Raw genomic sequence first — 50,631 nt, 5'->3', positions numbered from 1 at the left:
AAATAAAAAAAGTCTGAATCAATTCCATTCACAATGATTCAGACTCAACTATCTATTAACTTGCTGCAAAACTCCGGAACTTCCTCAGCATATGGAAAAAAACGATGTAAAATATGGAAACCCTGTTATAATAATATTACAGGGGGATGATTGATTATGAATTATATTGTAAACGCGTTTATAGAAATTCCAAAAGGAAGTAGCAACAAATATGAATACAACAAGGAATTCAAGGTTTTTGAACTGGACAGATCGCTTTTCTCACCCATGTTCTACCCGACAGACTACGGTTATATACCCGATACACTTGCAGAAGATGGCGACCCTATTGATATAATGGTACTTATTGCAAACCCTACATTCCCAGGATGTCTTGTACACGCAAGAGTAATTGGAATGTTTCTTATGAAGGATGAAAAAGGCAAAGATGAAAAAATCATAGCTGTACCACGAAATGATCCAAGATTTACTGAAATCGAGTCAATTGATGATTTAGGTGCACATATGAAGAAAGAATTTGAGCACTTTTTCTCGGAGTACAAAAGACTTGAAGAAAAAGAGGTAATTGTAAGCGGTTGGGCTGGGATAGAAGCAGCAATTGAATCTATAGAAAAATCAAGAATTGCATACAAAGAAGCCAAAGAAGCTTTAGAGTAATTGATATAGATTATCATTTACAACACCCTAATTCTATGTTATAATATTCATGGCTTAAAAAATTATCGCGGCAAATTTCTATATGGAGATGATAATTAATGGCTAACATGAATGGACCAAGATTTAAGCTAAGCAGAAGGCTTGGTTTGAATGTATACGGACATCCCAAGGCTATGGACAGAGCTATGAAAGGCACATCCAGAGCAGACAAAAAATTAACGGAATATGGACAACAATTACTTGAAAAGCAAAGGCTTAGGGCCTATTATGGCGTAATGGAGATACAATTTGTAAAGTATGTTGTCAAAGCTAAAAAAAGCGATGACCAAACTGGACATGCTCTAGTTAAAATTCTTGAATCAAGGCTTGACAATCTTGTTTACAGGTTGGGGATTGCCTCCTCTATCAGACAGGCAAGACAAATGGTAGTACATGGTCATATCCTTGTAAATGGTAGTAAAGTTGACATACCTTCTTATCTTTGTGAACCGGGAGACACAGTAAAGCTAAGGGAAAAATCAAAAAGTATTGAAATTTTCAAAGAGAATTTTGAGAATGCACTACCAAGTACTCTTCCTTATCTTACCAAGGATGCGAACAATTTCGGAGGAACCTTCGAGAGGCCTCCTGAAAGAGAAGAAGTCCCAATTGAAATCGAAGATCAGCTTGTGGTAGAATACTACTCAAAACTGATTTAAGAATATTTAAAGGAAGGCCTCACATAACTGAATGTGACCTTCCTTTTTTTCTTACTCCATATCCATCAACTTGGTCTTAACCAAATCAATAAGCAATTTGTAAATGAATACAGTCGATAATACGATAATCATTACGTATAACCCCAATACTACTGGTAATCCATAGTCTGGTAACAACAAATACCCAAGAAATGCTGCTCCGACTAAAAAAAGAGTCCCTATCGCCATAGATATCAATACATTTAGGTTCTGCTTCATAGCTTGCTGAGGGTTTGTCCATTCAATCATTGGTCTAATAATATCAATCGTCATGCCTATCATAGTCAAAGGAACACTTGCGGATATTCCTAACAATAGAATGATCATAATCTCAAATATATTCAGGGGAACAATAAAGAAAATCCCGCCTATTAAAAGTACACCACCTACAACTTGCAAAGCCACAGATGGCAGAGTTCTTCCTATAACCTGTGCTCTCGGGTCTATTGGAAGCGTCCTCTGTATCCACATATTTGTTCCCTCTCTTGAGAATGTTGTTGCTCCCAGTGCATTCAATACCCCAAATGAACCTATAACAGCGATGGATCCCAATACTAGTATTTCCCTGCTTTGAAGGATCATTTCCTTCATCGGTTCATAGGCCTCTCCACCAGTCACCATGGATATTACCAGTAGGATTGGCAGAATAACAACCCCTCCTACTGAGTTCATTAGGTATACAGGAGTTTTAATTATCATTAAGATTTCCTTCTTTGCAATTGCAATTATTGGGTTCCCGATTTTTAATACAGAAGATGTATCCAACTTCTTTCCTCTTCCTTTTGAAGCTGAAACTTCAATATTTCCAATAAGTCCATCAAAGAATATCTTTTCTGCTAGAATCATCATTAATGCAAAACCAACTAAACCTGATCCTATAAATAAGAACAGATTAAACACTCCCTGAACAGAGAAACCTTTTGACAGTGCCAAAGCCCCCCACATGGCAGGTGGATATGCTATTCCTGCCTTGGTAAGCAGCAGATTTGCATCTCTGGCCAGATTGAACATGAAGTTTTCACTATCAATCATGCTCTGGGTTGTCCATTGGTTCAGCTTAAGCTGAACAAAAATGACCAATGCAATAAAAACCAATGCAGTTATTATTCTAATTAGGTCTTTCTTACCTTTGATATTTGTATACTTCATAAATATCATAATAAAAACTGATGAAATCACCAAAGGCAACACCGGTAATGCTATAACTGCTAAAATACTAATTAACCAATAATCTATTCCTACATTTCCCCTTGTACCATATATAATGATAAAAGGTATAATAACAGGAAGACTTGTCAAATATTCACTTACCATCAAGGATACAAATTTTGATCCAATTATGTGGGATGGCTTTATAGGTAATGGTACCAAGTGTGGAAGATCATTTGAAAAATAATATTTACTCATTACATACATAAATCCAAGAACCAATACTATCAGTTGAGCAGACATGAATCCCATGTGCAAAAAGAACGACTGCTGCCCAATTTGCCGGAAAGCATCATAAAAGGATCCCAATGCCCTTATAACAAGAATGTAAGATGGTAAAAGAGACAAAATGGCTAGTGTTACAATAGCCATAGGAACTATTTTTTTCCCTTTTCTGATATTATAAGCAAGGGAAGAGAGTCCAAAGGTGATGTTTAAATCAGTCCTAATAAGTGAAATCAGTTTCCTATTCATTATCTGTCAACTCCAGAAAAATATTTTCGAGAGATTCTTTTTCTTGAGCACTCCTTCTCAACTCTTCCATACTTCCCATTGCGATAATCTTACCATTATTAATAATCGCAATTCTATCACACAGTTTTTCGGCAACCTCCATAACATGGGTTGAAAAGAATACAGACTTACCTTCGTCACACATTTCTCTCATAATCTCTTTTAGATTAAATGATGACTTAGGATCCAAACCTACCATTGGTTCATCCAAAATAAACAGATCTGGATCGCTCATCAATGCTGCCGTCAAAACCAGTTTTTGTTTCATTCCATGTGAGTAACTGCTTATTATATCTCCAAGTGAATCATTGATCTTGAATATTTCACTGTAGTAATCAATCTTTTTGATTCTAGTTTCAGTCCCTATGCCATACATATCACCGATAAAATTCAAATACTCGACGCCACTTAACCTATCATAAATTTCGGGATTATCAGGAACATAGCTGATTCTCTCCTTGGCTTTCATCGGTTCATCCCAAACATTTATTCCATCGAGCACTACTTTTCCTTCATCAGGTTTTAGAAGACCAACTATCATTTTTATGGTTGTAGTCTTCCCGGCACCATTGGGACCAAGAAATCCAAAAATCTCACCTTTTTTTACCTCTAGACTAATACTATCGACTGCTTTTATTTCCCCTTTATTATAGGATTTTGAAAGTTCTTCAATTTTTAGCATTCAGACACCTCCGATAAAAAATTATCATATGTATAGCTTAACATAGAATCAGGATTTTGGGCAAAAAAAGGTGGGAACATTGTTCCCACCTCAGAATACTAGATTTCATCAACTACCTTTGCAAATTCTTTCTCTACATAATCTGTAGAAATTCTCTTGTTAAACATTTCTCCGTCTTTCACAACAGACAGTCTTGCTTTACCATCGTCAAAAGCAAAGCCTTCAGTATAGAGTATTTCCTTACCATAAATTGGCCAGAAGGTTGCTTCCTTAAATTTGAATAGATCTGTATACTCCGGAATAGCCTTGGATACAAGTTCAGTAAGCTGGTCAATCTTCTTATACCGTACAGTTCTTCCAAGTATACGCATCATCTCGTCCACTACCTGCCAGTTTGAATATCCTGTCAAAGGAGGAATTGCCGAATATGACCTCTGTATTCTTCTCTCTGAATTTGTCACAGAGCCAGTGGATTCAGCATAGCTTACTGCTGGCAATACGACATCCGCTCTCTCACCTGTCGGTGTAACATAAAGATCCTGTACAGCAAGGAATTGAAGATTCTCAAGATATTCAAGAGGAATGTCCTCTCCAAATACAAGCAACCCTTTTATAACTCCATCCTTAATTCCTTGAACTATCTCTTGACTTGGCTTGTCAACTCCCAAGTCAGCCAATCCCTGACTATTGTTTTTCGGCTTAAGCTGAATAATTCCTCTTCTTGGCTTGCCGATTTTACCTGCTATAACCGCTATGCTAGCCAGAATTTTTGCTGCTTCACTTGTCAGATGGTTCTCGTCAAATATAATCATCGCAGTCTTTGACTCAAGGTAAATTTCTGCAATGTCTATTGCTGCATTTCTTGGTTTGAAATCCGCCAGACTTTCCTTAAGTTCATTGTAACCGACAACATTCTTGGGCTCTTCTGCCTTGTCCATTACTACCTTAAGAATTCCCTTTAGAAGATCAAGATTATTATCAGGACTTACGGTTGCTTCTGTCCAGTCATTAATTTGATCATAGGTATTGTTTAGTACAACCAATCTTGCTCCTTTTTCAACAGCCTTCTTGACCTTTAAAGCAGCTATGGTATGATCTTTCATCATGTGGGCACCAGCAACGAGAATAAACTCTGCATGTTCAATTTCGCTGAATGTACTCGTAGAGGCATCATAGCCCAATACTTCTTCAATTCCCCCGTAATTTCTGTTAAATGATGTTATGTTGTCAGTTCCAAGGTATTTTTTAGCAAATTCCTTGGCGACATATATCTCTTCGTTAGTATATCTGTCTGATATTGCAACAGCAACTGCTTCAGGACCATATTGAAGTTTAAGAGACTGCATTGTCTTAGCTGTCATTCTCAAACCTTCGTCCCAGGAAGCTTTACCTAGTTCTCCATTTTCTCTTCTTACTAGAGGCTTGGACAATCTTGTCTTCTGATTGGCCTGATTGTAACCAAATCTCCCTTTTACGCATAGTAATCCCTTGTCAACGTCAGATTCCTTGTCTGGTATAGCTCTATATAGCATATCTCCATTAGTTTCAAGATCAATATTACATCCAACTGAACAGAATGAACAAATTGTTTTTGACATTTCAGTCTCAACTGGAACAGACTTATCAATCTGAAGTCTCTCTTGAATAGCTCCTACCGGACATACACTTACGCACTGTCCACAAGCTATACAACCTGTATCAGCAAGCTTAAGGTCAAGAGCCGGTTTGACTATAGTATCAAAACCTCTGTCCACAAGACCGAGAGCACCATTATCCATAACTTGATCACATACTCTTACACAAAGACCACAAAGAATACACTTATCTGTATTTCTAACAATAAACGGATGACTGTCATCATCTTCTCTGTAATGTACTTCACCTTCAAATTTTTCAGGTTCTACATCGTATTCGTTGGCATAGTTATATAGTTTGCATTCGAATACATCATGACATCCACATTCAAGACATCTCATTGCATCCTTTACCGCATCTTCCTCCGAGAATCCTTTATTGACTTCTCTGAAGTTATATTTACGTTCCTCAGGAGAAAGGTGAGGCATGGTTGATCTGTATTCTTTCTTTCTGTCATTGTAATGTTCACTAGTCAAATGTGTTCTTTCAACTACATACGGTTTTCTGTAGGGAATCACATGCCCTTCCAGATATGAATTGATTACACCAACAGCTCTTTTTGCATCTCCTATAGCCTTGATTGCAATATTTGCACCTTCATTTATTACATCTCCACCTGCAAAAATACCCTCTACATTTGTCTGGTAACTATTCTCATCGACTGCTATGGTGCCTCTCTTGGTCTTTTCGAGAATTTCAAAACCTTCAAGTGCTGATTGCTGTCCAATTGCACCTATTATAAGATCTACATCAATATATTCAACCTCTCCTTCAATAGGAATTGGTCTTCTTCTTCCAGATGCATCCTCTTCACCAAGTTCCATCTTCTGAAGTTTTACCTTTGAAGCTCTGCCATTCTCTTCGATTATTTCCATTGGAGACACTAGGAATTTAAACACTACTCCCTCTTCCTTTGCTTCCTTTATTTCTATATAATCTGCCGGCATTTCTGCTTCTGTTCTTCTATATAGTACGTATACTTCTTTTGCTCCAAGTCTTACTGCAGTTCGACATGCATCCATAGCAGTATTTCCGCCACCAACAACAGCAACTCTTTCACCAATTCTCATCTCTTCGTTTACTGTAGCTTTTCGCAGGAAGTCAATTCCTCCAATTACTCCTGGAAGATCCTCTCCCTCCAATCTAAGGGGTGTGCTCTTCCAGGCACCTATTGATACGTAGCAGGCATCAAAATTATTCTGAATATATGATATGTCAAGCTGCTCTCCTACCTTAACATTATTTACAAATCTTGTTCCCATCTTCTCAATGATGGCAACTTCTTGGTCTATTACACTTCCGGGAAGTCTGTATTCTGGTATACCATATCTGAGCATTCCACCCATCTCTGGCATCTGCTCGTAAATGGTTGTATGGTGACCAGCTACATTAAGGAAATATGCTGCTGATAATCCTCCAGGACCACCACCTATAATAGCAATTCTCTTTCCGGTTGATTCAGCTAATTCCGGAATAAATACATCGTCACTGGCCAGGTCAATATCAGCCAGAAAAGCTTTCATATGGGCAATTGAGATAGGCTCTTCAACAAGCTCTCTTCTACAAGCATCCTCACATGGATGAGGACAAACCCTTCCTATACAAGCTGGAAGCGGCAACTGTTCCTTTATGAGCTTAAGTCCTTCCCTGTATTCCATATTAGCTGCAAGTCCTACATAACCCTGACAGTCAGTATACCCTGGGCATGCCAGAACACAAGGAGCCTTACAATCTCCAACATGGTCTGACAACAACAATTCAAGTGCTGTTTTTCTTGAACTCTTTACTCTTTCAGTATTCGTATTTATAATCATACCATCCGATGCCACAGTAGCACATGACCTCAGAAGTTTTGGAACCCCTTCAACCTCCACCACGCATAGTCCACATGATCCGTATATCTCTACCCTCTCGTCAAAACACATGGTAGGGATTTCAATTTTATTTTCTCTTGCAATGTCAAGTACGGTCTGACCTGCATTACCTTTAACTTCTTTTCCATTTATATTTAAATGTATAACAGACATATTTCACCCCTACCTTTAACTTATTGTTATTGCATCAAATTTACATACCTCATAACACTTGCCACACTGAATACATATATCCTGATCTATCTCATGGAGCAGCTTAGGCTCTCCGGTTATTGCTTCAACTGGGCAGCTTCTCTTACACATTCCACAGCCAATGCAATTATCCTTAATTTCATATGTTATTAGCGCCTTGCAAGATTTCGAAGGACATTTCTTATCAAATATATGTGCTTCATACTCATTTCTAAAGTATCTTATTGTACTTAGCACAGGATTCGGTGCAGTTTGTCCTAATCCGCAAAGAGAGCCGTCCTTTACCTCAACAGCTAGACTTTCAAGAAGCTCAATGTCACCCTCTCTACCGTCACCCTTTACAATTCTTTCAAGAATCTCAAGCATTCTTTTTGTTCCAAGTCTACAATGGATACACTTACCACATGACTCTTTCCTGGTAAAATCAAGGAAAAATCTTGCCATCTCAACCATACATGTTGATTCATCCATTACCACCATACCACCAGAACCCATAATGGCACCAACTTTTCCAAGTGACTCGTAATCAACAGTTGTATCAGAAATATGAGCTGGAATACAGCCTCCTGATGGTCCACCCATCTGTACTGCCTTAAATTCCTTGTCGTTTAGAATTCCACCACCGATTCCGTAAATGATATCCTTGATAGGCATTCCCATTGGAACTTCAACAAGTCCACCCTTTTTTATCTTTCCTGTAAGTGCAAACACTTTGGTTCCTTTTGATTGTGCTGTCCCATATGCCGCAAAGGCATCCCCACCTTTTCTAATGATCCATGGAACATTTGCAAAGGTTTCAACGTTGTTGATATTTGTTGGCTGCCCCCAGAATCCTTTTTGTGCAGGGAACGGTGGTTTCAGTCGAGGCATTCCTCTTTCGCCTTCCAAGGAAGCAATTAGTGCAGTTTCCTCTCCACATACAAATGCTCCTGCGCCAGCCTTTATTCTGATGTCGAAATTAAATCCTGTCCCCATGATATCATTACCAAGATAGCCAGCCTGCCTTGCCTGCTTGATTGCAATATCAAGTCTCTTTATTGCAAGTGGATATTCAGCTCTAACATATATTATGCCTTCCTCGGCTCCAATTGCATAGGCTCCTATTGCCATCCCTTCGAGGAGTCTATGTGGGTCTCCTTCAAGTATTGACCTGTCCATAAATGCTCCCGGGTCTCCTTCATCGGCATTACATACCATGAATTTGGGTGTGTTTTTCTCTTGGAGTGCAGCATTCCATTTAAACCATGTTGGAAAACCTGCGCCTCCTCTACCCCTCAAACCCGAGTCCCTTATTTCTTCAACTACATCCTTTTGTGAAAGCTCCTTAAGACATTTTTCCAATGCCTTGTATCCATCTTTTTCTATGTACTCCTCAAGTCTTTCAGGATTTATTATCCCGCAGTTTTCAATTGCTATTCTCACTTGTTTAAGGAGTGCTTCCTCATCAACTGAGGATATTCTATATGTATTATCGTCTTCCTTTGCAAGCTTTTTTTCAATAAGCCCAACTACCTTATCCCCTGAAACCTTTACAAAACGTTCCATTCGTCCTTCATCATCATAAATGTCCACTATGGGCTCCAGATGACACATCCCGACACAGCCGGTAATTTCCAAGTCTATATCCATTCCAAGGTTACTTACCTGATTTTCAAGCTCTTCATATACCTTCCTGGCACCAGCTGCAATTCCACAGCTTCCAAGACCGACTACTACCTTCATCTAGTTCTCCTCCTTCTCTTCAAGGGTGTTTTTACCTATTCCCCTTATGATATCTTTAGCCTTCTGAGGAGTAAGACTACCGTATGTTTCTCCATTTATCATCATTACTGGAGAAAGACTGCAACATCCCAGACAAGCCACATTGTTCAGTGTAAAAGCATTGTCCTCTGTTGTTTCCCCGTCTTTAATGCCTAATTCCTCCACTATCGCTTCCTCAATGCTGTCTGCGCCATTTACATGACACGCTGTACCCTTACAAAGCATGATCAGATTTTCTCCTACAGGATTTAACCTAAACTGAGTGTAAAATGTTGCAACACCATATATCTGTGAACTGTAAATCCCAGTTTCCTGTGATACATATTCCAAAACAGACATGGGCAAGAAACCATATATTTCCTGTGCATTCTGAAGTATGGTTATAAGGCTACCTTTAACTTCCTTATATTTCATAATGGTATCATCCAGAAGGGACAAATCAACTTCTTCATCGAGGAAGTGTCCTTTTAATTCCTTTGCTCCACAGCAATCCACATTACCAACTCCTTTACTTATAATTTTAGTCACCAAATTTATTATACCTCAAGTATTCAGAATTAACAATCATTTGAGTGCATAAAACCCCTCCTGTTATTGTTATCTTATTGTCATTTACTTATCATCCTGTGGCCTACTTAAACCTTCTATTAGGAACGCTTTCGTAGATGTAATATGAAAATGGAATCTACAGTTGATTGCAGATTCCCATCTCTAGATTATTATAGATCTACTGGCTTTTTAACCCATTTATTGAATTTTTAACTTATGTCATTGATCTATCAATATCCTGAAATATCGACCATATTAATTTTAATCGATGGAGCTCCATAATGACCCTTCCCAGGGAAACCCAAGTAAATATCATCAGAAATATCATAAATGTTGCTCAACATTTCAATAAAATTTCCAGATATAGTAATCCCATTGACTGGTCTCTTTATATCGCCCTCTTTAATAAGGTATCCCTGAGCCTGAAGTGAAAAATCACCTGATACAGGATTTAATCCTGAGTGTAAACCCGCCACGTCAGTTATATACAATCCCTTTTCAATGCTTTCTATCATTCTTTCCCTAGATATAGCACCTGGCGATACTATTATATTGGTTGGTCGTGTTCCAACAAGTGCCCTGTAGGAATCTCTGAATCCGTTTCCTGTTGAAACCATTCCTTCCTTGTTTGCAGCTCTTGAATTAAAGAGATACTCCTTTAGAACACCTTTTTCAATAATTCTTTTATAGGTAGTAGGAAAACCTTCATCATCAAATCTACAAGTGCTAAAACCGCTATCCAGTAGAGGATCTTCAATTATTGTCAGATTCTCACTACCAATAACACTACCAATTCTACCAATTAAAAAAGATAATCCCTCCTGAACATTTTCTCCTGAAAATGCAGGCATAAAACCTTCAAGCATCTCACTAAATACTCGATTCTTTATTACAACTTTATACTTTCCACTCTTAACTGGTCTTCCGTTCAACAAGGAAACTGACTCCACAACAGCCTCCCTTGCAATTTTAGCAATGTCGATATCCTTTGGATCCCTGAACAAGAACATGCTGCTTCCAGTTCTTGTGTCATCCCCATCCTTTGCTAAAACTGATAGATGCACATATCCCCCCGACATACTGTCTGACAGGTTTACTCCATTAGTATTTTTTATTTCTCTATCAATGCTAAATTCTTCGTAAGAACAAACTTGTAAATTACTTACTCTTCTATCCATTGATAAAGCTATTTTTTCGAGGTTAGTCATAAGATCAATTTTTTCTTCGACTGAGAGTTCATTTATGTTTTTTTCTTTCTGAGACCATATATCCTTGTGTTTTAATGGTCTAGAAAAAGATGCCCTTTCTTTACTATCAGTATACTCACCATTTTTAATTGCTTCATCTATGATCATTCGAGCTGATTCCTCATCCAATTTTTCGGTATATGAATAACCCATACCTTTACCAGCAAAACCTCTTAAAGATACACCTGATGAGTCTGATACAATATATTTGTCAACTTGGTTGTTGAAAATTTCAATTTGAACTTCTCTCCTAGACTCATAAAAAATCTCCATATCATGCATTTCTTTTTTACCTTCCTGAAAAACAAGGTTGCTGAAATCCTCAAATTTCATCAAGCACCACCCTTTCTGCCGCCTACAGTAATATCACTGACCCTAATGGCAGGCTGACCTACATTTACAGGAATTGAACCACTAGATGCACCACACATACCCTGTTCAAGTTTTAAATTGTTTCCAACTCCATCAATAAGTTTAAGAACTTCAATTCCGTTTCCTACCAAGGTAGCTCCTCGCACAGGAGTTGTAATCCTTCCGTTCTCAATTAGATAGCTTTCCATTACAGAGAAATTGAAGTCCCCTGTTGCAGGATTAACACTTCCTCCACCCAGTTTTTTTGCATATAATCCCCTATCAATTGATTCAATCAATTCTTCCCGTGTGGATTCACCAGGTACAATAAAAGTATTGTTCATCCTTGAAGTAGGTGGAAATCTGTAAGACTGTCTTCTAGCAGATCCAGTAGAATCTAAACCCATTCTTCTACCATTGAGCTTATCAACAAGGTAAGATTTCAATATCCCATTTTCAATAAGAATATTTTCTCTTGTAGGAGTACCTTCATCATCAATATTCGTAGTTCCCCAACCATTTGCTATTTTGCCATCGTCTATAGCTGTTACTAATGGTGAGGCAACCATCTTTCCCAGCTTGTCTCCAAAAGCTGAAGTTCCTTTTGATACAAAAGAAGCTTCGAGAGCATGACCACAAGCCTCGTGAAATAGAACACCTCCAAAGCCGTTTTCAATAACAACTGGCATTCTACCACTTGGAGCCTGATCGGCATATATCATAACTTTTGCAATTCTAGATGCCTCTCTGCCAACTTCAACAACATCTATTTTGTCATAAAATTCATAGCCCATGGAAGCTCCTGGTGCGTAGTATCCCAGTTGAATCTCTCCATTAAAACTTGCTGCTGAAGACACTGCAAATCTTGTTCTCCTTCTAATGTCATCTGACCATAAGCCATCAGAATTCGCTATAATGATATTCTGCTCCTCCTCCATATAAGTTGTGGTTACCTGTGAAATAACTTGATCGTAATTCTTAGCAGCATGATAAGCTTTTTTAAGAAGATCAATCTTGTAGTTTTTTTTCACATCCGCAAACTTGATTTGAACAGGATTATATTCAGATCTGTTATTCTTGATGAAGCTCTTTGAGTTTACAGCTCTTTTTCCCCTTAGTGATAAGGATAATCGTCTTGTGAGACTTATCAATTCTTTCTCTGAAGAATCATTTGTATATCCATATATACTGTTAGTGCCATTCAGTATTCTTATTCCTATACCGTAATCTCGACCTGAAAGACTGTCTCTTATCTCTCCTTCTACCAACTTAATATTCGAAGTTATTTTATCTTCAAGAAAAATTTCCGCAAAGTCTCCTCCATATGATAAAGCTTCATCTAGCACATTTTCAACCAAGTTTCTGTTAATCATCAGTCTCCACCTGACTCTTCATTAGTTCTTTCTGAAGTTCAACAATGGATAGTTTTGAAACATTTTCTTTTGGAACCTCAAGCTCTTCCAAAATTTTTCTCAAATCATTTTCATTACTAACCTCAATTTCAATGTACGGATGTGGGTAAGTTTCCTTATCCCAGATGTCAACATCAACTCTACCATTCATAAATGAGTAGGAAACCCTCTCCTTGTAACCTATCTTGATTTCGTCAAATCCTAGATTTTTCATGATATCGAGTAATGTATCCTTGTCATCAACCAGGACATTATACTCTTCGTTTTCTCTTAAATCATCGTTCAATATATTCTTTTTTAATGTAAATGTCGTGGTCTTGCTACCATCAATAATATTATGATTTTCTCTTATGCGTAGATAAGCATCCATATATGACTTAATCGGACGTTGTGAAGAATCAATCAGTGTGTTAACCTGATTCTCCCTGCCAATCAGTTTTCCACCCTTTGAAATAATTAGCTTCTGCATTTTCTTAATATCCATATCAAGAACCTTGACTTCTAGTTCTTTAACCATGTTCTACCTCCTAATTATCTGCTTACTCCTGAGTATGCTTCCTCGTCGCAAATAAGTGTAACATCTGGATGAAGCAACAAAAATGTTGCAGGTATTCTTGATGTTACCTTACCGCTATTTAGCAGCTTGCTGATTACTTCAGCCTTTCCTTCTCCACTGGCAAGTATTATAATTTTTTCAGCCTTCATAATACTTCCCATTCCCATTGATATCGCCTGTGTTGGTACCTGATCTATGGATTGGAAGAATCTCGCGTTATCTTCAATGGTCTGCTCCGAGAGCTCAACTAGACCAGTTCCTAAAGGCAGTTCATCATCTGGTTCATTGAATGCTATATGGCCGTTCGAGCCAATACCAAGAAGCTGAATTCTTATACCTCCTGATTCTGTTATCATTTGATCATATTTCTCCCCATATGCTTTGGGATCCTCAGTCAAACCCTCTGGTACATGAGTATTATTCTTATCAATATTTATGTGGTTAAACAATTGTTCATTCATAAAGTGTCTGTAGCTGTTTGGATTATCTCCAGAAAGGCCTAGGTACTCATCGAGATTAAATGATTTTACCCTTGAGAAATCAAGCCCTTTCTCCATATGCCTTCTTACTAACTCCTTATATGTTCCTACTGGTGTCGATCCAGTTGCTAATCCAATTACAATTTCAGGATTATTTCTGATTTCAGATTCAAAAAAATCTGCTGAGGTCTTGCTCATTTCATCATATGATTTTGTTACTATTGTCTTCATTCCAGTCCCCCTCAATAATCTTTAACTTGAAATCCAGATAATCACTGGATACCAATTTAAAGTCCACCCCATTTATTATCCCTTCAACTGCATATCTAAGTCCCTCTGCATGAAGATGACCGTATATGCAGGTATCAACATTATGTTTAACCAGTACATCGACAAAATCGTTTGGCCTAAGCTTTCCATCAAATGGTGGGTAATGAAGCATGGCAATTTTTTTTGATACACTATCTTCCATGGACGATAGTGATGCATCTAGTCTGAGCAGTTCTCTTTTATAGATTTTTTCATCCCCCTCATCAAATCCTTCTGAATCCCGGCTCATCCAGCCTCTTGTACCACCAATGCCTACATTTTTGTATAGATAGGAATTGTTTCTTATAAAAGTTATTGACTCAAGATCTAGTGATTTAAGCCTTGAAATACTTTCCCACCAATAATCATGATTCCCTTTGATAAATAGCTTGTGTCCTGGCAGACTGTCAATCAGCTTAAGATCGGGAACAGCCTCATCCAGCTTCAGCGCCCATGATATGTCCCCAGGCACAAGGACAAGGTCATCGTCAAAAACAGTTGACTTCCAATCATCAACTATCTTTTCTTTGTGGTTTATCCAGTTCTCACCAAAAACATCCATTGGCTTTTGTTTTGAATGATCAAAATGAAGATCTCCAATTGCATATATCATATACGCACCTCTCTTAAATCTGCTGCAGGTCTACCCTGTTATATTGTTTCCCAATTTCTTGAAGTGATTTTTCTTCTCTGTTATGACAAGTAAACATGATAACCTGTCTACCCTCATATTTCATAATGAAACCAAGGATATTTTCAAGTCTTTTATCATCATACTGTGAAAAGCATTCATCCAGAAATAAAGGAAATTCTTGTGACAGAAGCTCTTCCATAATTCCAATTCTCAGACCAAAGTATAATTGATCCAAAGTTCCACCGCTAAGGTTTTCCACTGGGATAATTCTTCTGGAAGTAGCTTCCACTAATCCAACATTAAGATTCTTATCAACTTTTACTCCTGAATATTTCCCATCGGTTATCGTGACCAGTAATCCACCAACTCTGCTGTTCAAAGTAGTTGCGTAATCATTATGAATCTCTCCAGACAGTTTTTTGATCCTATCCCTTGCAAACTCAAGAGATTCTCTTCTTGATACTAAAAGATTTTCATTTTCCTTTAGTCCCACCAACTTCTCATTCAGGGATATCTCCTCTTCAACAGCATCCTCAAGTTGCGATAAGGATCCCTCAACCTTCTTAAGCTTCAATTGTAGTTCATTATTCCTGTTTTGAAGACTGGAATGAATTTGAATGAGTCTATCTTTATCCTCCGATTCAATAGCTTCAAAACCTTCCCTAACGCTGTCATAAATTCTTCTAAGCTCCTCAATGTCTTCACCTTTTAAAGTTCTTTGTATGGTCTCCTGGTTATATGCTATCTCTCTTTTTATATCCCTGAACCTTGTTTTCTTTTTTAATCCTTCCTTAAATTGAGTGATACTATCTGAATCATTATTCTTTAGTATCTTATCTAGCTCTCTATGAAGCGACACTGAATCAATGTTTGAATCTCTTATTTTCGTAGACAGAGCATCATTTTTTGATTGAAGTTCTTTTAGGAGTTCCTTTTCTTGCTCTGCTTTGCTTCCACTTAATTTTGCTCTTTCAAAGTTATTATATAACTGATCTTTATCTGTCATTCTATGTTTTTTCAATATCTGTAGTTTCTCGTACACAATCAGGATGATATCTTCAATTTTACCTAATTCTATTCTATAAGCGCGCACTTTGGTTAAACAATAGACAAAAGGTATCAAGAGAATCTGAGTAAAGGCCAGAAAGACAATATTTCCCTGCGAAATAGAATAAATAAACAAAGACATATATATGATTGATAATAATGAAATCGTCCAGATGAGTAATGCTTTATATCTCTTCATCTTTTCCCAGTCATTCTGGAGGACCTCCAGACTTTCATCTTTTGGTGCAAGAAAATCAAGTTTTTGAAATCTACCACAATCTTCAATTAATTCCTTATGATCTTCAAGAAAATTTGTCTTTTCACTATATAGTTTCTCTACACTTTCCTCTATTTCAATAATTTGTTCATTCCAGGAAGCAATTCTTGAATTAATCAGCCCAATTTCTTCATTGATACCTACTGCCTCTTCATAGTCATCCTGCTTCTTGCTCTCATGTCCTATGACACTTTCTAGTTCTTCACCCAGATTCTTGTTCTTATCCCTTAACTTCAAAACCTCTTCGTATATTTCTAGCTTCTCCTGCATTTTAAGATGATGAATCATATCATGGTAATTAGTCAACTCCTTTTCTGTGTGACTTAATTCCATTTCAATACTTGCACGACTCTTCATCAACTGTCCATACTTTTTTGTTTTCTCCATAAGCAATGCCAATTTCTTTTCAGTATCAATAATCTCTGTTTTCAAACGTCCATATTCGGAAGTAGAAGCTCTAATGGTACCTATTTCTTTAAGTTGTTCATCAAGATATCCAAGAGCTTTTTCTACTGATATTTTTTCGTCACCACCTGTTGATGCATTGACTAGTCTTTCCCTGACTTCATATGCTAAACTTCTTTCGGGTCTTATGTTCTGTTGACCAATAAATAAGGTATTGTTGAAAACTCCACTATTTACTCCAAAAAAATACTCTCCAGGCTGTAAAACCCTAGAGTTATTAGCATTCTGGACCATTTTAGTTATATCCTCGCCTGTATTTTCGTGAAATACTTTGGTCTCTTCCCTGCCTTTTGAAAAAACTCTATAGATTCTATAGATTTCTCCTTCTTTTTCGAACACAATGCTCCCACTGTAACTCGATCCAGACCAAGGCAGAAATCTTTGGTGATCCTGTGAGTACAGAATTCTTTTTGAATATGGTTTTATAAATCCGTAAAACATACCATTTATAAAGCTGTGCAAAGTGGATTTGCCGCTCTCATTTTGACCATGGACAAGGTTAACACCATTTTCTAACCTAAGTGTAAAATCTTGAAATTTCCCAAACCCATGAAGATGTAGTTCAATTATCCTCATACTAGGTCACTTCCTTCCAAGAGAGCATAAATCCCAGCATAGAAAGCATCTTTCTTAACTGAATCATCAAAATCTTCATCAGAAAAACTGTCAATATACATTCCAAGAATATTTCCTCTATTCTCATATGAAATCTTTTCCAGATCAATATCTGGAACTGATCTGTCAATCAATTCCAGGTGATATACCTCTCTTTTGAATCTTGTTTCAAGAGCTTTCATGTCTATAAACAACGGTGATATTCCCGTGAGTACTACTCGGTAGAAATTACAATTTCGATTCTCTCCAGTTGATAGCATTAGCTCGTCAACAATTTTTTCAATGGTCATCTCCTTGGTTATTTCAATTTCAATTATGTGAAAGTTTCTTTTTGCAAAATTTACAAACCGATAACTGCCCTCATTAGACAATTCACCCTCAATAAATCCTCTGTGACCGGTTTCTCCAAAATCCAAAGGTTCCAGAGATCCGCAATAAGCAATATTTTTGTGAATAAACTCAGGGCTATGTATATGCCCAAGGGCTATATAATCCATTGTGAGTCTCTTCAGTTCCTCCACCTTAGGAAGAGGATAATCCCCATTGGACCCAAATTCTCCATGAAGCATCAAAATATTTTTATGACCTTTAACTAGCTTAATCTTTTCCAGTTCAGATTTCAACTCACCTTCGTTTCTTAGTGCTCCAATTCCCCAAACTGAAGTTTTAATCTTCTCAATAAAAACATGTTGCAGACCGTTTTGGTTTAAAATCGTTACATTATCCGGCCAGTCATCTCCTAAATATGGAGATTCGCTGGTTACAGGATCGTGATTACCTGGCAATATTACAATATGTTGATTTTTGGCAGTGCCTAAAGTGTCCTTAAGTCTCTTAATATTCTTAAGTGTCGATGAACCATCTTCAAATAAATCTCCGGATATGAGCACAAGGTCTTTTCTAGTTTTTATAGCATACTCAATCATATCCCCAAAGGATTGCCATAGTTCTTCTCTTCTCGCTTTACCTTTATCAGCTCCAAATGAAGCATTCTTAAATTTCATTCCCAGGTGAATGTCACCGGAATGTATAAAACTAATCATCATATCACCATTCCTATAAGTTGTGAAAACTTCTTATGTCAATACTATTCATCAATGATTTTATATCAGTCATATCAGGTTTTCCTTTATGACTGCGGTAGTCAAGAACACCACATGCAAATGACAATCTTGCAGTAGTCTCAAAATCATATTTCCTTATCATTCCAGTCGCAAATCCAGCAAGGATTCCACTATGCATGAAAACTCCGTTTGCCATGGATTCCTTCTCAATTTTCATACCGAATCCCTTCTCACTGTTCATTAATAAAAGTCCCATCTTCTTCATATCCACGACAACATATTCAATATCATTCTGAAATAGATATTGGCAAGCTCTGATTATATCACCTTCAAATTCAAGTTTAAGATTTGTAAGGCTTTCCAAACCTTCGATAGTTACTAAAAGTAAATAGGGAGCTTCTTGAACAATACCCTCCAAAAACTCAATCTTTGGTGCCACAAGCATTTTTCTACCCCATTCCCTGGATAGAAGAGCAATGTCCAGAGGCATATCATCAGGCATATTGGCTGGGTATTCCCCGCTCAAACAGATTATCTCACAGGTATTAAGTCCCTCTTTCAATTCCTTGTAAAACTCTGATATTTCATCTCTGTTAATACAAGGATATTTCTGGCTTATATCAAGTTTAGTGTCTTTAAAATTCAGAAGCGTCCTTTCAGGACTTTCTTCTCCAATATTAACAATAAATTCAAACACACCAGCATCACTTAGTCTGTTTTTTATAAACTCACCTGTGGAACCACCTGAAAAGCCGGTTATTTTAGACTGTTCGTTCATCAAGCTTAAAATCAAAGTGAGATATGCGCCTCCATCCCCCGGAATCTTTCCTGTAATATCAGCCATATATGACTTTGATTTCTCAAACTTTTCGTCTACGTCCAACCACTTGTTCAACACTGGATTCAAATCTATGGATAATATCATAATCAGTCACCCCCATTGGATACTATTATACCCTTATATATGTGTTTCTTGCAATTGTCTTTGCCAATTCATCATTGAAAAGGCTCTCTTATAATTATATAATTAAAGTAATCAAAGGAGGGGTATGCTATGGTAGATAATATAAAAAAAGATTCCACTGTATCAGAACTCAATTTAACAGAATCAGATAACAAACCTGGTTTTATTTTTGAATATGTAGACCAAAAGGGAGTCATAAGCAAAGTCAGCTCAATTCTGGCTGCAAACGATATAAATATTGCAAGTATGATTGTTACGCGAAATGATAACATTGCCACTATGAAATGTGAGATCGAGGGGGATCTGGATGAACATATCAAAAATCAACTATGCGAATCGTTCAAGTTCTTGAACACTAAATTTATAGACCAGGAATAATTGATGGCTGTCACGGATTACCCTTTACAAGGAGGAAGCCCATGAATATCGAACAAAGGCTTGAGGATTATCTAGCATCTAATAACAGAAAAGAGAAGATTGATGAATTAAGAAAAGACAGAAGTGTTTCTGTCATTTCTTTTATAGAAATTATTCATGATTTTTTAAACGAATTTAAACCCATGGAGCCGATTGAGTGGATTAAAACTATCTATGATTATGCCCTGTATAAATCATTCTCACATAAGAAAAGTGAACTAGTCCATATGGACAACATGGTTCTTTATGAAGAAGTGCTAACACTCTTGAGATATGTCAATGGGAGCAATCATTTCGACTATGATGTTAAGGATTCGATTGAGGAGTTTTATCGATTCATGGAAGCATATGACAAACTCTTTATTTTTGAAATAATGCAACTTGACATGGTTATCAATGGTTACAATACAATTGACCATGTTCTGGGAGTTAAGGATGTAGCTATGCACGTTGCTATGCAACTTAAGGAACTTGACCTACCAATTGATTTGGGCATTGTACTTGGTGCAAGCCTTGGACATGACGTAGGTAAATATGGTGTTGCTAAAGATGAACAAAACAGAGTTCCTTATCTGCACTACTTCTATACTGAACAATGGTTCAAACAATTGAGACTGGACAAGATTGGACATATATCGACGAATCACTCTACATGGGACCTTGAGCTTGAAACTCTTCCATTGGAATCACTTGTTCTTATTTATGCTGATTTCAGGGTTAAAAATAAAGACGTTGATGGAAGACATATAATGCATATATACGACCTTGACGAGTCTTTTCAGGTTATCCTTGATAAGCTAGACAATGTTGATGAGGCTAAAGAAATGCGATACAAAAGAGTTTACAGCAAGCTAAAGGATTTTGAAGAATATATGGAATCCATGGGTGTAAACACTACATTGAATGGCGAGCTTGAAAAGAAAGATAAGACGTATTGGAGTCTTTTACGTGGTGAAGATATTGTGGATTCCTTTAAGTATAAAGCTATTGAGAATAATATATTCCTAATGACTAATCTTATGGATCATGAAAAGTTCCTGGAGATACTTGAAGAAGCAAGAGGAGAATCCAATTGGAGAATATTAAGACTATATATTGAAATTCTAAAAGAGTACTCAACTTATCTGACTCAGAAGCAGAAAATAATGGTGTTAAGCTTTCTAACCGACCTCCTACTTCACAAGGAGGAAGATGTTCGGAAGGAATCAGCTGAACTGATTGGTAAGCTTTTAGCAAATTATGATGAGGAATACAGGAAAGAACTTCCCAACTCTGTGGCACGTAAGAAACCCGAAGAGACAAGTGTCGTTGTATTTAAGGAAATCCTGGAATCACTTTTGGTACCCAGTCACAAGATTGTTGACTCTCAAAATTTATGGCTATACAACTTGAAGCTTATAGTAAAATCATTATTTGAAAATTGTAATGAAGATAGTTACGGCGAATATTTTGATGCTCTTAACTACTTCTATCAAAGATCCAAGGAATTGATTCCGGTATCTCAATTCTATCTTGTACAGACAGTTAATTATTTGCCTTTAAATGGAATTGATTCAAAAAGAAGAAATCTATTCTACTCATATATAATTGAAATGGTGTCCTCAGATATATCAAACATCAGACTAAGTGCTCTAGACAGAGCTTCTGAAGTTATAACTCGAGTAAATGATGAAAACCTTTATTCACCTATGAAAGATTATCTGGAAATAAGACCTTTGAAATCCCCTATTCCTGCAGAAAATTACTTGAAATATATAATCTCTAACAAACTTTCAATGGACGACGATATTATAGCCAACTTCAGAGATAATTATCTCCAGGATCAGGCAAATGTTTCAGAGTTATTCCTTGAAAACCTTAAGACTGCGACAGATTGGACCACTAAAAAAATAAATATTGATATTCTATATGACCAAGTAAGAAAAAATCCAAAGGAAACGGGAATTCATACTGCTATACACCTGTGTAATATGCTCAAGGTAAGTGCCGTTGAAAGAGTTAGAAACTATAGTGGCTATACACTACTCAATATTATTCCAATGATTTCCCTTGAACAAAGAAATGATGTTGCTATTGAGCTTCTGAGAGCTTTGGAAATGGAAAACTATCAATTCACTAAGTTTATTCCAGAATATTTAGGCCATCTATTCCTTTATCTTCCACCACAGGAGCTTGATGAAGTGATTGATGACCTTGAGGAGAAAATCAAGGTTTCGAGGCCACAGACAATAATGCTGCTCTTGAATACAATCGGTACCACAATTATTAACTATCCAAAGTACAGAGAACTTTTCCAAGAGGATGAAAAGATAAATGAGAAACGTCTTAACAGGCTTCTTGGTCTACTCCTTGTTCCAATTGCATCATATAATGTAGAAATAAAAACCGAAGCTTTGAGGGTTATAGCATCAACAGTATTTAACTCCGATAAACTCACACACCATGAAAAACAAACTGTATTCAGAAGAATAGGAAAGAAAATACTTACACTTATAGAAGATTCCAGAGAAAACAATTTTGTTTTTTATAATAATGCTGCTTCTCTAAACCATATATATAGGTATATATCCGATTTTGAATTTGAACACGGAATTCTTGATGTTACTACTGATGAGGATGTTGTTTTCTTCCCTGGATCCTTTGACCCCTTCAGTCTTGGGCATAGAGAAATCGCCAAGGAAATCAGACGAAAAGGCTTTGAAATATATCTTGCAGTCGATGAGTTCTCTTGGTCAAAGCGAACGGAAGCGCACCAGTTCAGACGTAATATCATTAATATGAGCATTTCCAAGGAAGATGGAGTTTACCTTTTTCCCAAAGAGATTCCAATAAATATAAGTTCCGACAGGGATATGCTAAACTTACGAGAAATATTTGGAGACAGAGAAGTATATGTTGCAGTAGGTTCAGATGTAATAATCAATGCTTCAGCATATAAGAAAAGTCGAGAAATATTGAATTTTTCTCATGTAATATTTGATAGAAGGTCAGACCAGTCTCATAAAGGTGACAAAGACGCTCTAGAAGAAGCTATTGCTCGTATAAAAGGCAAAGTAATTCAATTAACATTGCCCACCCAGTATGAAGATATCAGTTCGACACAAATCAGAGATAATATAGATAAAAATCGGGATATATCAAAGCTTATAGATCCGATGGCAGCAGATTACATCTATAACTACGGACTTTACATCAGAGAACCACTTTACAAGACGCTAGTAGAAACGAAAACTCTAGACGTTGAAGTACACCGAAATCTAAGTAGTGAGATCCTTATATACCTAATGGATAACTTCGGCAACAGAATAATTGAAGAAGGAATACTCAATCTAAGAAACAAAATGAGCTACAGGATAATTATTCTTAAGGACATGGAAACAGGACTACCTCTAGGCTTTTCAGCTTTTTATTGGGTCAGACATAGTATGCTTTACGATGAGTTCGAAGACCAGAAATTGACAGACTATATCCGAACTTATGCAAAAGGTAGGACCGCTTTTATATCATGTCTTTTTGCAAGAGACGATAATGACAATCTGATGGATATGGTATTAAACGAGACCCTTTCTATTGCTATAAACAGAGACTACAACTATGCTCTTTATTGCAATACAATGATATCAGGAGTTAATGAGAAAGCTGAAGAATACCTGTTGATGCAGGGATTCTCAAGAATGCCTTTCCAGCATAAAGACTCCCCCATGTATATGGTTGACATGAATAATCCCATAAGTATTAATCTGGATTTGGAAAACACTCTGAAAGCTCCTTATGATAGTGACCCAAGAATCCAGAAAGTAATAACTTCAACCCGAAAAAAACTCAAGCGAGCCTTGGCAGACCTTTATCCAAATGAATTGCTGATTTCTTTTAACAGAGACATGGTGTACAGCAAGCTTATTCAAAAGCTTTGTGATGAAAATGGAGTTTCGATAGTAGATAGTAAAAAGAAATCCTTGGGGGAGAAGATGTGTGTACCGTTTGGTATAATACTCAATAACTCAATAATTCCAAACACTGTCACAAAGACACTCCATACTGAAAGAATATTTGCACCTGATATACACAGCTTTACAGTAGGTGAATTTCCCAACTATTTATCACTCGAAGGTCAGTGCAAGACGATAAAATCATTCGAGAGACCTGTAATTCTATTGGATGATCTTCTGCACAAAGGTTACAGAATTAAAATTGTTGAACCTCTTTTACGAAAAGAAGGAATAGAAATTTCCAAATTGTTCGTAGGCATTCTATCAGGTAAAGGAAAGGAAATTGCTCAAATCAGGAATTTGGATGTTGAATACGCTTACTTTGTGCCAAATCTTAGATTATGGTTCAATGAAAGTAGTCAATACCCCTTCCTAGGTGGAGATATGGTGAGAAAGGATTATCTGGAATCAAACCTAATACCAAGTATCAACTTTATCCTCCCTTATGTATCTCCTAGATTTATTAAGGATATTACACAGGATTCAATATACAATCTGTCTGAGATTTGTCTAAACAATTCTTTGGACCTCTTAAAGATAATTGAGGAGGTTTATCAGGAAATAAATGAAAAGAACCTTACACTTGCTTCGCTGGGTGAAGTTATTTTCACACCAAGATATCCAGATTTGGAGCGTAGCGTATTCCGGAAAAGGCATCAAAAACCTTCCACTTTCCTGGAGATGGACATCCATTACCTTAAGAGACTGGAACATACACTGAGAGGGCATATGAGATGATAAAAACTTACTATTATAAATACAATGACAAATTACTGTTTTCACTTTTTAAAATCTCTTCCTTGGATCCCATTTCGAGAGAAGAGATCGTCGATGCCAAAGAGACAGTATATTTTCTTAAAGCCATGGATCCTTTCTCTTCAAGAAGAGGTTTTCTGGTAACATCATCTTCACAGATTGTATCAGACACTGAAGGACTGGATCTTCTGCAGAAAAATGAAGAGGATTTTGATCTGCCATCTTGGATTGAACAAAAAATCTCTAATGGTACTATCAAGTGTATTAACATTTCCTTCCCCACTTGGAAAGATGAATTAAATCACTTTCCTGATCACTGGAGAATTAATGTTATCGCTCTTGGCGATGTTGGAAGTACACTTCTGATAGGGCTCAGGCTTTTAGGCTCAAACATGACTATCGGAATATATGATAGAAATCCTGACAAAATGAAAAGATGGGAACATGAATTGAATCAGATAAGACGACCATTTGATGAGGCTTCATTCCCAAAGGTTGTACCAATGGATGAAAATGGTTTATTCGATTGCGACATGCTTGTATTCTGCGCATCAAAGGGTATTCCACCAGTCGGATCTGAACATGTTGATGTACGAATGGTACAACTCGAAGGAAACAGAGAGATTCTAAGAAAATATGCCAGAATTGCCCGTGAAAAACATTTCAAGGGAATATTCGCAGTTGTTAGCGATCCTGTTGATCTGCTCTGCAGAGGACTTTATCTTGATTCAAACCTTGATGAAAGTGGAAATCTGGATTATATGGGTCTAGCTCCCAACCAAATAATTGGATATGGTCTAGGTGTAATGAATGCAAGAGCTACTTTCCATGCGGAGAGAAATCCTGAACTAATGCAGTATCTTAAAGAAGGTCAGGTCTTTGGTCCTCATGGAAAGGGCTTGATAGTTGCTGACAGTATGATAAACTACAATGAGGAGCAATCGCTTTTACTTACAGTCAAAACCCTTGATTCAAACTTGGAAATCAGAAAGTTTGGATTTAAACCTTATGTAGCTCCAAGTTTGTCATCAGGTGCACTTTCCTTGATAGCTACCATAAGAAATGAATACTTTTATGGGTCTTCAATGGTCGGAGAAGTATTTATGGGTTCAAAAATAAGACTTACAAAACAAGGTATTGAAGTTCCGTCATATGATCTGGATTCAATGCTAAAAAAAAGACTTGAAGAAACCTATAACGAACTGAGGAGTATAATATGAAACCATTTACGCTTATCTTGCCATCAAAACCCTCCCCTCTTCTACAGAAAATGATAGACAAGGCAATAAACGGTGAGGATTTTAATGTTATCAACAACGAAGAGAATTTACCTGACTTAAAGGGTCACAATATTCTATTTGCAATAGAATTAAATTCAATAGGTATTAATCCTCAAATAAATCGAATCCTTGAGGAGCTTGTCAATAGAGGGAAAGATTCCTTGAAAAATTCAAGAGGTTCAATACTGATTCATAGTGGATACGACAACTTTACGAAAACTGCAGCTCAGGATATTGTATTCATTGCAAACCAGTTGGGTTGTACTTTCCCTGGCAGACCTGTAATAGAAGCAAATCAAAATTTGGACAACTACATCCCCTTAAAAAAAATATATGATTTATCTTTGGAGGATATTTGCCTCAAAAAAAGTGAAGAACTTGGAAGAAGACTTCTTTCAACTCAGGAGTATTTCAGAAACAAGACGATTGCGGTTCTACATTCTTCCAACAAAGGTACATCCAATACATATTCTCTTTGGGAAATGATTAAGGAACACCTTCATGATGTGGAAATAAATGAAGTTTATCTAGGGAATGGAACGATTACAGACTGCAGAGGATGTAGCTACAAAACCTGTAAGTACTTTGGAAAGCAGACTAAATGTTTTTATGGTGGTGTAGTTGTAGAAGAAGTTTATCCTGCAATTCAGGATGCCTCGACCATAATATTCCTTTGTCCAAACTATAACGACATGATTACAGCAAATATTGTAGCAACAATCAACAGACTTACAGCCTTGTTCAGAAAAACGAAATTCTATGACAAAAGAATCTTTACCGTGATAGTATCTGGTTTCTCCGGTGGTGATGCTCTAGCAAAGCAACTTATAAGTAGCTTAAATATGAACAAGACTTTTGAGCTTCCTCCTGAATTTTCAATAATGGCTACTGCAAATGATCCCGGATCAATTTATAACGTACCTGATATAAATGCAAAAGCTGAGAAGTTCGCAAAGCATATACTTAAAAACATCTAGCCTGATATATTCAGGCTATTTTTTTGCATAAAAATAAAGCTTCCTTTCCAAACATGGGAGGTCTGACCGTTTCCAGTCAGGCCCAGGCTGGTATTCTTAGACATTAGTCCTTAGAAACTACAGCTCGGAAACCTTTAATAAAACTTAGGATTTACTCTTGTCTTCTTTTAAATCTACGTTCAAATCCTCTGTGACCTTACTGGCATGCCCTTTAAACTCGCCAATTGCTTTCCCTAGTGATTTTCCTATTTCAGGAAGTTTTGATGGTCCGAATATGACAAGTGCGATTGCAAGTATCAGTATTAATTCCGGAGCTCCTAGTCTACCAAATCCCATATTAATCCCTCCTTTAAAAGCTGCTAACACTTATATTTATATAACTTGCTACTATAGCTACATCAATACTCTTTCTTTGTGTGTGTATACTGTAGCATTTCTTGATACAGCTCTTCCTACTAATGTGATTCCAAGTTTCAATGCAAGTTCTACTGCCAGTGAAGTTGGATTGCTTCTTGAACATATCACAGGAACACCTGCACGTGCTGATTTAAATACCATATCAGCTGATATTCTGCCAGTGGTAATTATTGTTGTTTTACCAATATCCCACCCTTTATAAGTTGCAAATCCAATAACCTTGTCATGAGTGTTATGTCTAGCTACATCTTCCATTGTAACAACTTGCTTGTCGTAGATAATAGCACTTGCATGAATTCCCCCATGCCTTCTATATCTTTCGGAATCTTGATACATAATGCTAAATGCATCTCTTATCCTCTTGAAGCTAACCAAAACATCTGAAATATTTACAGCAAGCTCTGAAAATTCTTCAGGAATATCACATATAGATCCGCATCCAGTTCCAAAAACATCTTTCAGGCTAAACCTCTTATCCGAAACATTTTCTGCTATAACATAAATTTGTCGAAGATCTTCGCATGCTGCTACAGTCATTATATCCGAGAACGATTTTACAACTCCAGTATTGATTAAGTGTCCAATTGCAAGCTCCCTTAAATCTGATGGAGTACACATTAGAGTTATAAGCTTTGAACCATTAAGGTTTATAGTAACTGGAAATTCTTCTGACAGCTCAATTGAATTTATCATATCCAGCATTTTCCTACCTCCTAATTAAGGATTTTCATCCTGACCTACTTCTATCCATTCTGCTAGATAATCAGCATATCCCTTGGACATGTATTTTCCAGAATATATAAACAATGCCCCGTTGCTGGCACTTGTAAATTTAAGATCATTGTATTCACTATCAAAGGATATTTCCGATAGCATCTCCTCCAACTCACCCGAGGATAAATCGTATGGTGGGAGATTAAACATTGTTACATAGGTGGGTCTTGGATATCTCCTTGATTCCTCCCTTACTGTATCAGCAACTAGTCTAATGATGTCCTTATTCTTGACTCTGATTATTATTCCTGCATACTTATCTGTCATCTCCTTGCCTGAATAATAGAATGTCTGAGCCTCAGCATCCTCGATGGTTTTCAACTCCAGTTCATCCTTTAAATTCAACAGCATCTCAGGAACATCAAGAGTCTCATCAACCTTATCCAGATTAAGTAAATGTTCAATCTCAAGGACGGTAAGTATCTTTCCATCCCTAGAATTTCTAATTAGAATTTCAGACAAATCTTCTTCAATATTTTTCTTATTCACTACCACTTCATCCCCTTCTAAGGTATAAGATTCATTGCTTCAAGCTCTCTTGCTGCAAAATCTAATCCAAGTCTTTCAAGAGTTTCTTTGGTTGGCGCACCAGTTTTAATGTCCCATCCCATTTCTTCATAGAACATTGTCAACGCTGTCTGCATATCATTTCTTTCCATTTTTATTGTTCCTTCAGTAAAAGGTTCCATTTCTGGATCCATATCATAAACCCAATCCATTATAACGTCATGCTCACTTCTCATATCCACTGTACCCATTTGTTTCACGGTTAATGCTCTGTGAAGAGTGAATACTCTTTCTGCCGCTAAGTCAAGTGACTCTTCCGTATAATCATCACCAGTGACTATGGACATGTATTTTGATTCAAGTGCAGTATCTCCTCTATAGTTTCTTTCCTTTAAAGGTGAAACCATCATAGGCCACATCCAGTTACATACAGTCAATGAGTCATGAAGTACATTTCTAAGAATTGACCATTTAGCAAACTTAGCCTTATATTTATTCATAGGAGTATATTTCGCAGGAAAATCTAGTGCTTCTTCAGATCCCCATATCTCAGCTGACACTTCTTTCAAAATATCAGTAGGCAACCCTGATCCTATTAAATTCATATGTGTATGTGATTGAGAATCCCTATTAAACATACATGAAATTAATGCTCCTACTTGTGCACCTGCTTCATTACTATGATGCACCGGGAATCCTAGAGGTGACCATATCTTGTAATCCTTACCATGCCAGAAATCATCACCAAAATTCCATCTTTTTGCAATCCAGTATGTACCATCGCCAAGATGACTGAATTCACCTTCTTTAAAAGTTATCCTTCTATAGAAATCCTTTAAAAATGCTGGATCTCCTGCTTCAAGTAAATCAAACGGTATTGAATTGTACTCTTCCTCTGATAATACTTCCTTCAACTTACCTGATTCATATGCATATTTAAAATCTCTACCTATCATTCCATAATTGCACCAAACTCCGTAATCATTTGCCAATTGTGAACCAAGACTCTTAGATATCAATCCAGCGTCACCTTCTTCAAACTGATCAGAAACACCTTTAAACATTACACCGCCAGGAGAATGATATCCCATACAAGTATTTGAAACGTATCTTGACACCCCGAATTTTTCAAGTTGTGGTACTTCCAACTGTGAGAAGCATCTTATAGGACATGACTGGCATCCACCCATTCTCTTAGTATACTTTTCAGCGAGTGGACCAAGATCCTTGACTCCTTTTTGTGTTCTAAGCCCTACAGTCTTAATATCACCAGGAGGGATTTCTCCTGTTTCAACTGGCGGCTCTGCTGCACCCCAATACAAGCCTTTTTGTGCTGTCCATCTACTACCTTTTGCATCGAACTCAGCCCATGGTTGAGGTGTACTAGGAACAACATGATTGTTATTTGCGCCTATCAGCTCCTTTAGCATATATCTATTTGTATCCAATAAGTCTTTTCCACTTCTTGCTATTTTCAATGAACCTGTGCCTATTATTCCAATTGCCTTAAGCTTCTTTGCTCCCAATATACTACCATGTCCACCTGCTGAATGTGAATAACCATTCATAATTACAGAAAGATTTACCAAATTTTCTCCAGCTTGACCAATTGCAGCAATACTGGCTTCTTTGCCCATCTCAGATGATACAAGTGCTGTTGTATTATTGATACCTTGACCCCACATCTTAGATGCATCTTCAATTGACACAACATCATCCTCGATCCTTAACCAAACAGGTCTTCCTGACTTACCTTCAACAATTATCGCATCATACCCTGCATATTTCATTGAAGCAGCAAAATTTCCTCCCATATGAGAGTCTGCAACCATTGGCTTGGGAGTAGTTAAAAAAAGAGATGTAATATTAGTCCTTGAACTACATGGCGCTCCTGAACCGGTCAGTGGACCAGTTCCAAATACGATCTTATTTGTTGAATCGTGAGGGTGTGTACCAACTGGCACCTCATCAAAAAGTACTTTGTATCCTATTCCCATACCACCTATGTATTCCTTATACTTACTAGTATCTTCCGTCGTAATTTTTCCGTTTGACAGGTTGACTCTTAGAATCTTTCCTGCCCATCCGTATGAAACTGTCATATTCTTCCCTCCTTATAATCCATTATGAAAATCTATATCCATTTTTTCTCATTGCTTTTTTTACATCTTCCCATGGTATCATCCTTAGTGCTCCAGTCGGACAGTTTTCAGCACAGTATCCACAAGCAACACATTTAGTGGATTTCTTAGTCTCTGGATCCACTGTTGGCATGTTCCAAGGGCAAGCATCTCTACACGCTCCGCACCCCATACATTTTGAAGCGTCTATTACACGTGCATTTCCTTGTTTTGAATCTGAATAGATTGCTCCTGTAGGACAAGCTCTTCCGCAGTAAGGTTCCCTACACTGTTTACAAGTCTCAGGACTCATTGAAAGATTACCAAATTGCCCATCTTGTCTGTAATAATCAATTCTTGGGCCCTCACTACCAAAATTGTAGTTCTCTGAAACTTTGACTCGGGAAATATAAGGTTGAATCTTTTCATCATGGATTGACGTGCATGAAATCTCACATCTCTGGCACCCTGTACACCTTGATGCATCAGCAACTAGTAGTCCACTTGGCAAAGCATAAGCTACCGTTTGTTCGCTTTCACAGCCAAGCATACTTAGTATGGACATTGAGATTACAGCTCCTCCAAAACTTTTTCCTGTAAGCTTTAGAAATTCTCTTCTTGTGGTCTCACGTTCCAAAAACTTCTTTTTTGAGTTTTCTTCCATATTTACCCTCCTTCGTTTGTTATATATCAAACTAGATTTATTTAAATAGCACTTTCTGCTAAGTAATGAATATATGACCCTAATTCACAACATTTACATAGCGCTACTTATGTTAATATATTAACATAAGTAGCGCTATGTTTCATTATTTTTTTTGTTTTTCAATATAAAACATATGCCTTATTATTTGTTCGAATTCTTCTACATTAAAATAACGGGGAATTTCTTCCCCGCTTAGCTTGCATTTCTATTCAACTGACTCCAGTCTGTGTCTTACAACCTTTTCAATCAACTCAACCTTATCCTGAGCGTCTTCTCTTGATTTACCTTTTGAGTAAATGTAGAGTTTTATTTTTGGTTCAGTCCCAGAAGGCCTTACAGCATACCATGAACCTTCATCCATATAATACTTAAGAACATTTGATTTTCCTGCATCGGTTTCATCTCTAAGATAATCTACCGTTTTTTGAAGCATCATTTCACCGATTGAATCTATGGAATGGTGTCTGATATCATCCATCATCCTTTTGATTCTTTCCTGTCCTTCCACTCCCTCAAGAACAATCGAAATTAGCTTTTCGTAATAATATCCGAATTCCTCGTAGATATCCTCTAGTACTTCTAGTAGGTTTCTTCCCTCTTTTTTATAGTATCCTGCCATTTCTGCAATCATCATTGAAGAAACAACTGCATCCTTATCCCTTACCAGATCCTTGTAAACATAGCCGATACTTTCCTCGTAACCGAACACGAAATTGAATGCTCCAGTTTCCTCCCATTCATTGGCTAGTGCACAAATATTCTTAAAACCTGTCAGAGTTTCAAATGTTGTTACATCATACTTCTTTGCAATGGCTTTTCCCAGATCACCAGTTACAATACTCTTGACTATTGCAGGATCTTCAGGTAGATTGCCTTTCTTGCTTCTTTCAGAAAGTATATAGTAGATCAACAATGCTCCTGTCTGGTTGCCATTCAAATAGGTATAATCCTTCTTCTCATTTCTAACAGCTATTGCAACTCTGTCACAGTCCGGGTCTGTAGCCAATAATAAATCTGCATCTTTCTTCAGTCCCAACTCTCTCGCATATTTAAATGCCTTGCTATCCTCTGGATTAGGATAGCCTACTGTTGCAAATGCATAATCAGGCTCTGCCTGCTCAGGTACTACAAAAATATTATTGAAACCTCTATCACTTAAAACCCTTCTTACAGGAATGTTTCCTGTACCATTTAATGGTGTGAAAACAATTTTGACATCCTTGTCAATATCATCATTTATTTTCATTTTTAATAGCTCTGAATAATACTCTTCATCAATTTCTTTACCAATAATTTGGATTAATCCCTTATCCTTTGCTTCTTCAAAATCCATCATCTCTATTTCTTTGTAATGGCCTATTCCATCAATCTCCTCGAGTATCTCATCTGCTACATCATCTAGAATCTGTGATCCTTCCTCCCAATAAGCCTTGTAGCCATTGTACTCCTGTGGGTTGTGGCTGGCTGTTACAACTATTCCAGATTGAGTGCCTAGCTTTCTAACTGCATATGACAGCATGGGTGTAGGTCTGATATCATCAAATAAGTATACTTTAATACCCTTCGCTGCCAGTACCCTTGCTGCAATTTCTGCAAACTTATCTGAACATAACCTTACATCATATGCAATAGCTACTCCTTTTTTCATGGCTTCTTTACCATAGTTCTCAATAGTACGTGCAAGACCTTCCGTTGCAAGGCTTACAGTGTATATGTTCATTCTATTTGTTCCTGCACCAAGCTTACCTCTCAACCCAGCCGTACCGAACTCAAGGTCTTGGTAGAACCTATCTTCTATCTCATCCTCATCAGTAAGTGCCTTCAGTTCCGCTGTTGTTTCTTCATCAAAAAATGGATCATCGATCCATGATTGATATTTCTCTCTATAATTCATCTTCATCCCCCCATTGGTAATATCTTTACATATCCTTTTAATTTATACCCTGTATTATTGTATATACCCATCGTTTTTCATAACAGACTGTTAACTTGCAGCTGATTCAGGGGTTGAAGCTTCTTTTCTAAAAAGTCTTTTTACTCGCACTCCTGCTCCCTCAAGGGTCATGTAAATCAACGGTATAATGATAATAGTAAGAAGCGTTGCTGCAAGCATACCTCCGATTACAGTTATTGCCAGTGGCGAGAATCTCTCAGACCCCAGTGCAAGTTGCAATGCAAGGGGCATCATGCCTATGATATCAGAGAATGCAGTCATCATTATTGGCCTGAACCTGGATCTGATTGCGACTTCAATTGCCTCAGTCATCTCAGCTCCCTCCTCCCTGCTATCATTGATAGCTGCAACAAGGAGTATAGAGTTATTGACTACCGTTCCTGCCAGCAGGATAAAACCAAGAAGTACCGGCATGGACATATACTTGCCAGTCAGTGCCAATGCAGGTGCAATACCGATTACAACCATTGGTATTGCCGCCATTATGGTCACAGGATGCAGAAAGGACTTAAACTGTGGTACCAGAATCAGATACACAAAAACTATTGCAAGTGCAATCAGGAATGCCATATCGCCTACTGAGTCTGTCAGTGTCTTTTGCTCACCGCCGAATTCAATTCCATATCCCTTGGGCAGATCCATAGCGTCAATTTCAGCCTGTATATCAGCTACAACATGACTGAATGCCCTGTCTTCTGTAAATCCATTGATATGAACGGTGTAAGACATATTCTCCCTTTCAACAATGTTCGACCTATTTTCAACCTCTATTCTTGCTACCTCGTTTAAAGGTATCCTGATTCCAAGAGGAGTCGTAAGATATGTGTCCATAAGATATTCCAGGTTGGATGTGGAATCTCCGTCATAGCCCACTCTCACATCGATTGAATCATTTGTTCCTATTGTCATGGAAGTAGCATCTATGCCCTCCATCCTTCCATAGATCTGAGTAGAAACAGATGCGCTTGTAAGACCCAGCTCTGATAACCTTTCACTGTCAAGCTTCAGTGACATCTGTCTGTAATCATTGTTAAAGCTTGTAAATATATTTGTTGTGCCGGGAACCTCCCTTATGCTATCCACTGCCTCTTCAGCAATATGATATAGGACATCCAGGTCTTCACCTGTAACTTTGATTGCTATTGGAGCAGAAGCTCCTGTAACAGCTGTACCTCCCTTTTCCTTTACAACATACCTGTTTATATCAGGAATTTCTTCAATTCTTTCCCTCAGGGCTACCTGGAATTCCCAGATTGATAGGCTCCTTTCCTTCCTTGATGTCAGGTTAACAGTTATCATAGCCTGGTCGCTTCCCATGATACCAAAGTCACCCTGCTGCATGTTTCCTTCCTCATAACCAATCCTTGAATCAAAGGAAACCACCTCATTGACCTCCAGAAGATAATCCTCAAGTGCCCCTACGGCCTCCTCTGTCTTCGCTAAAGGTGTTCCGGGAACCATTTCAATTGTTACATAGGAAACCCCGCTATCAAACTTTGGAAGCATCTCCATTCCATTTGATACGATAAACAAAGCGCTCATAACCATCAACACAACCATGACCACCAGGGCTCGCTTCTTCTTTTTTGAAGTCTTATGGAATAGGCTTACATACTTTTCCATAACAAAATCCATAAATTTGTTAAATGGCTTTGAAAAAGCCGAAACCAGCATCTCTGTCCTCTTAAACTGTAATGGCTGGAACATCACTGTCAAAAGCGGAATTATTAACAATGCCACCAACAGCGAAGACGATATCGCAAATATCAATGTCATTGACAAAGGCCTGAACATTTCGCCAACAAATCCTGATATAAAAAGCAAGGGAATAAGAACTATAAGAGTTGTAGTAGCTCCTGCAATACTTGGAAGCGCAATTTCATCCGTGCCCTCAATTGCAGCTCTTGTTATTTCCTTGCCCTGACCGATATGGCTGCTTATATTTTCCACCACTACAATTGCCGTATCAACCACAAAGCCTATACTCAGTATCAATGCAGAAAGCGTTACCAGATCCAGATCCATATCGAATATTTTCATCAAACCCATGGTACTAAGGAACACGAGAGGCATTGAAATTGAAATAACCAGTGATCTTGATACATTATTTATAAACAATAAGATTACCATCATAGTGAATCCTATTGCAAGCATAACACTTGTTGCCATATTTGAGACCATCTGATTAGTAAACGCAGAATCATCAGATGCTACAGTCATTTCAACATAAGGATAGGATTCTTGAATTTCTGCCATTTTCTCATTTACCACTTCAATGACTCCAACTGTGTTGTAGTCAGCTTTTTTAGTAATAAGAAGAGCAAGAGCCTCCTCGCCGTTTAATCTGTAGGATCCCTGCCTGTCGATAGTTGCTGATTCCACAGTTCCAAGGGCTGAAAGGGGCACTGTGTTTCCACCCCCAAGAGGTACATCAATGTTCCTAAGCTCCTCCATGGATATAAGGCTTTCCTCCACCCTTAAAAGAAGATCTCTTCCCTCGTAGAGAATACTTCCTCCTGGAGCTTTTATATTGGATGTTTTCAATGCTCCTACAATCTGGTCCATTGAAAGTCCATATGCCCTTACAGTAGCCTCATCCAGACTTACCCGGATTTCCTCACTGTAACCTCCGAAGATGTTTACAGCTGCTACACCCTCCACCAACTGCAGTTCATATGCTAGCTTGTCCTCTGTCAGACTTCTCAAATCCTTCATAGACAGGGACTCACTCTTCAACCCTATAGTCATAACAGGCTGGTCGGAAACACTGAATTTAAGAACCTGTGGATCCTGAAGACTGTCTGGCAAGGAATTCTTTATTGTATTTATGGTGTTCTGGATATCTATGGATGACTGGTCAACATCCGTTGAATAATCAAATGTCAGACGTATTATAGACAGGTTGTCCTGGCTGGAGGAGCTAATGTCCTCTATTCCGTCTAGCTTGGCAAAAGCTTCCTCCATGGGCTTTGATACATCTGTGGATACGTCAAGTGCCATGGCTCCCGGGTATACGCTCATCACTGTCGCTGTTGGAGGACTTGTATCCGGAGAAAGTTGAGTGTTCAATGTGAACATGCTATATATTCCGAATATCAATATACCTATTATCAGGGACAGAACCACATATTTCTTTCCAGTTGAAAAGCTACCGAAACTCATTCAGTCCCCTCCTCATCAAGAGTATAGATAAGTGACCCATCGCTCAATGACTGAATATTTCTCGTTGCGATTACATCACCCTCTGCAAGCCCTTCTATAACTTGATATTCACCGTTTACACTGTCACCAGTCTTGATTTTTCTTTCATAAACCCTGTCTTTTCCGTTATATATATATATAACATTTCCACTTTCCAGGGATTTCACTGATGAAGTTGGTATCATTATTTCATTTCTGCTGGAATCAAGGAATATTCTTATTCTTGCACTTGAACCCATAACAACCAAATTTTCAGGTATCTCTACATCAATCCTGACATCACCGATTCTTGTCTTTGGATTTACACTTCCACTTTTATATGATACAGTCCCATTTATCAGTTCATTCGAACCTGACAATGTAATTTCTGCATCCATGCGCGGCCTTATCTTCTTAAGGTCAGACTCACCCACCTGTGTTACAACTCTTAAATTGTGAACATTGTCCAGTGCAATCAATGCTCTGCCCGGAGAAGCCAGCTCGCCAATTGATACCATTATCTGTGTAACCTGTCCATCAAAAGGAGCTTTGATTGAAGCATCCCTTAAAGATAGCTCCAATTCATTCATGGAGGAATCAATTTCTCCAAGCTGTGCAGCGGAAACATCACGTTCCTGTGCAAGCTTGTCGTAATTTGAATTTGCAGTACGTTCAAGCTCCTGAAGCTGAAGTCTTTCCTTTTGGAGCTGATGCTCGCCTTGATCAAGCTGTGATTTTGATACTGCTCCACCCTCATACAGCGTTCTCAATTTATCAACCTCTGACTCCTGAAAATTCAGTGAGAGTCTTGCTGACTGAATCTTGGATACAATTGGATTTGATGAATAATAACTGCTAAGCTCAGAGTCCAGATAGGATATTGTCTGATAAAGCATGTTTTTCTTCTGCCGTATAGTATCCAGCTTTGCCTCCAACTGCTCTGTATCAATTTCAACAAGAACATCTCCCTCATAGACAACATCCCCTTCAGTTACATTTATGGAGATTATGTTTCCTGTCACCTTGGGACTTAGCATCGCTTTTGTCTCACTTTCAAGAGTTCCCAGATAGGTAAGGTCCTGTATCATAGATTTTTTCTCAACCTGAAGCAGCTCAGTTACTATACCCTGTTCCTGCCTTCCTTGTTCTGTACCATCAACCTTCAATGATGAAAACATATTGCTCTTAATGATAAAATATCCTGCCCCTACGATAGTCAGTCCAATTATAATCTTCTTCCAGCTCATACAATCACACCTCTCTGGTTTTACTGGTTGCATCTATCATATTGGCCAATCTGCCTGCAAATTCCTTCACTGCGCATTCATCCCTTGCTGGAAGAAAGAGAAATGATAGTATGCTTCCCATTATCAATCTTATGGTAAAATCTTCATTTATTATTTTAAAACCAATTCGTTCAAGACCATTTTGAATAAGATCGCCAATGGTTTTTATAAAGTCTATATCAGACAGCTCATGGTTCATCTGATTCTCCATAAGTATTAATCTAACGACACCATGGTTTTCAGATATTACAGATAGCCTGTCTTCAAGGAATCTTTCCAGGGCTTTCTGTGGAGTTTCAGAATCCTCAATTGTCAAACTTTCTTCCAACGTTTCTGTAAGAATGGGAATTACTCCTTGAAGGAAAATTTCCCTTTTTGAATCAAAGTTTCTAAAAAGAGTTACCTCTGAAATTCCAGCTGCCTCTGCTATTTGTGCAGTTGTTGTTCCTTTATATCCATTATCTACAAAGATCTCCATGGCAACTTTTAATATCTGTGCCTGTCTTTCTTGCCTACTCATCCTAATTCTATTTTCTTTCATAATAACCTCCTTATGTAAGTGCTTACTTACTATAATAACAGAAGAATATATTTTGTCAATTAAAAAACCGGAGATTTCTCTCCGGTCGTCACAACTTATTATACTAATCTAGATGTTTCCTGAATAATTCATTATATCTTTCAGCATTATTTCTAATGGCTTTGACCTCATCTTCGGTAACCTTTCTTACAACTTTTCCAGGAATACCGATAACCATTGAATTGTCTGGGATTTTTTTTCCTTCGGTAACTACAGTTCCTGCGCCTATTATACAATTATCTCCTATTACAGCGTTGTTAAGAATAGTTGCACCCATTCCCACGAGAGTATTGTTTCCTACTGAACACCCATGAATTATTGCATTGTGACCAACGACGGTGTAATCTCCTATTCGAGTAGGCACATCGGTTTCTGTATGCACCGTAGCATTATCCTGAATATTTGAGAATTTGCCAATAATAATATCTTCAATATCCCCTCTTATAACTGTACCATACCAAATGCTGCTACCTGCACCGATTTTAACATCACCGATAACAGCAGCTGTTTCTGCAACAAATGCATCCTTGTGAATCTGTGGTTTGATTTCACCCAAATTTTTTAACATACAAGCACTCCCTTTTTCTTTATTAACTCATAAAAGTTCCCCCGGTCATAGACCAGGGGATAATCATTATTCAAATCTTTTGGCTCTTTCAAGTCTATCCTTGTTTATTTCCCAGTCTTCATAACCATCCTGCAATATCTTGTAGTAGCTGTCCGGTGGTGCCTGCTCTTTTTTGTCTACCATTGAGTACACAAAAGCTTCATACAGGTTTCCGTTTTCATCAACTACCTCAACAATTATCCTCTCATAGAGGTCAGGATGTCCCTCCAATATATCCAGTTTTTCAAGCTCCTGCTTGGATATAAGATAAAGTCCTCCAACCACTTCCTCACCCTCTGCAGGAATTATGTCTGCAAGCTCGTTAAAAGTAAGCTTGTAGTCTTTCAATCTTACCTTCTTTAAAGGTATTGCATGTGGACATCTGCTTGACATATACTTCTTGCTCAAGTTACTTGCGTACGCAAAATATAACATAAACACACCTCCTAGGAATCCTCATCTCATTATTACCCCTTGGAGGTGCCTTCTATTCGCAACTATTCTCTTTTTATCTATGCACTAAGCTTAATTCTCTCTTCACTTTCAAAGAAAATATCTTCAGAAGGAGTTCCTTTTGATAATAGTATTTCATAGCATTCTTTTATCATTGCACCTGAACCACACATGTATACTTTATGTCCAGTTATATCAATTTCTTTCAATAAGCCTGTTACATAACCCTTATAAAGGTCCTCCTGCTCTTGCTCTTCTCTTGATGCAGCAGGCAGATACTCAAAATTATCATACTCCTTCTGAAGCTCCTTGAAGTAATCATGATAAATAAAATCAGCAACATACCTCTGACCATTTAGCAGCTTGACCGATTCAACAGAGCTTCCTTTTGAAAGACTTTCCTTGGCAAGACCAATAAATGGTGTAATTCCTATTCCATTGGCAATAAACAGCATCTTCTTGGTATCTTCACCAGGTACAAGGTGGTTTCCCATAGGTCCTTCCAAAATAACCTTGTCTCCCACATTGAATCTGAATATGATTTCAGTTCCATAGCCATTCTTTACCCTCTTGATTATAATCTTAAGAATTTTGTCATCCTCATTGGCTGATGATATTGAATATGCTCTGTACTGAACTGGATTGTCCTGGATCTTGACCAGAATAAACTGCCCCGCCTTGTAATGAACCTTTGTTGGATTTTCAAATCTGAATACGAACTCTTTCAAATCCCCTCCAAGGTCATTGATTTCCATAAGTGTGGATTCTATTTCCTGTCTGTTTTCATAGCCTTTGACATCGCTCATCTGTATTATGTTCACAGCTTTACGTTCAGTTTCCAGGGAAAGCAAATTTGCAGGACAGTTTTCAACACAAGTGGTACATTTTATACAGTTGATATTATCAAATTGATTATTCTCATTAAACTCCAAATAAGGCGTTAGCTGGAAAGGACAAACCCTGGCACACTTTCCACAGGTGTGGCACTTATCCTTTGACTCTATTGTTATTCTCTTTTCCGTATGCTTTACAACACCAACAGTCTTTCCCAGTCTATAGGATAGCTTCTGAAGGGTTCCCATTGGACAGAACTGGCACCAAGTTCTTGAATTGACCAATAGAGCAACCGCTCCCCCAACAACCAAAACCATGAGGTATGTATTTACGAAAATATATCCCAGTCTCTCAATAAAGCTATATGTTCCCCAAAGTGCTGCAATTCTAAATAGTTTCCTTGAAAAGTTAATTGTAAAGAACAAGAAGAATGCTCCTATAAACCATTTGCTTTTTAAAAATAACGGTATCTTCTTATTCAAACTTATTGGATTAATAATATTGTCAAACAAACTTCCATGTGGGCAGAAATTTCCACACCAGTGTCTGCCAGAGAAAAAGGATGTTCCGATCAGACCAGACATTATACCTATAACAAGCACCCCCAATCTAGGTTCCCATAATCCACCTATGGCTACCATGAAAGTAAAAATCCATGCATATTTTCTTACAATTGTAAATGTCCTATTTGTTTTTATGTAATAATTGTTCAGTTCATCCATGTCATATTCCCCTTTTATGTTTTATACCCTGCCTGGGTACAGTTTTCAATTATACACGATGAATAACTGGTTGTCAATTTTGTTAACAAATTGTCACTAAACGGTTTACAATTAATGAATACTTGTTATAATGAGGCTATGGAGGTGATATATTGTCTGCTTTAGTAATCTTGCTTATCAATTTTCTTATTATAGTACTTGTTATATTTACACAACTCCACCTATACAAGAGTGAGAATCATATGAGCAAATGTTTGACATGTTCATTCAGCTTGACCATGGCGGTCCTGTTGGCATTATTTAACTTTTCATTGTCCACTGCAGACACTTTTTTCGATAGAACTGCAACACTATATCCAATAATTATTGCACTCTTTGCTTTTTATTTGAGATGGAAGAAAGGCAGATTGACTATTTTCATAAGATTGATATTTTCAACTGCAATTATCTCTGGTTTAATTGACTATCTTATATATGTTAAATAAAAAATCCTCTGTATCAATTTAGATACAGAGGATTCTTAGTCTTCAAGATCAAGTTTGTTGAGAATATCTCTTAACTTCTTTATTTCATCTTTTTTAAAAGTTAATCCTTTACTCATCTTCTCATAATCAGGGTCCCACTCTCTAATGTCATATTTTGCTGGATAGTTGTTCCATGATACCATATTGATTTCCTTTTTCCAGCCTTTTGAGGATTCACTCAATTCTCCAAGTTTATCAGTTATTTCATATTTAATTTCTGCCATCACAATTTCCCTCCAGTTAATTTTATGTTTTTAATTATTATACCAGCAAAATATCAATAATTATACTCATTGTGGTATATTTTTGTTATAATCAAAATTAATATAAGAAAGCGGTGATTTTAATTGAACGGTCTTATTTTAAAGATAATTGCTTTATCAACCATGATAATTGACCACTACGGTGCAATTTTCCAACCCTCGGAGATGGCGTTCAGAATGATTGGAAGGCTAGCTTTTCCAATCTACTGTTTTCTATTGGTAGAGGGATTTTTACATACCCGCAACATAAAAAAATATGCCTTACGCTTGTTCGCTTTTGCATTGCTCTCTGAAATACCTTTTGACTATGCTTTTTACAGAGGTCTAAACTGGGGTCATCAGAATATTTTCTTCACCCTCTTTATTGGACTCGTGGCAATGTATTTCATAGAAAGAAAGGACGTGCAAGAGAGTGCATCGCCACTTATTGCAATTGGCGCTGCAGCTGCAGCAACCTTCCTAGCCACTGATTACAGCTTTATTGGAATTATCTACATACTGGTTTTCTATTACAGCAAAAATCTTCCAGCTGTCCGAAGGATGTCTCTGGTTGCTGGAATATTTTTTTTAACAAATCTGGTTTCCACTGGATGGATTCAACAGTATTCGCTGTTGTCCCTTCCGATACTGCTCACCTACAACAGTAAGCCCGGCCCAAAGATCAAGCCTCTACAATATGCCTTCTATTGGGCTTACCCGCTTCATCTTTTTATATTTGCAGTTATCAAAGGCAATATCACCTTTTAGAAAATCAACCTCCTCCCAATACCTGCAGAATAAGAATTTGATCATCTTCCTGGAGCTTCGTATCCAGGGAGGTTTTTTCTTTGTTTACAAGAATTGTTAATCCATCAACAGGGCTACCGTTAACTCTTTCTAGATAATTTACAACATCTGCAACCGTAGCGTCTTTTTCTAGACTCATTTCAGAAGGAATATCAATATCTGTTACACCAATAAACTTTATCTTAACAATCATTAGCTCACCTCGATTTCGTTTTAAAGTGCAATGTACATTAATCCATGCATTCTAATTATATCATGTAACTCAATACTACTTCTAGACTAAGAAATCAATCTATCCATCGTTAAATTTGAATTTTAAGCCCCTTTACTAATACCCCCTATGGGTGTATAATTAGTTAGAACAAAAATCTGGAGGTGCATCTTGAAAAAACAAAAAAGAAACAACAAGAAAAGCAGCGGCAAGTCAAAAATAGCAAAAATCATTGAATCTAAATGCGACAGATCTCCTTTCTGCCCGGTTAAGAGAGTCTGCCCCACTGGTGCGGTTGAAAGAGCCGGTTTTTTCATGGGAAAGGTTGTAATAAACGACGAGAAATGTATTGGATGCGGAAAATGTATTCAGATATGCCCACATAAGGCAGTTTCATTTTAAGTACTTATTAATAATGGCTCACCTTCCGGTGAGCCATTAATTATTAATACTCTCTCATATACATTCCCGAAACCATAAGCCAGTAATTGCTCCGGTCGTTATTTGTATCAATTCCTATCTCTACATTTTCAAATACTAATAGTATCTGGATCTCATCTGACTGGAATACTACACTCATCTCCTCAATACTTGCCTCCCTGGATACTCGTTCACCGGGTGGATACTTTTCTTCTATATCATTAAAATAATCCTCAAGATTCTCCTGAATAATAATCTCATCTTCCAGCTTAACTACTAGTTCAGGTATGCCAGTCTTAGTAGTTATCCAAGATATATCATATTTCCCACGTTGTCCCTCCAGCTCTGTAGTTACTTCTTCGCTACCATAGTAATCCTTGAAATTAATACCCCAGGTATAGTCTTCAATATCCACCACACCTGATGTCAACACCAGATTGGTTGTAAGGTACATCCTTGGATTTTCACCATCATACTCTGGCCAGGTCTTCTCAAATCCGAATGTTTCTATAAACTCCTGGTCATTATTCATATCTTCACTTAACCATGCTGGGATGTTTTTGTTCTCTCTATAGGCAAGAAAACTTACTGCATCGGTTATATCCTCCCTGACATTCCTATCAGGCTCAGTTGTAGCTGGAATAATTTCGTTGTCTTGAAGCATTCCTTCCCTCTCAAGAATTTCCTCCAGTCTGTTCACCTGGTATTTTACCGGAAGTGTATGGTATCCAATTATAGGAAGTACTGCTATCGCCGCAATCAAGCATCCTAGAATTGCGATTCTTCTGTGTGATTTCTCCTTCAAGAATATTAACATAATCACTGAAATTACTGTAAATACCCATACCATTATGAAATTATATTCAATAATTTTAAGGCCTGTGTCACTAAGCTGTACAATTAAAGCCCAGGCCTCAAATGCCAAAATTACAAGTGCAGTGAATGGATAGGCCCTCTTGAAAAAGTTCACTAGACCAGTGTCTTGTCTGGTTACCATTATATGGAGCCAGATTCCACCAAGTGCGTAACTTGCTGCGATACCGGATAATCTGACAAAGGATGATTCCACACCGGACATTACTGTTCGCATTGCCCATAGCAACAATACAAGTGTCAGGGCAAGAAGTATGGGTACTAGAATAAATCCAAGAAGAACCTGTACAAATTTTGGCTGATCCTGAAGTTCCTGTCTTCTTGGATCTTGTGTACCTTTCCTGAAATCAGGAAAATAGCCAATAAAAATACTAAATGTCATAAACCCCACAATTACTGCTATATATTCAAATACTTTGTTGCTCATGTCATTGTAAAGAAGAGACTGAATGGCACCTGCAACACCTGAAGCTCCCATCATTAAGACCAAACCATAAAGTATAGCCACAAAAAATACCTTGTGAGTCATAAAGAAAGCTCTGGCAAAGTCTGATTTCTCTTCAGGAAAAGATGCAAGGTAAACAAATACTATCATTCCTATAACCATGGCAACAGAAACTCTGGATCTTGCTATGGAAGACAGATATCTGTATTCCATTCCAAGCCCACTTTCACCGAAGAAGTAAAGCAACAGAAATGCTACAGCTGTAACTGCAAATCCACCAATGTTGGCAATTGTAAATGCCTTTGAAGTATTGTATCTGCTGTTTGCTCCTGTTATGGCGGTAAGACTCCATATTGCACCCAGAGCCAAGGCCCACTGCAAGGAATTAAGAAGAAAACCGTATTCCTGTTGAACCTCCCATTCAAGGTGTATTTTAATAATTGCTACCAAAGCAAACAAAAAAGCATTTCCTATGGCTGCCGGATATGTTCTGAAGGCTTCAGCTGCCCTCTTGAAAACTCCTGAAACTGCCGATCTAAAATTATCCATTTTTGATACCTCCAGAAATTGTCTGTTTGTTCTATCTTGTAGTACTCATACCCTATATTAGAAATGACGCAAGCTCCACTCATTGAGCAAATACAGTGATAATATTCACTGCCCTTTTTTGGTTAGAAACTATATGGACCATACCATGTTATATATATTTCAGAGTTGTTTGCGACATTTATTAGTGGATACTCTGCTTCCCACAGACCAATAAACTGATCCCTTCTGATTCCATCTGGATTGATGTAATTGCCTTCAAGAAAATGAGGATATTCATCATATAATCCAAGATACATAACCGTCATCTCAACATCTGTTCCAATCAAGTCAGCGTATCTGTTTCCTACAACTCTAAGTCTCTGAGCAATCCCTTTCACAACATCAGAACTGGCACCTAGCATTTCTTCAAATCCATCTTCGTTGACATATGCATATATTCTTGTAATCCTATTGTCGCTTGTCCTGCTAACATCGTATCCCTCAAAGTTAATTAATGTACCTTCAGCACTTATTGATGGAAGATTCATTATGAGATCATCAAATACTTCTCCTTCCGACATACCTTTGAAAAGAGACAAATAATTTGAATGATTCCTTTCAGAAACAACACCATCCTTTACAGCCGAAACTGCAAACATTATCCTGGTTCCTTCCTGATACTCACCCAAAGGAATAATTACTTCATTCTGGTAAGTCCATCTGTCTGAACCATTATTATTCTTAACAGGCTGAAAAGTTTCCCCGCCGTCTAAGGACTTGTGTATCATGAAATAGTCTGCCTCCATCCAATCCCACTTCAATGCTGCTTCATCTTCATTTTCTTGTCTGGCAATAATATTTATCGGTGGATTGAGAATGTCTTCAGAACTGTTAAATTCTTCAAGCGTTAAATTTTTTGATGTATCTAGTGTTTTCAATATATTAATAGGTTTTGCAAATCCAAGACTCTCCACTCCATACATTCTAGCAAAAACTACTCCAACAGCCATGCCATATTCATCCAGCAAAACTCCTCCACTACTTCCTTCGCTCAAGGGCAATGTCACTTGTATTTCATCATTAGTTAAGCCGCTTACTATTCCTTCGGTAAGAATATTTCTATAGCCTATTGGGCTATTGATAGAATAAACCTTTTGTCCTTTCACCAGTCTAGATGAATCCCCTGATGATATAGGTCTTGTATTCAAGTCCTGAACTGATAAAACTGCAAGATCATTTCCACTGCTAAAACCAGCTACTGACACCTTGCCTTCATAAACATCTCTGTTATCGTATTCAATTGTTAAATTTGTTGCTCCTTCAATGACATGATAATTGGTCGCAATCTTTCCAGGAGCAAAGAAAAAACCGCTTCCATATCCAAAATCTCCATTGTCATACTCTGTAAATATCTGCACAGCACTACTGGTAAATTCACCAATCTGCTCAGCTGTAAGTTTTCCTTCTCCTCCGTACTGGTTAAATAATCTTACAACTAGCGCAATCGCCTGCTCCCTGGTAGTTTCCATCTTAGGAGCAAATGTATTTGATCCTATACCGTTTATAATACCGTTCTTGCTCATAAAGCCAACTTCATTTCTGAACCACATGCTTATTTCAGACCTATCTGAAAAACCAAGTGTATAGGTTCCCTGTGTTATAACTGGATCCACGCTCTCCAAAGTTCTGAACAATAAAGCTGCTATAGCTTCTCTGGTAATAGTGCTTTTAGGTCTGAATGTTCCATCTCCAAATCCCTCTACAATACCAAGGTCATAGGCTTTCAGCACTTCAGGGTTGCTTGTATCGGAAAAAGGATTTGCGGATTGATTTTTGGCAACATTCCCAGATAAAGCTTCGTACAATCTTATAACCATCTCAGAGAATTCCTCCCTGGTTATATTGCTTTGGTAGCTACTTAATAAGCTCTGGGGAACGAGATTGTACTCCCTAGCTATCTCCACCTCAGATATCGCCCACTGGCTGGGAGCAGCCAATGATTGTGTTGTACCTGCCATTATAATTAATATCAATAATAGCGTTACTAGTTTTTTCATTTTCACACCTCTTCATTTATTTAATCCCATTTAAAATATACCCATATGGAATGAGTCAACCCAAAAGAATAGAGTACAACAGGTTTTCATCATCTAATCCTATTATACTCCATTATTATGTTAAATATTTGATTTTAAGTAAATCTTAACCACATTGTAATCTTTCTAAAACTCTTAATCACAACACTTACTCTATATTACTTTGTTTTGCTTCTTTGCCAGTGCATCTTTGGATGTACCAATTAAAAGCCCTATTGATATCCCTATGGGTATGCCTAGAGCAATATTGTCAAAAGTAGTCAATCCCAACACTACTCCGATGCTGACTCCAAGGGACATCCACAATCCTGTATTCTGCCCCAATTGAATCAGGGCATGATTCTTATTCAAATGACTAACGTAATTGCTTTTGATTTTAAAGTGTTCCTTAAGTATGTCTTTGTTAATTTCATCATCCATGTCATTAAGTCTTCTCAGATATTTTTCCATATCTTTTAACATTGATTTACAGTCTTTACATTCGCCTGAAAATTCATCAAATCTTATGGCAATTCGTCGAAGTAGCTTGGTATCAAGCTTCTTGATAATATCCTTACTATTAGTTTCTTCCAACTTGTCAAATGATTTATTTATTCTCTCCAGATCAGACACCAGATAATCCTCACTTTCCGTCAATTCGTTTTTATTCAAAACGTATGAAGCAGATTGATCACAATTTTATTGTAAATTAAGCTGTTATAGAATTACTATAATTGCTAAATTCTTCTTTTTTGTTTTATTATGGAACTCTCTTTTACTACCCCAATAAGATACCCTATTGCAGTTCCTGCAACAGAAAAAGGTAATAATGAACCATTTATAAGTCCTACAGTAACACCCACTGCAATACCTAAAGGTACAAAAATACTAATGAAATGTCCCGGTCGATATAGTTTGTGCACCTTTCTCAAATGCTTCAGCATATTCTCTCTCAAATCCTCATGTTTTCTATTCATAGCTCGATCAAGGTAGCCTTCATTTTCATTTATTTCTTTAAAGTGTTCATCTGCTTCTTCTAATAGACTTTTACATTCCCGACACTTACCAGCTGCGGAATCGAATCTTTGAATCATTCTTTCAAACAATTGCAGGTCAAGCAATATCTTATCCTTCTCCGTCATTGTCTGAGACATTTCTTTAATATCACTTAGCAACTCCTTACCTATTTTCATCCACCATACCTCCGTATATTTTAATAATTAACTCAACTCAGTTATAAAAATCGCGCTTTAGAAATAGCTTAAACAAATAATTCTCCTATAATTATAACACAAGAGAAAGCACAAATCACTTGTCTACTTGCCGAATTGCTTAAGGTATTTCCATAAGGGTATATAATTTCTAAGTACAATCCTATTACAAGGGAGGTTTAAACCATGAGAAAGCAAAAAATTATTATTGGACTACTCTTAGTATTATCATTGTCATTTGGAGGCTGCAGTCAGGATACCCCTGTAGATTCTGAAACTGAAGGTTTAGAGGCAGAAAACCCTGAAATTGTTGATGAATCTCATGAACCTATAGTTGAAGAGCCTGAAGTAGAGCAACAGGAAAGCTTGCTTTCAGCACCTTATGCAGATATAATGATGGGAAATCAATACACTATGAAGTATAAAACCATAACCCAGGTTGAAGGTCAGGAGTATGAAGCTACAATTACCACAGTTATCGATGGTGAAAATTTCGCAACGGTCTTCGAGTCTGAACTGGCTAACAGTACTACTATTCAAATGGACGGAAAACTCTACATGGTGATGCATGACCAAAAAATGGTGATGGTATTTCCCGAAGATACTGATCAGGCCTCAGAATTTAACGAGACCGAAAGCGATATTGTTGACACTGAAGGTATGACTTTTACCCAGAGTGGCACTGCAGAGTTTATGGGTGAAACTAGAAAATTTGAGGAATACAATCTTGAAGATGGTTCCATCAGGTACTATTTTGACGGTGAAAGCTTAGTTGGAATGGAAATGACCGGTGAAGGATACAACTCCAAGTGGTTGATTGAAGATTTCAGCGATTCAGTGGATATGAGTTTATTCAGCATTCCTGATGACTATACAATTTATGAACCCTAAGAGTTAAACTATTCAAAAGCAGGCCTTACAAGGCCTGCTCAGAGCGTAGACAAACCCCAGATTTTGAATCTGGGGTTTGAGTTATATTGGAATATTTTTGTGATTTGGATAATACTTGATAAAAGACCTGCTTTTTTGCTCCTTAAATTCTCATAATTCGGGTGCTTTCTGCCCATTCTATCCATCATTATTGCTAATTTTTTCATATTTAGGCATGTAAAGGTAAGGGCTGCTTTCATCTGCATTTTTTGTTGCCCCTTCATATTTGTGTATCTGAAACCATGATATTCTTTAGCACTTCCAAACTGCCTCTCTATTGTTTCTTTTCTTTGTTTATAGTCTTTTTTACCTTGGTGGGTATATCTGTAATCTTCACTTATATCAAGGTAATCTTGCCAGATATGTCGAGTCATTACCCTTTGATTTTTCACGCTTTCTGTACACCTGCTTAAGCTTTTACAATTTGAACATTTTTTTGGGTCGCTTTTATAGTGTCGATACCCATCTCTATCTGTGGTGGAGTACTTTAGAACTTCATTTTCTGGACAAATATAGCAGTTGTAGTGCTCATCATATACAAAATCTGTCTTTCTAAACCCATCAATCAATTTGGGAGATTTTTTCGGTGCCGTATATGGCAATACTGGCAATACCTTATCTTCCAACAACAATTTTGCTATTGCCGGTGTCTTGTAACCTGCATCCATTACTATCTTTTCAGGGTTATATTTCCTTATCTTGTTTTCATAGAATGGGATAAATGTTGTGCTGTCATGTAGATTCCCTGGATAGCTTTCATATGCAAGGATCCAACCATTTTTATCACAACTTGTCTGTACACTATATGCAAAGACTTCTTTGTGTTCTCCTTTATGGAATAGTCCACTTTCGGGATCTGTTGTGCTTTGGGTTATCTCCCGTTCCTTTCCTCCAGATGAGCCTCCTTTTGGGGGTTTTAAATCTTTCTTGTTGTTTTTCTTTCGATCGTCCTGAATTTCTTTATCAAGCCTCTGTTGATATGATTTTGATTTTGGCCTAACTCTAACCTTTTGAGTTTTGTATCTGTTTGCATGTGCTTTTACATGGGTTGAATCAATGAATTGTACATTAGAATCTACGAAACCTTGTTCATATGCTTGCATCAGAATATTATCAAAAATCTGCTGGAACAAATCTGTATCCTTGAATCTTCGGCGGTAGTTTTGACTAAATGTTGTAAAATGGGGCACATTGTCGTAAAAATCTAGCCCTAAAAACCATCTGTATGCTAGATTTACTTCAACTTCCTTGATTGTTTGCCTCATGCTTTTAATCCCAAAAAGATACTGTAACAGGACAAGTTTCATTAAGACGACAGGATCTACGCTTGGTCTGCCATTGTCGAGACAATATTTGTCTTCCACGAGTTCATAGATGAAATCAAAGGAGACAGTACGGTCGATTTTTCTGAGTATGTGATTTTGTGGTACCAATTGCTCTACAGAAACCATTTGTATTTGCTCGGTCTTATTTTCACTGTTTTTATGTAGCATTCACATTCGTCGAGTAGACTCTGTCTCGACTCCCTCCTTTCAAAGGAAATTCTTTGTATGTGGAGGGTTGAGTCTCAAGAACCC

The 50,631-nt window shown here is 37.5% G+C and carries 40 protein-coding genes, 1 pseudogene and 1 riboswitch; of the genes and pseudogenes, 9 read left to right on the top strand and 32 right to left on the bottom strand.

The genetic code is table 11. The features are described from left to right. Nucleotides 1-156 precede the first annotated feature (156 nt). A complete protein-coding gene (locus tag ACOEN1_RS09660; RefSeq protein WP_422486689.1) occupies nucleotides 157-657 on the top strand; it encodes an inorganic diphosphatase in 501 nt (166 codons plus the stop codon). Nucleotides 658-755: 98 nt separating this feature from the next. Next, a complete protein-coding gene (gene rpsD, locus ACOEN1_RS09655; protein WP_422486688.1) occupies nucleotides 756-1,355 on the top strand; it encodes a 30S ribosomal protein S4 in 600 nt (199 codons plus the stop codon). 51 nt (nucleotides 1,356-1,406) lie between these two features. Here the strand turns inward: rpsD and ACOEN1_RS09650 are convergent, their stop codons facing one another. From ACOEN1_RS09650 to ACOEN1_RS09590, 13 genes are all read right to left on the bottom strand, one after another. Then, a complete protein-coding gene (locus ACOEN1_RS09650; RefSeq protein WP_422486687.1) occupies nucleotides 1,407-3,077 on the bottom strand; it encodes a putative ABC transporter permease subunit in 1,671 nt (556 codons plus the stop codon). Next, the gene (locus ACOEN1_RS09645; RefSeq protein ID WP_422486686.1) at nucleotides 3,070-3,798 is read right to left on the bottom strand and encodes an ABC transporter ATP-binding protein; all 729 of its coding nucleotides are present in this window, start codon (nucleotides 3,796-3,798) and stop codon (nucleotides 3,070-3,072) included. Before ACOEN1_RS09645 ends, ACOEN1_RS09650 begins: the two co-directional genes overlap by 8 nt. Nucleotides 3,799-3,896: 98 nt before the next feature. Further along, the gene (locus tag ACOEN1_RS09640; protein ID WP_422486685.1) at nucleotides 3,897-7,460 is read right to left on the bottom strand and encodes a molybdopterin-dependent oxidoreductase; all 3,564 of its coding nucleotides are present in this window, start codon (nucleotides 7,458-7,460) and stop codon (nucleotides 3,897-3,899) included. Nucleotides 7,461-7,475: 15 nt separating this feature from the next. Continuing rightward, on the bottom strand, nucleotides 7,476-9,221 hold the full coding sequence (locus ACOEN1_RS09635) for an NADH-ubiquinone oxidoreductase-F iron-sulfur binding region domain-containing protein (RefSeq protein WP_422486684.1): 1,746 nt from the start codon (nucleotides 9,219-9,221) through the stop codon (nucleotides 7,476-7,478). Further along, nucleotides 9,222-9,755: an NADH-quinone oxidoreductase subunit NuoE gene (nuoE, locus tag ACOEN1_RS09630; RefSeq protein WP_422486683.1), complete on the bottom strand. Its 534-nt coding sequence runs from the start codon at nucleotides 9,753-9,755 to the stop codon at nucleotides 9,222-9,224. Nucleotides 9,756-10,039: 284 nt separating this feature from the next. Next, nucleotides 10,040-11,389, bottom strand: coding sequence for a TldD/PmbA family protein (locus tag ACOEN1_RS09625; RefSeq protein WP_422486682.1), 1,350 nt, complete (start codon nucleotides 11,387-11,389; stop codon nucleotides 10,040-10,042). Next, nucleotides 11,389-12,780: a TldD/PmbA family protein gene (locus ACOEN1_RS09620; RefSeq protein ID WP_422486681.1), complete on the bottom strand. Its 1,392-nt coding sequence runs from the start codon at nucleotides 12,778-12,780 to the stop codon at nucleotides 11,389-11,391. Before ACOEN1_RS09620 ends, ACOEN1_RS09625 begins: the two co-directional genes overlap by 1 nt. Further along, nucleotides 12,773-13,336 (bottom strand): class IV adenylate cyclase, encoded by a 564-nt coding sequence (locus ACOEN1_RS09615; protein ID WP_422486680.1) that lies wholly within the window; start codon nucleotides 13,334-13,336, stop codon nucleotides 12,773-12,775. The genes ACOEN1_RS09620 and ACOEN1_RS09615 overlap by 8 nt, the downstream gene beginning before the upstream one ends. A gap of 14 nt (nucleotides 13,337-13,350) precedes the next feature. After that, nucleotides 13,351-14,085, bottom strand: coding sequence for a glucosamine-6-phosphate deaminase (gene nagB, locus ACOEN1_RS09610; RefSeq protein ID WP_422486679.1), 735 nt, complete (start codon nucleotides 14,083-14,085; stop codon nucleotides 13,351-13,353). Further along, nucleotides 14,057-14,776, bottom strand: coding sequence for a metallophosphoesterase (locus tag ACOEN1_RS09605; RefSeq protein ID WP_422486678.1), 720 nt, complete (start codon nucleotides 14,774-14,776; stop codon nucleotides 14,057-14,059). The genes nagB and ACOEN1_RS09605 overlap by 29 nt, the downstream gene beginning before the upstream one ends. A 13-nt stretch (nucleotides 14,777-14,789) precedes the next feature. Further along, the gene (locus ACOEN1_RS09600) at nucleotides 14,790-17,162 is read right to left on the bottom strand and encodes an ATP-binding protein (protein WP_422486677.1); all 2,373 of its coding nucleotides are present in this window, start codon (nucleotides 17,160-17,162) and stop codon (nucleotides 14,790-14,792) included. Further along, entirely contained in the window at nucleotides 17,159-18,244 is a 1,086-nt protein-coding gene (locus ACOEN1_RS09595; RefSeq protein WP_422486676.1) for a metallophosphoesterase family protein, read from the bottom strand. The genes ACOEN1_RS09600 and ACOEN1_RS09595 overlap by 4 nt, the downstream gene beginning before the upstream one ends. A 13-nt stretch (nucleotides 18,245-18,257) precedes the next feature. Next, nucleotides 18,258-19,190 (bottom strand): PfkB family carbohydrate kinase, encoded by a 933-nt coding sequence (locus ACOEN1_RS09590; protein ID WP_422486675.1) that lies wholly within the window; start codon nucleotides 19,188-19,190, stop codon nucleotides 18,258-18,260. Between the two features lie 129 nt (nucleotides 19,191-19,319). Between ACOEN1_RS09590 and ACOEN1_RS09585 the strand changes: the two genes are divergently transcribed. From ACOEN1_RS09585 to ACOEN1_RS09570, 4 genes are read left to right on the top strand one after another with little or no spacing between them, the layout of a single operon-like run. Further along, nucleotides 19,320-19,607 carry an ACT domain-containing protein gene (locus ACOEN1_RS09585; protein WP_422486674.1) on the top strand — a complete coding sequence of 96 codons (288 nt, stop codon included), beginning with the start codon at nucleotides 19,320-19,322 and terminating at the stop codon, nucleotides 19,605-19,607. Between the two features lie 41 nt (nucleotides 19,608-19,648). Next, entirely contained in the window at nucleotides 19,649-24,373 is a 4,725-nt protein-coding gene (locus ACOEN1_RS09580; RefSeq protein ID WP_422486673.1) for a cytidyltransferase, read from the top strand. Then, a complete protein-coding gene (locus tag ACOEN1_RS09575) occupies nucleotides 24,370-25,611 on the top strand; it encodes a lactate dehydrogenase (RefSeq protein WP_422486672.1) in 1,242 nt (413 codons plus the stop codon). Before ACOEN1_RS09580 ends, ACOEN1_RS09575 begins: the two co-directional genes overlap by 4 nt. Beyond that, nucleotides 25,608-26,648, top strand: a complete 1,041-nt coding sequence (locus ACOEN1_RS09570) for a flavodoxin family protein (protein ID WP_422486671.1) — start codon at nucleotides 25,608-25,610, stop codon at nucleotides 26,646-26,648. Before ACOEN1_RS09575 ends, ACOEN1_RS09570 begins: the two co-directional genes overlap by 4 nt. 24 nt (nucleotides 26,649-26,672) lie before the next feature. Further along, nucleotides 26,673-26,790: riboswitch (molybdenum cofactor riboswitch) on the bottom strand. A 2-nt stretch (nucleotides 26,791-26,792) separates the two neighbouring features. On the opposite strand, the gene ACOEN1_RS09565 is transcribed toward ACOEN1_RS09570, so the two are convergent. From ACOEN1_RS09565 to ACOEN1_RS09505, 13 genes are all read right to left on the bottom strand, one after another. Next, complete coding sequence (locus ACOEN1_RS09565) at nucleotides 26,793-26,984, bottom strand: twin-arginine translocase TatA/TatE family subunit (protein ID WP_422486670.1); 192 nt, start codon at nucleotides 26,982-26,984, stop codon at nucleotides 26,793-26,795. Nucleotides 26,985-27,041: 57 nt separating this feature from the next. Then, nucleotides 27,042-27,767: a formate dehydrogenase accessory sulfurtransferase FdhD gene (fdhD, locus tag ACOEN1_RS09560; protein ID WP_422486669.1), complete on the bottom strand. Its 726-nt coding sequence runs from the start codon at nucleotides 27,765-27,767 to the stop codon at nucleotides 27,042-27,044. Nucleotides 27,768-27,782: 15 nt separating this feature from the next. Further along, nucleotides 27,783-28,328 (bottom strand): hypothetical protein, encoded by a 546-nt coding sequence (locus ACOEN1_RS09555; RefSeq protein ID WP_422486668.1) that lies wholly within the window; start codon nucleotides 28,326-28,328, stop codon nucleotides 27,783-27,785. Between the two features lie 17 nt (nucleotides 28,329-28,345). Further along, nucleotides 28,346-30,448, bottom strand: coding sequence for an aldehyde ferredoxin oxidoreductase (locus tag ACOEN1_RS09550; RefSeq protein WP_422486667.1), 2,103 nt, complete (start codon nucleotides 30,446-30,448; stop codon nucleotides 28,346-28,348). Between the two features lie 22 nt (nucleotides 30,449-30,470). Next, nucleotides 30,471-31,130 (bottom strand): ferredoxin-like protein, encoded by a 660-nt coding sequence (locus tag ACOEN1_RS09545; RefSeq protein ID WP_422486666.1) that lies wholly within the window; start codon nucleotides 31,128-31,130, stop codon nucleotides 30,471-30,473. Between the two features lie 247 nt (nucleotides 31,131-31,377). After that, on the bottom strand, nucleotides 31,378-33,066 hold the full coding sequence (locus ACOEN1_RS09540; RefSeq protein ID WP_422486665.1) for a phospho-sugar mutase: 1,689 nt from the start codon (nucleotides 33,064-33,066) through the stop codon (nucleotides 31,378-31,380). Nucleotides 33,067-33,156: 90 nt separating this feature from the next. Further along, nucleotides 33,157-36,288 carry an efflux RND transporter permease subunit gene (locus tag ACOEN1_RS09535; RefSeq protein ID WP_422486664.1) on the bottom strand — a complete coding sequence of 1,044 codons (3,132 nt, stop codon included), beginning with the start codon at nucleotides 36,286-36,288 and terminating at the stop codon, nucleotides 33,157-33,159. Further along, a complete protein-coding gene (locus ACOEN1_RS09530) occupies nucleotides 36,285-37,553 on the bottom strand; it encodes an efflux RND transporter periplasmic adaptor subunit (RefSeq protein ID WP_422486663.1) in 1,269 nt (422 codons plus the stop codon). Before ACOEN1_RS09530 ends, ACOEN1_RS09535 begins: the two co-directional genes overlap by 4 nt. A 4-nt stretch (nucleotides 37,554-37,557) precedes the next feature. After that, entirely contained in the window at nucleotides 37,558-38,133 is a 576-nt protein-coding gene (locus ACOEN1_RS09525) for a TetR/AcrR family transcriptional regulator (RefSeq protein ID WP_422486662.1), read from the bottom strand. A 103-nt stretch (nucleotides 38,134-38,236) separates the two neighbouring features. Continuing rightward, nucleotides 38,237-38,740, bottom strand: coding sequence for a gamma carbonic anhydrase family protein (locus ACOEN1_RS09520; protein WP_422486661.1), 504 nt, complete (start codon nucleotides 38,738-38,740; stop codon nucleotides 38,237-38,239). A 66-nt stretch (nucleotides 38,741-38,806) separates the two neighbouring features. After that, entirely contained in the window at nucleotides 38,807-39,214 is a 408-nt protein-coding gene (locus tag ACOEN1_RS09515; RefSeq protein ID WP_422486660.1) for a gamma-glutamylcyclotransferase family protein, read from the bottom strand. A 77-nt stretch (nucleotides 39,215-39,291) separates the two neighbouring features. After that, nucleotides 39,292-40,788, bottom strand: a complete 1,497-nt coding sequence (locus tag ACOEN1_RS09510; RefSeq protein WP_422486659.1) for a 4Fe-4S binding protein — start codon at nucleotides 40,786-40,788, stop codon at nucleotides 39,292-39,294. A 520-nt stretch (nucleotides 40,789-41,308) separates the two neighbouring features. Further along, nucleotides 41,309-41,536, bottom strand: coding sequence for a YdbC family protein (locus ACOEN1_RS09505; protein ID WP_422486658.1), 228 nt, complete (start codon nucleotides 41,534-41,536; stop codon nucleotides 41,309-41,311). A 123-nt stretch (nucleotides 41,537-41,659) separates the two neighbouring features. Between ACOEN1_RS09505 and ACOEN1_RS09500 the strand changes: the two genes are divergently transcribed. Further along, the gene (locus ACOEN1_RS09500; protein WP_422486657.1) at nucleotides 41,660-42,322 is read left to right on the top strand and encodes a TraX family protein; all 663 of its coding nucleotides are present in this window, start codon (nucleotides 41,660-41,662) and stop codon (nucleotides 42,320-42,322) included. Nucleotides 42,323-42,326: 4 nt separating this feature from the next. On the opposite strand, the gene ACOEN1_RS09495 is transcribed toward ACOEN1_RS09500, so the two are convergent. After that, on the bottom strand, nucleotides 42,327-42,554 hold the full coding sequence (locus ACOEN1_RS09495) for a MoaD/ThiS family protein (protein ID WP_422486656.1): 228 nt from the start codon (nucleotides 42,552-42,554) through the stop codon (nucleotides 42,327-42,329). Nucleotides 42,555-42,743: 189 nt separating this feature from the next. On the opposite strand from ACOEN1_RS09495, the gene ACOEN1_RS09490 reads away from it, so the two are divergent. After that, nucleotides 42,744-42,974: a 4Fe-4S binding protein gene (locus tag ACOEN1_RS09490; protein WP_422486655.1), complete on the top strand. Its 231-nt coding sequence runs from the start codon at nucleotides 42,744-42,746 to the stop codon at nucleotides 42,972-42,974. Nucleotides 42,975-43,017: 43 nt separating this feature from the next. Here ACOEN1_RS09490 and ACOEN1_RS09485 read toward each other — a convergent pair whose 3' ends face one another. The 4 genes from ACOEN1_RS09485 to ACOEN1_RS09470 all read right to left on the bottom strand — a co-directional run bounded on the left by ACOEN1_RS09485 (nucleotide 43,018) and on the right by ACOEN1_RS09470 (nucleotide 48,106). Beyond that, nucleotides 43,018-44,859, bottom strand: a complete 1,842-nt coding sequence (locus ACOEN1_RS09485) for a hypothetical protein (RefSeq protein ID WP_422486654.1) — start codon at nucleotides 44,857-44,859, stop codon at nucleotides 43,018-43,020. Nucleotides 44,860-44,981: 122 nt separating this feature from the next. Then, nucleotides 44,982-46,895, bottom strand: coding sequence for a trypsin-like peptidase domain-containing protein (locus ACOEN1_RS09480; protein WP_422486653.1), 1,914 nt, complete (start codon nucleotides 46,893-46,895; stop codon nucleotides 44,982-44,984). Between the two features lie 192 nt (nucleotides 46,896-47,087). Next, nucleotides 47,088-47,585 carry a hypothetical protein gene (locus ACOEN1_RS09475; RefSeq protein WP_422486652.1) on the bottom strand — a complete coding sequence of 166 codons (498 nt, stop codon included), beginning with the start codon at nucleotides 47,583-47,585 and terminating at the stop codon, nucleotides 47,088-47,090. A gap of 65 nt (nucleotides 47,586-47,650) precedes the next feature. After that, a complete protein-coding gene (locus ACOEN1_RS09470) occupies nucleotides 47,651-48,106 on the bottom strand; it encodes a hypothetical protein (RefSeq protein WP_422486651.1) in 456 nt (151 codons plus the stop codon). Nucleotides 48,107-48,310: 204 nt separating this feature from the next. Between ACOEN1_RS09470 and ACOEN1_RS09465 the strand changes: the two genes are divergently transcribed. Then, complete coding sequence (locus ACOEN1_RS09465) at nucleotides 48,311-49,015, top strand: hypothetical protein (RefSeq protein WP_422486650.1); 705 nt, start codon at nucleotides 48,311-48,313, stop codon at nucleotides 49,013-49,015. A gap of 191 nt (nucleotides 49,016-49,206) precedes the next feature. Here ACOEN1_RS09465 and ACOEN1_RS09460 read toward each other — a convergent pair. Further along, nucleotides 49,207-50,547 (bottom strand): annotated as a pseudogene (locus ACOEN1_RS09460) (IS1182 family transposase); the annotation flags it as partial. Nucleotides 50,548-50,631: the final 84 nt, after the last annotated feature.

This window comes from Gudongella sp. DL1XJH-153 (genome assembly GCF_049310905.1).
In the GTDB taxonomy this organism is placed as follows: Bacteria; Bacillota; Clostridia; order Tissierellales; family Tissierellaceae; genus Gudongella.
This window is presented reverse-complemented; position numbering and strand designations above follow the sequence as displayed.

Excerpts from the sequence above, each read along its gene's own strand:
- ACOEN1_RS09660 (WP_422486689.1), top strand. The coding sequence starts at position 157 with ATGAATTATATTGTAAACGCGTTTATAGAAATTCCAAAAGGAAGTAGC.
- rpsD (WP_422486688.1), top strand. The coding sequence starts at position 756 with ATGGCTAACATGAATGGACCAAGATTTAAGCTAAGCAGAAGGCTTGGT.
- ACOEN1_RS09650 (WP_422486687.1), bottom strand. The coding sequence starts at position 3,077 with ATGAATAGGAAACTGATTTCACTTATTAGGACTGATTTAAACATCACC.
- ACOEN1_RS09645 (WP_422486686.1), bottom strand. The coding sequence starts at position 3,798 with ATGCTAAAAATTGAAGAACTTTCAAAATCCTATAATAAAGGGGAAATA.
- ACOEN1_RS09640 (WP_422486685.1), bottom strand. The coding sequence starts at position 7,460 with ATGTCTGTTATACATTTAAATATAAATGGAAAAGAAGTTAAAGGTAAT.
- ACOEN1_RS09635 (WP_422486684.1), bottom strand. The coding sequence starts at position 9,221 with ATGAAGGTAGTAGTCGGTCTTGGAAGCTGTGGAATTGCAGCTGGTGCC.
- ACOEN1_RS09625 (WP_422486682.1), bottom strand. The coding sequence starts at position 11,389 with ATGAAATTTGAGGATTTCAGCAACCTTGTTTTTCAGGAAGGTAAAAAA.
- ACOEN1_RS09620 (WP_422486681.1), bottom strand. The coding sequence starts at position 12,780 with ATGATTAACAGAAACTTGGTTGAAAATGTGCTAGATGAAGCTTTATCA.
- ACOEN1_RS09615 (WP_422486680.1), bottom strand. The coding sequence starts at position 13,336 with ATGGTTAAAGAACTAGAAGTCAAGGTTCTTGATATGGATATTAAGAAA.
- nagB (WP_422486679.1), bottom strand. The coding sequence starts at position 14,085 with ATGAAGACAATAGTAACAAAATCATATGATGAAATGAGCAAGACCTCA.
- ACOEN1_RS09605 (WP_422486678.1), bottom strand. The coding sequence starts at position 14,776 with ATGATATATGCAATTGGAGATCTTCATTTTGATCATTCAAAACAAAAG.
- ACOEN1_RS09600 (WP_422486677.1), bottom strand. The coding sequence starts at position 17,162 with ATGAGGATAATTGAACTACATCTTCATGGGTTTGGGAAATTTCAAGAT.
- ACOEN1_RS09595 (WP_422486676.1), bottom strand. The coding sequence starts at position 18,244 with ATGATTAGTTTTATACATTCCGGTGACATTCACCTGGGAATGAAATTT.
- ACOEN1_RS09590 (WP_422486675.1), bottom strand. The coding sequence starts at position 19,190 with ATGATATTATCCATAGATTTGAATCCAGTGTTGAACAAGTGGTTGGAC.
- ACOEN1_RS09585 (WP_422486674.1), top strand. The coding sequence starts at position 19,320 with ATGGTAGATAATATAAAAAAAGATTCCACTGTATCAGAACTCAATTTA.
- ACOEN1_RS09580 (WP_422486673.1), top strand. The coding sequence starts at position 19,649 with ATGAATATCGAACAAAGGCTTGAGGATTATCTAGCATCTAATAACAGA.
- ACOEN1_RS09575 (WP_422486672.1), top strand. The coding sequence starts at position 24,370 with ATGATAAAAACTTACTATTATAAATACAATGACAAATTACTGTTTTCA.
- ACOEN1_RS09570 (WP_422486671.1), top strand. The coding sequence starts at position 25,608 with ATGAAACCATTTACGCTTATCTTGCCATCAAAACCCTCCCCTCTTCTA.
- ACOEN1_RS09565 (WP_422486670.1), bottom strand. The coding sequence starts at position 26,984 with ATGGGATTTGGTAGACTAGGAGCTCCGGAATTAATACTGATACTTGCA.
- fdhD (WP_422486669.1), bottom strand. The coding sequence starts at position 27,767 with ATGCTGGATATGATAAATTCAATTGAGCTGTCAGAAGAATTTCCAGTT.
- ACOEN1_RS09550 (WP_422486667.1), bottom strand. The coding sequence starts at position 30,448 with ATGACAGTTTCATACGGATGGGCAGGAAAGATTCTAAGAGTCAACCTG.
- ACOEN1_RS09545 (WP_422486666.1), bottom strand. The coding sequence starts at position 31,130 with ATGGAAGAAAACTCAAAAAAGAAGTTTTTGGAACGTGAGACCACAAGA.
- ACOEN1_RS09540 (WP_422486665.1), bottom strand. The coding sequence starts at position 33,066 with ATGAATTATAGAGAGAAATATCAATCATGGATCGATGATCCATTTTTT.
- ACOEN1_RS09535 (WP_422486664.1), bottom strand. The coding sequence starts at position 36,288 with ATGAGTTTCGGTAGCTTTTCAACTGGAAAGAAATATGTGGTTCTGTCC.
- ACOEN1_RS09530 (WP_422486663.1), bottom strand. The coding sequence starts at position 37,553 with ATGAGCTGGAAGAAGATTATAATTGGACTGACTATCGTAGGGGCAGGA.
- ACOEN1_RS09525 (WP_422486662.1), bottom strand. The coding sequence starts at position 38,133 with ATGAAAGAAAATAGAATTAGGATGAGTAGGCAAGAAAGACAGGCACAG.
- ACOEN1_RS09520 (WP_422486661.1), bottom strand. The coding sequence starts at position 38,740 with ATGTTAAAAAATTTGGGTGAAATCAAACCACAGATTCACAAGGATGCA.
- ACOEN1_RS09515 (WP_422486660.1), bottom strand. The coding sequence starts at position 39,214 with ATGTTATATTTTGCGTACGCAAGTAACTTGAGCAAGAAGTATATGTCA.
- ACOEN1_RS09510 (WP_422486659.1), bottom strand. The coding sequence starts at position 40,788 with ATGGATGAACTGAACAATTATTACATAAAAACAAATAGGACATTTACA.
- ACOEN1_RS09505 (WP_422486658.1), bottom strand. The coding sequence starts at position 41,536 with ATGGCAGAAATTAAATATGAAATAACTGATAAACTTGGAGAATTGAGT.
- ACOEN1_RS09495 (WP_422486656.1), bottom strand. The coding sequence starts at position 42,554 with ATGATTGTTAAGATAAAGTTTATTGGTGTAACAGATATTGATATTCCT.
- ACOEN1_RS09485 (WP_422486654.1), bottom strand. The coding sequence starts at position 44,859 with ATGGATAATTTTAGATCGGCAGTTTCAGGAGTTTTCAAGAGGGCAGCT.
- ACOEN1_RS09480 (WP_422486653.1), bottom strand. The coding sequence starts at position 46,895 with ATGAAAAAACTAGTAACGCTATTATTGATATTAATTATAATGGCAGGT.
- ACOEN1_RS09470 (WP_422486651.1), bottom strand. The coding sequence starts at position 48,106 with ATGAAAATAGGTAAGGAGTTGCTAAGTGATATTAAAGAAATGTCTCAG.
- ACOEN1_RS09465 (WP_422486650.1), top strand. The coding sequence starts at position 48,311 with ATGAGAAAGCAAAAAATTATTATTGGACTACTCTTAGTATTATCATTG.